Genomic DNA, 41,383 nt, shown 5'->3' with positions numbered 1-41,383 from the left:
ACCCGTGCGCCGGTCTCAAGCTCCGAAGAACTCTACCCCTCGACTTGCATGTGTTAAGCCTGCCGCTAGCGTTCATCCTGAGCCAGGATCAAACTCTTCATCGTATATTTTTTATATTATATTGCGATGCGTTCTCTATCGGTTCTTTTCGAATCTCTCGATTCTATTACTCTTATTCTTTTGTTTTAACATCTCTGTTAAAACGGCTGTCAATTCAATATGTCTACGAACGTGTGTTTCTGTGTTTCGCTTGTTTCTCAAAGCGGCTGCAAAACTACATCTTTATTTTTAACTGGCAAGACTTTTTTGAAGTTTTTTTTAGAAACTTTTCGTTTCCAATTTTCTTCTTTTCTTAACCAATCTCTCAATGAACTTGCGTGTTTTGCGGGGTGCAAAGGTAAGCAGCGTTTTCAAATCTCACAAGCTTTTTTGAATCTTTTTTTTATTTTGTTTTCTCAAACTTTTCTAAAAAATCAATCCTCTTTTCTTGTCAGTCTATCAGGGAACGTCTGCGTCGTTGCGGGTGCAAAAGTAGTCCCTTTATTCGCATTCACAAGCTTTTTACTTTGCTTTTTTTGCCTTTTTTTGAATCTTTTTCTTAACTTACTGGTAATGGTGTTTTTACAAAATCAGGCTTTTTGTTGTTTTTAGGAAATTTCCTTCTTTTTTTAGTTTTGTCTTGTTGCTGTTCTTTTGGAAGGGCTGATTTTACTGGGGGTTTTAAAAAATAAACCCGACAGGTTTTGAAAACCTGTCGGGTTGAGGGTGTATTATTAAGGATATGATTGCTCCTATATACTATAGTATCTGATTTAGGGAACCTATAACTTCTTTTGTAGGCTGGATGCTTTTTAATATTGGGATCTTTAAACAACAAACTCGACAGGTTTTAAAAACCTGTCGGGTTGGGGGTGTATAATTAAGGATATGATTGCTCCTATATATTATAGTATCTGATTTAGGGAACCTATAACTTCTTTTGTACGCTGGGTGCTTTTTAATTTTAGAATCTTTAAACAACAAACCCGACAGGTTTTGAAAACCTGTCGGGTTGAGGGTGTATTATTAAGAATGTGATTGCTCCTAATATATTATAGTATCTGATTTAGGGAATCTATAACTTCTTTTGTAAGCTGGGTGCTTTTTAATTTTAGGATCTTTAAACAACAAACCCGACAGGTTTTAAAAACCTGTCGGGTTGAGGGCGTATAATTAAGGATCTAATTACACCTATATATTATAGTATCTGATTTAGGGAATCTATAACCTCTTTTACAAGTTGGATGCTTTTTAATTTAGCTTGGTGATTATATATAGGACTTGTCACCATAAGTTCATCAACTCTTGAATAGTCTATGAACTTTTTTAAATCAACTGCTAGTTGTTTTGGGCTTCCAGTAAATGTACAGGCGGTCATCTGATTGACGTGGAAACGTTCTTCCTCACTCATGATATCGTCTAAAGACGGAACTGGTGGCTGTAACCCTTTACGGTCGTTGCGAATCAGGTTTAAAAACATTTGATACAAACTGGTTGACAGTAATTCAGCTTCTTCATCGGTGTCGGCTGCAATGATATTTACACAGGCCATTGTTTTAGGCTTGTCCAAAACGGCAGAGGCTTGGAAATTCTCCCTATAGAATTCGAAAGCTTGTATCATTTGACGTGGTGCAAAATGCCCTGCAAACGCATATGGCAATCCATAGGCAGCGGCAAGGGCGGCACTTTCCATGCTTGAACCTAAAATCCATATGGGAACATTTGTACCTTCGGCTGGAAATGCTCTCACTTTTGCAGTGCTATTTTCTTTAGAAAAATAATCCTGAAGCTTGCTTACGTTCTGCGGAAATCGTTGCGCTTGTTCAAAAAAATCTTTTCGAATCGCTTCGGCAGTTGGCTGATCTGTTCCCGGCGCTCTTCCCAGACCTAAATCAATTCTGTCCGGATAAAGAGTTTCTAAAGTTCCGAACTGTTCGGCTACTATTAAAGGAGAATGATTCGGCAACATGATTCCGCCCGAACCGACACGGATATTCTTTGTCTGACTCGCTATATACCCTATTAAAACAACAGTTGCCGAACTGGCTACGTGAGCCATATTGTGGTGTTCAGCGAGCCAAAATCGTTTATACCCTAGACTATCAGCCAGTTGTGCGATGTCTTTTGTTTTTTGAAATGTTTCCGGAGCGTTACTATCCTGAGTAATTATAGCGAGTTCTAATATGGAGACTGAAATTGGGTTTTTCATGTAATAAATTGCTTTTTTACAAAATTACTTCATTTCTGCGAAGCCGTTTATTTTCTAATGTTAATAGAATTATAATCTTTTCACAAACAAACACAAAGCAACAACTAAATGATTTTTTGATAATTAATTATTGTTTTACGATAATTAATTATACATTTGCAATAACAAATCAAACTTTCAACTCTAATGAAAACCACACACCTAGTTTCAAAAACACTCTTTTATATTACCCGCTTTTTAGCTGTTCTTTATTTCTCATTAGCGACTTATTCTGCGTTGGCATTAACAACCGGATGGTTTCTAAACTTCAGAGAAGGTGGTAAATATTTTCAAATTTGTTATCCTTTTACGAATCATCCGCTTATGCTGGGTGACTATAACACACCTTATATCATTTTTGAATTTTTATCGCCATTGAGTCTTTATGGGCTTTTCTTTTTATTAATCAGTAATGTCTTTAAGGTGTTTTTTCAACCTAAATTATTCACTCAAAATGGCATTACACATTTAAGACAGTTTTACTTGGCAAATCTTTTCATTCCCGGTATTGTTATACTTCTGTCTTCTATTTTTGTATCATTGGATAATGAAGTTGCTATTTTTATCGTATTGCACTTTATGCTAGGCATTTTTGCCTATTTTTTAGCTGCCATTTTCAAACAGGGATTAAACCTTCAAAACGAACAAGACTTATTTATATAATCATGCCAATAATTGTAAACGTTGATGTTATGCTTGCCAAACGCAAGATGCAAAGTAAAGAGTTGGCTGAAAAATTAGGAATTACTCCAGCCAATTTATCTATTCTTAAAACCGGAAAGGCTAAAGGAATCAGATTTGACACTTTAGAATCTATTTGTAAAATATTAGAATGCCAACCTGGTGACATTTTAGAGTACATAAGCGAATAACATTTTTTTAATCTCCATTTAAAAAATCGACTCCCCGAAGTCGACAGGAATACTATTGCCTATTTCTTTCGAAATAAATTATTACAATCAATCATCTAAATCAATCAAAAAATGAACAGTTTATCAATCAAAAACCTCAACAAAACGTATGAGAACGGCACAGCAGCTCTAACGGATGTAACGCTGGAAATTAAAAACGGAATGTTTGGTTTATTAGGACCAAACGGAGCCGGAAAATCAACCTTAATGCGAACTATTGCCACTTTGCAAGAACCAAGCTCCGGTACGGTACTTTTTAATGGTATCGATATTCTTGAGGATCCCCTGTTTATAAGAGAAAATTTAGGGTATCTGCCGCAGGAATTTGGTGTTTATCCTAAAATCTCAGCCTATCGATTGCTGGATCATCTGGCTATTTTAAAAGGAATTGTTTCTAAAAAAGAACGACACGAACAGATTTTATATCTATTACAGCAAACCAATTTGTTGCAACATAAAGATCAAGCTGTTCACTCCTTCTCTGGTGGAATGCGCCAAAGGTTTGGCATAACACAGGCTTTACTTGGAGATCCGAAAATTATTATTGTTGATGAACCAACTGCTGGTCTGGATCCTGAGGAACGAAATCGCTTCAACAACTTGCTAAGCGAAATTGGCGAAAATATCATTGTGATTTTATCTACTCATATTGTGGAAGACGTTCGCGATTTATGCACCAAAATGGCTATTATCTCGAATGGAACTTTAATTCTGGAAGGAAATCCTGAAAAAGAAATTGACTCCTTGAAAGGCAAAATCTGGATGAAAGTCATCTCTAAAACTGAATTACAGGAATACAAAGATAATTTCAATATCATTTCTTCGAATTTAAATTCCGGAAAACTTCATATTCATGTTTTTTCAGAGCAACAGCCAAATAGCGGTTTCAATTTAATATCACCTGATTTGAGTGCTGTTTATTTCACTCTTTTATCTCAAAATCAACTTAAAAAATAACGTTATGCTATCCCAATTAATATCCTTCGAATGGCATACTTATACCCGAAGCCGAAGCTTTTATGCCACCTTTTTAATTTATTTGGTTTTGGGCTTTTTTACCGGTGCTTTTGCCAATTTCTCGTTCTCAGGTGCCTATAAAAACAGTCCTTTTGTTCTCACGTACGCCATTGGTCTATTTTCTTTAAGCGTTATATTTTCGATTACATTACAAGTTGCGCAACACTTTCTTAAAGAATATGAAACCAAATTCGATACGATCCTTTTTACAACTCCTGTATCCAAATTTGATTATCTGGGAAGTAAATTTATTGTTGCTTTTGGAGTTGCCGTTCTTTCGTTTGGAACTTTTGTCATCGGTATGTTAATCGGTCATCAAATGCCGTGGATATCAAAAGATCAAATTGGGCCTTTTTCAATTTTAAATTATAGTTGGCCGTATTTGGTTTTAGTGCTTCCTAACATTCTTTTGTGCCTTTCACTCCTAACTTCTTTGGCTTGGCTTACCCGTAACAAACTACTGGTTTATGTTGGTGGCTTTATGGTGTACATTTTATATATCGCAGGATCTTTGTTTTCTAACTCCCCAATTTTTGCCAATGCTTCACCCTCATCAGCCGCTGCCATGTCGTTTGCCGCAAAAATAGATCCTTTTGGTTTGGCTGCTTTTTTAGAACAAACGCGTTATTGGACAGCCATTCAAAAAAACAACAACCTGATCGATTTGTCGGGTAATCTGCTGTACAATCGAATCCTTTGGACTAGTTTTTCCATTCTATTGTCGTTTATTGCTTATCGCTTCTTTTCCTTTCGAAAAGCAAAAACTAAAAAAGTAAAACCAAATAGAATATTAAAAAACAAAACCCTTACTTTTTCATCTGAAACTCCAAAAAACATGGAGTATCGCACTTTAAAACATAATTTGCTGGTTCTTAAAAGTTATATCAAAATGGATGTTTCTTTGATTTTAAAGGGAATTCCATTTCTGCTAGTTGTACTTTTATTTTCGGGATTACTTTTAATTGAACTGTCAGACGAAATTGACGGCGGCATTCGCTTGGCGCAAAACATAACCAATACTGCTCTCATGGTCAGCACCATCATGGATCGACTGCCTTTCATTTTAATTCTGATTCTGCTTTTTTACAGTAACGAATTAGTAACCCGCGGCGAAACGGTACGCTTCGAAATACTTGAAAACACTACACCTTACCAGCAAACTATAGCTTTACTTTCTAAAATAATTTCACTTTTTACAATTCCGTTTATTCTTATCACCTGGAGTATTTTTATAGGTTGTGGCTTTCAAATCATTCATGCCAATGCGCCAATAGAGTTTAGTCTTTATGCCTCTTTGTATTATTTTCTTGGCTTTCCTGTTTTATTGATTTCGGTCTTAGTTCTTTTTATTCAGACTGTTATTTCAAATAAATATTTAGGGCTTTCGATTGCGATAATTGTAACGCTATTAATTAGTTCGGGAATTGGTGAGCAATTAGGAATTTCACACCCTCTATTTAGATTTGGAGATGCTTTTAAAAGAGAGTACTTTGACCTGAACGGTTTCGGAACATATACCATTCCGTTTCATGTTTCGATGGTTTACAATCTTGGATTAGCCCTCATTATGATTGTGGTAACTGGCATTTTATGGAAACGAAATTCTACCCTCCTAAAATCATTTCAAAGACATTCCTTTACTCGTATTCAAAAAGGTATCCTTTCTTTAGGAATTTTACTTTTTACGGGCTTTGGAACTTATCTTTTTTATAAAACCAATGTCGAATATCCTTATCTTACAGCGGACGATCAAAACAATTGGAGTGAACGATATGAATTAAACTTAAAAAAGTTCTCGCATCAGCCACAACCGACCATTTTTTCCGTAAAAAGCGCTGTAGCCTTATTTCCGGAAGAGAACAGATACGAGGTAAACGGTACGTATCAGTTAATCAATAATTCAAAACAACCGATTGACAGTTTGCTGCTTTATTTAGATCGGAATTCAAAATTGAAATCTGTTACAATTCCAAACGCTAAACCAATTGGAGAGATCTCTGAATTCAATCATTATTGGTATCTTTTAAAGAAACCGCTACAATCGGGGCAGAAAATGACTATTTCTTTTTCATTTGAATCTTCATGGTCACCGTTTAAAGGTCATACTTCTTTTAATTCGATAATCGAAAATGGCTCTTTTATGAGGATCAGTCGTTATTATCCTGTTTTTGGATATCAGGATTCTAATGAAATCAGCAGCAAAAAGGAACGTGTAAAAAGACACTTAAAGCCTCAGACTCCACTTAAAAAATTAGAAGATAAATCGAAAATCGATTCTGATTTTATTGATTATGAAACAACTGTTTCTACTTCAAAAGACCAAACAGCCATAGGTGTTGGTGATTTGATTGCAAAGTGGAAAAAAGACGATCGCAATTATTTTCACTATAAATCAAATGGAAAAATTCCGTTTCGATTTGCTTTTTCGTCAGCAGAGTATCAAATTCAAAAAGTAAATTATAAAGGAATTTTGATTGAAGTTTATTACGAGAAAAGGCATTCCCGAAATATAGTCAAACTCATTAAAGATGTAAAAAACACGTTGGATTACTGCCAGAAAAACTTTGGAAAATATCCTTATAAAACGATCCGATATGCCGAAGTCTCTGCTTTTGCCAATGGTTTTGCTGCAACCTCCTATCCTTCAACGGTATTTATGAAAGAGAATTTTGGTTTTTACAGTGATCTTTCGCAGCATGACAAAGAAGACGTTATCAATCAATTGACGGCTCATGAATTGTCGCATGAATGGTGGGGAAATGCCCAGATTAGTCCTGAGCAAAAAGAAGGCAGCTGGATTTTGACCGAAACCTTGGCGCAATACACCGAATTAATGCTTTACGAAAAAGAACATGGTTTAGAAAAAGCTTTAGAAACACTGAAAATTCATTTGGATTTGTATTTGAGCAGTCGAAGTTATGAACCTGAAACGCCACTTTACAAAACCAATTACGAAACGCCCCATTTGCCTTACGACAAAGGAATGTTGGTTATGCATCAGTTGAGATTGTTAATTGGTGAGAAAAAAGTAAATCTGGCATTGAAGAATTTCTTAACTCACTACCGCTACCCCAATCAGATTCCGGATTCTGAAAATCTATTGGATGAAATTTATGCTGTAACTGATCCAAAACTTCATCCGAAATTAGACGAAATGTTCAAACAAATCATCACTTATTCTTCGAATATTACAAGTGTTGAAAGTCAGAAAAAGGATGGTTATTATGAAGTTGCTTTCCATGCAAATTCAAAGAAATATGCTGAAAATGCAACCGGAAAACAAACCTTACTTTCAAATGATGCTCTGATGGACGTTGGTATTTATGATGAAAACGGAAAACTATTCTGTTATCCTTTTTTGATACAAAACAATGTGATCAAAGGCAAAATCAAACTTAAAAGCAAACCTCAACTTCTTGTTATTGACCCTTATCTGAAAAACATCGACACTTTTATAAAGGACAATCAAAAGGAAATCAATTAAGCTAAAAGCACTCTGAGTCTATTTTCAGCGTGCTTTTTTTGCGAAATTGTAAGAGGAATCCAAAAGTCAAATGATTTAAAACCTAAATTTGTATTTCGAAATTATCGATTCGATTTAGCACTACTCTCAAATGACACATAAAATTTTAATCATAGACGACGAAGAAAAACTTAGAAGTCTGCTTGCTCGCATTGTAAAATCAGAAGGATTTGAAGTTCTCGAAGCTAAAGATTTGAAATCGGGATTTAAAAAACTGGAACAAACCGATATTGATGTCGTTTTATGTGATGTAAAATTACCCGATGGCAATGGGGTTGACTTTCTTCAGAACATAAAAGGAAGCTTCCCGCTTACTGAAGTTATTTTGTTGACGGCATTCGGAAACATTGCAGACGGCGTTCAGGCCATGAAAAATGGTGCTTTTGATTACATCGTTAAAGGTGACGACAACGACAAAATTATTCCACTGCTCTACAAAGCGGTCGAAAAAGTCCATTTACAGAAAAAGGTGCAACAACTTGAGAAACGTATTGGCGATAAATATTCTTTTGCTACTATTATAGGAAAATCAAAAGGCATCGAACAGGTTATTGATCTGGCTAAAAAAGTTGCCAAAACAGATTCGACAGTTTTGCTTACCGGTGAAACGGGAACTGGAAAAGAGGTTTTTGCTCAGGCGATTCACGAAAATAGTACCCGTGCAGGAAAATCTTTTGTGGCGCTAAATTGCAGTACTTTTAGTAAGGAAATTTTAGAAAGCGAACTTTTTGGTCATAAACAGGGAGCTTTTACCGGAGCTTTAAAAGATAAAAAAGGTTTTATTGAAGAAGCCAATGGCGGTACTTTGTTTTTAGATGAGATTGGTGAAATGCCCATTGAATTGCAGGCTAAGTTATTGCGCGTTTTAGAAACCAGCGAATACATTCCGGTTGGTGATACGACTTCAAAAAAATCAAATTTCAGGTTAATTGCAGCGACAAACCGCGATTTGAAAACCGAAAGCGATGCACATCGTTTTCGTTCTGATTTGTATTTCAGATTGAATATCTTCGAAATTAAGCTTCCTCCTTTACGAGAAAGAGTCAAAGATATTGCAGCACTTACGCTTTCATTTGTCAAACAATTTTCTGAAAAGACAAACAAGAAAACTTTAGCAATTTCAGATGATTTTCTTCAGAAATTAGAAAGTTATTCCTGGCCCGGAAACATTCGGGAACTCAAAAATATTATTGAACGTTCTGTTATTTTAAGCGATACCCTTTTAACTGCTGATGTCCTGCCTTATGAAATGCAGCATCAACCTGAAAAAGCTTCTAAAACCATGTCGGCTTTCTCCATGCAGAGTATCGAAAAACTACACATTCAGAAAGTTTTAAATTATACCAAAGGCAACAAAGCAGAAACTGCCCGTTTACTCGAAATCGGAATCGCTACTTTGTACCGAAAATTAGAAGAATACGGGATTCAGTAACAATGTAAATTTGTGAGATGTGAGACTCGGAATTTTGACTTTTTACAAATTACATTTCACTTTCAACTTTCAAATTACCTTATCATTTCAATAAAAGCTTATCATTTTGATAGGCTTTTTTTATGCCTGATTTCTGGCACAGAACCTCAACGCTTTTATTGACAAGCTTTTAGCACCTCTGTTACTTTTTCGGAACAGCTTTTGGCATAAGAGGAGAGAACATTAAAATTCTTTCTAATGAAAAATCAAGTCAATTCTATTTACAAACAAGCCGAGCGTTTTGCTGAGATTACCAAAAAGGCTATTATCTCCGGTAATATTGTCCGTGCAAAAAAATGCTTAGCCCTTGCCGAGCGCCTGTTTGTTTCCGGAAGTATCGAAACTAAAAACGCCATTTCAAATGTGTATGTTTTCTCTGTTTCTTCTTTTATGGAAGTGCGTCACTGCAATATTTCACATCTTTTTCCTCAAACCCTTAAAGCGGAATATGTCAAACAAATTAATACCTCGGGAGTGTAAAAAGCTGTTTGTGGAGTCTGTGAAATGTGATCTGTAAAACGGTTTACGTCCCAAATTCATTTTACAAATCAAATTTCACATTTCGCAAATCACAAATCACAATTAAATCAATATGATATGTTACTAACTATTCTTTTACTCGCATTGGCCGTTTTGCTCTTTGCCATTTGTTTTAAATCAGTCGAATTCTTCGAAAAAATCTAAATCATGATCGCACTATTTATTGTCTCCATCGCCGTTTTCGCCTATTTGGTTTACGTCTTAATCAAACCCGAAAAATTTTAATAAAGTAAAATGTGAAATCAGGGTTGTGAAATGTGATCTGCAGACAAAAAACAGTTCTCTTTTTACAGACAACCTTCCACATAAAAAATAAAAATTATGAATACAGAATTAGTTGGCATCATCAGTATTTTTATCGTTACGGTAGTTTTAGCAATTCCGATCGGAAGATATATTGCTAAAGTATATTCAAACGGTAAAACATTCCTTGATCCTATTTTCAATCCAATTGAAAAATTTATTTTTAAAATTAGTGGCATCAATTCCACTGAAGAAATGAACTGGAAACAACATCTCAAAGCACTTTTGAGTGTAAACATGGTTTGGTTCTTTCTTTGCTTTTTTATCTTATTGTTTCAGGGCTCTTTGTTTTTAAATCCCGACAATAATCCGTCGATGTCACCCGATTTAGCTTTTAATACCGCTATTTCATTTGTTGTCAATTGCAATTTACAACATTATTCAGGCGAAACCGGGGTTTCTTATTTGTCTCAAATGTTCCTAATGTTTTTGCAATTTGTTTCTGCCGGTGTCGGAATGGCTGCCGCAGCAATGATTTTTAATGCCATGAAAGAAAGAGCTACCGATAAACTGGGGAATTTCTATAACTATTTCATCAAAAGCTGTACACGTGTTTTATTACCCCTTTCTGCAGTCGTAGCTGTAGCGTTATTGTTTAGCGGTACACCAATGACTTTTGAAGGAAAAGATACTATTACTACTTTACAAGGTGATCAGGTTGAAGTTTCCCGTGGACCGGCTGCTGCTTTTATTGCCATTAAACATATTGGTACAAACGGTGGGGGTTTCTTTGGAACCAACTCGGCACACCCGTTAGAGAATCCTACTTATTTTTCAAATGCTGTAGAATTATGGGCGCAATTAATTATTCCGTTTTCTATGATTTTTGCTTTAGGTTTTTATCTAAAGAAAAGAAAATTTGCCTTGGTTGTTTTTGGTGTAATGACCGTTGGTTTTTTACTACTGGTAATTCCAACTGTTATAAGTGAAATCAATGGAAATCCGGCCATCGAAAAAATGGGGATTGCTCAGACAACCGGAGCAATGGAGGGCAAAGAAGTTCGGTTCGGCCCTGCCATTTCAGGATTTTGGAGTATTGCAACTACTGTAATTTCCACCGGTTCTGTAAACAGTATGCACGATAGTTCAATGCCGGTTTCCGGTGCGATGGAATTGCTTGCTATGATGGTAAATGCCTTTTATGGTGGTTGTGGTGTGGGGATCTTAAACTTTTATATTTTCATTATACTGGCAGTATTTATTTCCGGATTAATGGTTGGGCGAACACCCGAATTTTTAGGAAAGAAAATTGAGGCTCGTGAAGTTAAAATCGCTGCTTTTATTGCTATTCTTCATCCTTTATTGATTTTATCAGGAACTGCTTTAGCTTCTTATTTTGCGGCAAATGATACGGCAATGGGATTCTGGTTCGACGGAAATGCTACAGGCTGGTTGAACAACCCTGGACATCATGGATTTTCAGAAATGTTATATGAATATACTTCCAGTGCAGCCAACAACGGTTCGGGTTTTGAAGGACTGGGTGATAACAATCCGTTTTGGAATATTACAACGGGAATTGTTTTGTTGTTAAGTCGTTTCATTCCAATTGTAGGTCCATTGGCAATAGCAGGATTATTAGCCAATAAAAAATACATCCCGGAAAGTGCCGGAACCTTAAAAACAGATACTACCATTTTTGGCGTAATGGTGTTTGCTGTAATTGCGATTATTGCCGCTTTATCTTTCTTTCCAGCGTTGGCACTTGGTCCTTTAGCGGAATATTTCACCTTAAAATAACAACTCGTTTTTCAATGCTGAACCCTGTATTTTAACACATAGAAACATAGATTAATACCATAAAACAGAGTATTAAAGAAAATTCTTTTTTTCACATAGCGATATGCTGTTATATAAATTGAAACATCTTAATCTCAAAATAAAGAATCTATGTGTCTATGTGTTAAAAAAAAAATGTTTAGCCAAACAAAATAATATACTAAAATGACAACTAATAAATCCAATTCATTGTTTGAAAGTAAGCAGGTAAAAGATGCTTTAATACAGTCTTTTGTGAAGCTTAACCCGAAAACAATGTTCAAAAATCCGGTAATGTTTACCGTAGAAATAGGGACTGCGATCATGTTTGTTGTTTGTGCAGCCATCTTATTTGGCGCTCAGGATCAAGGCAGTTTTATCTATAATTTTATAGTGTTTTTGATTTTACTCGCTACGCTTTTGTTTGCCAATTTTGCGGAAGCTATTGCCGAAGCCAGAGGAAAAGCACAAGCTGATAGTTTAAGAAAAACACGTGAAGAAACACCTGCAAGACAACTTTTGCCAAATGGCGAAATCAAAAACATCAGTTCTTCTGAATTAAAAAAAGGCGATGTTTTCATTTGTGAGTCAGGCGATTTAATTGCTACTGATGGTGAAATCATCGAAGGTCTGGCCACAATCGACGAAAGTGCTATCACGGGAGAAAGTGCTCCTGTAATCCGGGAAGCCGGTGGTGATAAATCATCTGTAACCGGAGGAACAAAAGTATTATCCGATAAGATAAAAGTAATCGTAACATCAGAACCGGGAGAGAGTTTCCTTGATAAAATGATTGCTTTGGTCGAAGGAGCAAGCCGTCAGAAAACACCAAACGAAATTGCCTTAACCATTTTATTGGCTGCCTTTACTTTAATCTTTGTGATTGTTTGCGTTACGCTAAAACCATTTGCTGATTATGCTAATGCTCCTATAACAATTGCTGCGTTTATTGCCTTGTTTGTATGTCTGATTCCAACAACCATCGGCGGATTACTTTCCGCAATTGGAATTGCAGGAATGGACAGAGCTTTGCGTGCCAACGTCATTACAAAATCAGGAAAAGCGGTAGAAACTGCCGGAGATATCGATGTTTTACTTTTGGATAAAACCGGAACGATTACGATTGGAAACCGAAAAGCAACTAATTTTTATCCTGCAAAAGGCATTATCGCAGAAGATTTTATTAAGTCGGCTGTATTGAGTTCACTTGCAGATGACACTCCCGAAGGAAAAAGTATTATTGAACTTAGCAAAACGCTGGATGTAAACGGCAAAATACAATCGGAGATTTCACTTCTTACAGATAACATTTCACAAACTATCAAATTTACTGCCGAAACCAGAACCTCAGGAGTAATCTTAAAAGACGGTACTAATATTAGAAAAGGCGCTCAGGATGCTGCTAAAAATATTGCACTTCAAGCAGGTCACAATTTCCCGGAAGATATTGACCAAAGAGTAATTGCTATTTCTTCTAAAGGAGGAACTCCATTGGTAGTAATCAAGAACAGTCAGGTCCAAGGGGTTATCGAATTACAGGATATCATTAAAACAGGAATGAAAGAGCGTTTCGAACGTTTACGCAAAATGGGGGTAAAAACGGTAATGGTTACGGGAGATAATCCTCTAACAGCCAAATTTATTGCTGAAGCTGCCGGTGTAGATGATTTTATTGCTGAGGCGAAACCGGAGGATAAAATGAACTACATTAAAAACGAACAAAATCAAGGCAAACTTGTTGCCATGATGGGTGACGGTACCAATGATGCACCCGCACTTGCTCAGGCCAACGTAGGTGTGGCAATGAACAGCGGAACACAAGCAGCCAAAGAAGCAGGAAACATGGTCGATCTGGACAATGATCCAACTAAATTAATTGAGATCATCGAAATCGGAAAACAGTTATTAATGACCCGAGGGACGCTTACCACCTTCTCTATTGCCAATGACGTTGCTAAATATTTCGCTATTGTCCCTGCCCTTTTTATTACTGCGATTCCTGCTCTTGAAGGTTTGAATATTATGCGACTGCACAGTCCAGAAAGTGCCATTTTATCGGCGGTGATTTTTAATGCGGTTATTATTCCAATATTAATTCCGCTTGCTTTAAGGGGTGTTGATTACAAACCAATTGGTGCAAGTGCAATCCTAAAAAGAAACTTGTTGATTTATGGTTTAGGCGGTCTGATTGTCCCTTTTATCGGAATTAAATTAATTGATTTATTGGTAGCGCTGTTTATGTAACTGAAAAAAGGTACTAAGAGGCTAAGTTGCTAAGGTTCTAAGTTTTCCTATTAGAAGTCTAATAACTAAAAAAACTCAGAAACTTAGCGCCTTAAAATCTTAAAAAAAGAAAAAACTTATTCATATAAAAAGCTCTGAGCTATAAGTAGCAAGGCACTAAGAAAAAAAACTCAGAAACTTAGTCCCTCAGAAACTTAGAATCTTAAAAAAAGACTTATTCATATAAAAAAGCTCTGCGCTATAAGTAGCAAGGCACTAAGAAAAAAAACTCAGAAACTTAGTCCCTCAGAACCTTAGAATCTTAAAAAAAAGACTTATTCATATAAAAAAGCTCTGCGCTATAAGTGGCAAGGCACTAAGAAAAAAACTCAGAAACTTAGTCCCTCAGAACCTTAGAATCTTAAAAAAAAACTCAAAATGAAAAATATCTTTTCAATCGTAAAATTCACTCTTTTAATTGTGGTTTTATTCGCAGTCATTTATCCCTTAGCAGTTTACGGAATTGCCCAATTTGCCCCAAATCAAGGAAAAGGAGAAACTATTTCGGTTAACGGAAAAGTGGTTGGTTACCAAAAAATAGGTCAGAAATTCGATAAGTCCAATTATTTCTGGGGAAGGCCTTCGGCTGTAGATTATAATGCTGCAGGAAGTGGCGGAAGCAACAAAGCAGCTGATAACAAAGAGTATTTGTCTTTGGTTCAGAAAAGAATTGACACTTTCTTGATTGTACACCCGTACTTAAGAAAATCTGAAATTCCCGCTGATATGGTTACAGCATCCGGAAGCGGACTGGATCCGAATATTTCTCCACAAGGCGCTTTAATTCAGGTAAAACGTATCGCCAAAGAAAGAAAATTGCCTGAAGAAAAAGTAAAGGCCTTGGTTGAATCTAAAATTAATACCGCTGTTGTTGGACCTTCAACGGTTAATGTTCTGGAATTGAATGTCGCTTTAGATACTTTAAAATAAAAACAACTTCTAAACCTGACAGGTTTTGGAAACCTGTCAGGTTTAAAAATTCGAATACCAAATAAAAATAAAATGAAAAAAATAATACTTACCGCTTTAATTGCTTTTAGCTTTACCAATTTACACGCTCAGGAAACATCCAAAAGTCCGTTTACGTTTTCCGGCTATGTTGAAGTTTATTATAGTTATGATTTTGCAAAACCGGAAGATCATACCCGCCCCGGTTTTATCTACAATTACAACAGAAGTAACGAAGTAAACCTAAATCTGGGTTTAGCAAAAGTGAATTACAGCAAAGAAAATGTCCGTGGGAATTTTGCTTTGATGGCTGGGACATACGCCCAATATAATCTCTCAGCAGAACAGGATTTATTAAAAAACGTATATGAAGCAAATGTTGGTGTAAAAATTTCAAAAAATCATGACTTATGGATCGATGCCGGAATCATGCCTTCCCATCTTGGTTTTGAAAGCGCTATTGGAAAAGATTGTGCCAACTTAACCAGAAGTATTTTAGCAGAAAACTCCCCTTATTATGAAGCAGGAGTAAAAATTGGCTATACCTCCGCATCCGGAAAATGGTATTTGGCCGGAATGTATCTGAACGGATGGCAAAGAATCCAGAAAATAGAAGGAAATCAAACACCTGCTTTCGGGACACAGGTTACCTACAAACCATCGGACAGAGCAACGCTAAACTGGAGTACTTATGTGGGAAATGAACAACCTGACATTGACAAAAAATGGCGCTATTTTAATAATTTTTACGGACAATTTAAACTAACGGATAAAACAAACCTAACAGCCGGTATTGATGTAGGTTCTCAGCAATCGGCTAAAAACAGTAACAAATACGATACTTGGTTTTCTCCTGTTGTAATTCTACAGTACAAACCAACCGATAAAATTCAATTGGCAGCAAGAGGCGAATATTACAGCGATGAAAAAGGGGTAATTATCTCAACCAAAACTCCAAATGGTTTTAAAACTTACGGATTTTCAGCTAACTTTGATTACCTGGTTACCGATAATGTAATGTTTAGAATAGAAGCCAGAAATCTTTCGAGTAAAGATGAAATTTTTACAAAAAATGATCTTCCAACGGATACGAATACGTTTGTGACGACTTCGTTGGCGATTTCTTTTTAGTAAGTATCTGCCACAGATTTCACAGATTAAACGGATTCAAAATCATTTTAATCTGTGAAATCTGTGGTATAAAAAAAACTTTGCGTCTTAGCGCCTTCGTGGCAAACACTATGAAACAGGAAAAAGAAAATAACGCACAACACTTCCTCGATTTAATTCAGAAATCAAGAAAAGGAAAGTTTAAAGTCTATATCGGCATGAGCGCCGGTGTGGGCAAAACGTACCGAATGCTTCAGGAAGCACATTCACTATTGAAAAACGGAATTGATGTGAAAATCGGCTATATCGAAACACACCTCCGGAAAGAAACACATGAATTATTATTTGGTCTGCCCCTGATTCCGAGGCGGACTATTTTCTATAAAGGCAAAGAGCTCGAAGAACTCGATGTACAAGCCATCATCAACCTGAGACCCGAAGTCGTAATTGTGGATGAATTGGCACATACCAATGTAGAAGGAAGCAAAAATGAAAAACGCTGGCAAGATGTTTTAGAGATCCTCGAAGCTGGAATCAATGTGATTTCGGCCGTTAATATTCAGCATATTGAAAGTTTAAACGAAGATGTAAAACGCATTACCGGTATTGATGTACAGGAACGAATTCCGGATAATGTTTTGCGAATTGCAGATGAGGTTGTGAATATCGATTTGACTGCAGAGGATTTAATTGCCCGTTTGAAAGAAGGAAAAATTTATACGGCTGATAAAATTCAGACGGCTTTGACAAACTTTTTTAAATCAGAACAGATTCTGCAGCTAAGGGAACTGGCTTTGAAAGAAGTCGCAAGTCAGGTAGTCCGAAAAGTAGAGAATGAAATACCACAATTACACGCACTGAAACATGAAAGACTTCTGGCATGCATTAGTAGTAATGATAAAACAGCCAAAATTGTAATCCGAAAAGCAGCGCGACTGGCGGGTTATTACAACGGTAGCTGGTGTGTAATGTATGTAGAAACACCTAAAGAAAATCCCATAAAAATCCCTTTAGACAAGCAACGTCATCTAATTAATAATTTTAAACTGGCTACACAATTAGGCGCAGAAGTAATTAAAATTGAACACAAAAACATAGCCGATGCCATTCTAATGACAGTTGAACAAAAACAAATTACAACTGTCTGCATTGGAAAACCACATTTGAATTTATTTAAAGTAATTTTGTCAACAACGATTTTCAGACGTTTATTAAATAGTCTGTCATTATCGAATGTTGACCTTGTTATTTTATCTTAAAAAAAAATAAACCATATAAGTCATATGAACTCGTTCAAGTTTTGTTTTTAAATAACGCTTATATTTACTTACATCACTTATATGGTTCAAAAAAACATAAATCATAAGAATTAAAACCAAATTGAATTTGGCTATTGCAAAAAAAATAAACCATATAAGTCATATGAACTCGTTCAAGTCTTGTTTTTAAATAGCACTTATATTTACTTACATCACTTATATGGTTCAAAAAAACATAAGTCATGAGAATTAAAACCAAATTGAATCTTGGAGTTGGATTGTTATTTTTAATGATCATTATACTTTCGCTAGTGAGTGCCTACTCTGTCTTTTTAATAAAACAAGACACCGAAAATATTCTGGAAGACAATTATAATACGCTGGAATATTCCAGAAATATGATTTTGTCTTTAGATGAAGCTGTAGCAGATACGAATAAATCCATTCATAATTTTAAAGGCAATCTCGAAAAACAAACTCAAAATATTACCGAGCCCGGAGAAAAAGAGGCAACCGATAGCCTCGAAAAGAATTTTGCTCTTTTAGAAAAAAGCAATTCTGATGAAACAGTCAAAAAACAAATCAGACAGAACATTTTTATGATTATGAAATTGAATCTGAATTCAATTAAGCAAAAAAGTGATATCGCCAAACATACCGCCGAAAATGCCAATATACTAATTGCTGTTGTTGGTACCTTGTGCTTTCTGATTGCTTTTAATTTACTGATTAATCTGCCGAATAATATTGCGAATCCAATTAAGGAATTAACACTCAGCATCAAGGAAATTGCAAATAAAAATTATTCCGAACGGGTACATTTCACCAGCCATAATGAGTATGGTGATCTCGCCAAATCGTTTAATACAATGGCGCAGAAACTCGAGGAATACAATAACAGTAACTTGTACAAGCTTTTCTTTGAGAAAAAACGACTGGAAACGCTCATCAATAATATGCACGATCCTATTATTGGTTTAGATAATGAAGGACTGATTCTGTTTGCAAACGATGAAGCCTTGAAAATTGTAGGTTTAAAATCGGAAGATATTATCGGGAAATTGGCTCCCGACCTGGCTTTGTCGAATGATTTAATGCGTTCACTGATTTTAAAAGAACCCGCTAGTGAATTGCAGAAAAAGCAGCCTATGAAAATTTTCGCCAACGGAAAAGAAAGTTATTTTGATAAAGAAACGATTAATATTACGATAACTCCAACAGGGGAAGAAACAGAAATCAATATTGGCGATGTTATTATTCTTCGAAATATTACCCTTTTTAAAGAACTTGATTTTGCCAAAACTAATTTTATCGCAACCGTTTCTCACGAATTAAAAACCCCAATTGCTTCTATAAAACTGAGTCTCCAATTGCTGCAAAATGCTAAAACCGGTGCAATGAATGAAGATCAGAATCAGTTGGTTGAAAGCATTAAAGACGATAGTCAGCGGTTACTGAAAATCACGGGCGAATTACTTAATCTATCGCAATTAGAAACGGGAAATATTCAATTGAATATCGAAAAAAGCAACCCCTACGCTATTGTACATTACGCTACCGAAGCCGTAAAAGTACAAGCCGAGCAAAAGCAGATAAAATTAGTCGTTGAGGCCGATGAAAATTTAAGCGAAGTAAAAGCCGACAGTGAAAAAACGGGCTGGGTTCTGATTAATTATTTATCAAATGCCATTACCTATTCGTCTGAAAAAAGTACCATTATCATCAGACTAAAAAGAGAAAACAACCAAATCGTATTTCAGGTTATCGATACCGGAAAAGGTATTGATGCGAGATACAAAAACAAAGTTTTCGACAAATATTTTCAAATCCCGGGCAGTCAAAAATCCGGAACCGGATTGGGTTTAGCCATCAGTAAAGAATTTATCGAAGCCCAAAACGGTACCATTGGTGTAGAAAGTAATTTAGGCTTGGGAAGTACTTTTTGGTTTTCACTAAACGCCTAGCCTATTGTTTATTACCATTATTATTCTTACATTGTCGTTTCTATTAGCACCATCGGTCTGATTGAAGCTGAGGATTTCTATGCTTCTAAAGTCCTTATCTCTTACTCGGAATTTCATGTATATTTATTCTGTATCCTCCATATAATGCCTCTTTAAAAGCCAGCAGATTAATATTCACTTAAGGTTGAATTAAGCGAAAAATAGTTCCCAAAATCATTCGTTATACTTGCAAATCATAAAGACAATCAGCTATGTTTTACAAAACGATTTCCCTGGTATTGTTATTCGGTGTTTTTTCTGCTACAGCACAAAAAACAGATTCTATTGCTTCAATTGACAGCACGGCATCGCACCATCTGAAGTTCAATTACAAGCAATTGATTATTCCGGGTGTTTTAATTGGCTATGGGGTAATTGGTCTGGAAAGTGATCAGCTTTTAAGTTTTAATTCGCAGATCAACAAAGAAGTTACAGAAGACATCGATCAGAAAATTACCATTGATGATTTCTCGCAATATGCGCCTGCTGCTTCGGTTTATGCTTTAAATGCTTTTGGTGTAAAAGGAAAAAATAACATGCGCGACCGTTCTGTGATCTTTGTGACTTCGTACGTCATTATGGCCTCAACTGTTCTGGGTTTAAAATCAATTGTACACGAAGACAGACCTGACGGAAGTTCGAATAACTCTTTTCCCTCCGGGCATACCGCAACTGCTTTTGCGGGAGCCGAATTTTTATGGCAGGAATACAAAGACAAATCCATTTGGTACGGAATTGCCGGTTATGCCGTAGCCACAGGAACCGGACTTTTTAGAATCTACAACAATCGCCATTGGTTAACCGATGTGGCAGCCGGAGCTGGAATCGGAATTCTGAGTACCAAAATCGCCTATTGGATGAATCCTTATATCACAAAAAAACTATTCGGTAAATCAGCTTCTGAACATAATTCGACTTCGATGATTGCGCCCTTCTACAACGGACAACAATACGGATTAAGTTATGTAAAAGTTTTCTAAACCATAATCCACTTGTAACACTAATGTCAGTCTGAGCGAAGCCGAAGACCCTTCTTGCTAATAAGCCCTTCGACTTCGCTCAGGGGGACACTCCGTTTATCACATATACTCATCAAACTAACACTCATCAAACTAACGCTGTCAGTCTGAGCGAAGCCGAAGGCCCATCATAAACAACTGACATTCAAAGCACTTAAAAACCATTCAACGAAAAAAAACTTCAAAAATATTTGCGTAACTCAAAAGTTACATGTAATTTTACGTAACCTTAAAGTTACTTAATTATGAAAACAGAAATCAAACACAAATGGTTTTACAACCAATCTCCCGAAGAAATCTGGCTTTATTTAACCGATGCCGATTTAATCGCACAATGGATCATGCCAAATGATTTTAAACTTGCCTTGGGACACGAGTTTACCTTTCGCACCAATCCGATTCCGAGTTTAGATCTTGACGGAATTATGCACTGTAAAGTTTTAGAAATCATCCCTAATCAAAAACTGGTTTACAGCTGGACAGCCGGCCCCGGAAATAAGGTAATCACACTTGATACCGTTGTAGAATGGACACTCGAAAAGAAAGATAACGGAACCGAATTACATCTTCTCCACACCGGATTTAAAGAAGCCAATATCTCAATCCTTAACGGAATGACCGACGGATGGCTTAAAATCATGGAAAAATTAGTTAATGCTTTAAATACAAAATAATGTCAATCCCAAATTTTGATGCTTTACAAGTAATTGCAGATCCGAGTCGCAGGCAAATTCTGCAATTACTTACCCAAGAGAGTTACAACATAAATGCTTTGGCTGAAAATTTTGATATGAGTCGCCCTGCGGTTTCAAAACATATTAAAATATTACAGCAGGCCGGCTTTATTTCGATTCAGGAAGTCGGACGGGAACGCCATTGTATTTTAAACCAAAAAGGATTTAATGACGTAAAAGCGCTGATCAGTCATTTTGATCAATTCTGGGAAAATAAACTCAGTAAACTGGAAACTATTTTAAACAAAAAGAAAGATTAATTTCAAAATTAAAAATCATGCAAAAAGAAATGCTACTTGCTCTTTTAGATCAAAACCGATCCAATTGTTATGCTACTTTTAAAAACATAAGTGCCGAAAACATTCGTTTCAGATTGAATGAAAAAACAGCTTCTGTCGGATTCATTTACAGACATATTGGAGAAACTGCCCTTATTTTAGGCCAATCTTTCGGGATTGAAACCAACGTAGAGAACACGACCATAGGACAATCCGACACCGGAGAAGAGTACGATCTGCAAACAAGTCGCGCCCTTTTGGAACAAGGATACCAAGCACTCGAAGCTGTAATAGAAAATTCTTCGGACAAAGATTGGTTTGAAGAAACAGAAGCTCCTTTTTTGGGAACGGTATCAAGAATCAGACTATTGTCTATCATTCTTTTTCACAATTCACATCATTGCGGGCAAATTGCTTCGGCTATTGTAAAAGGCAATTAACCTAAAACTTTAACTCCCACTCAGAGTATTACTTTTAATCTCCATGACTTCCCGTTTCACCTCCAAAAGCAATTCTTTCATACTCTGAGTTTCTGTTAATTCATGACGTTTATCGCTGCGGCCAATATTGCATTCGTATTCCCAAATTTCCAAAATATCAGAAGCTTTGACTTCATAATTGGGATAAAAACGATTATCGGATTCTAAAACCAATGCATTTTTTTTGTTTTTATTCAGGCGTTTGTACACCATACCTTCATTTTTGGTAATCAGGATATAGGTTTTTCCATCCAACACCTCTCCCAGCCTTTCTACATATCGGCCAATGATAATACTTCCGTCTTCATGTGGCGGCATCGAATCTCCTTCTACCGGAAATCCTCTGTGTTTTCCTGGTCCCAAAAAAGGCAATGAAATTTGCTGCAAATTTTCGATATACTCCGGATCTGAATAACCGTTTAAATAACCAGCCTTGGCTTTTTGGGTGACAATTTCGATATAATTTTCTCCAAAATGATCCACCTGAATGGGTAAAATAAGTCGGTTGCCTTCCAGTTTTATCAAATTTTCAATATCAATTTTGCGGATATCAACAGACAATAACAAATCAATACTGGTATGAAAATATAAAGCAATCAGCTTTAAGATATCGTACGGCGCTTCAGAAGTTCCGTCTTCATATTTAACATATCTTCCTCTTGTGATACAAAGGTTTTCCGCAAGTTTCTCCTGCGAAATTTTATGCTTTACCCGTAGGGCCCTGATATTATCTGAAAATAAAGACATAATTTATTTTGTTATAATTTGGAACAACAAATATAATCATTTTTGTTACAACCTGTACTAATTTTGTCTTATTCAAAAACAAAAAAATGGCACGGGCAATTGTACACATGGATTTGGACACTTTTTTTGTGTCCTGCGAAAGGCTCACCAATTCTCAATTAGAAGGTATTCCGCTAATTATCGGTGGCGGTGACCGTGGTGTGGTTGCTTCCTGCTCCTATGAAGCACGTCATTTCGGAGTTCGTTCTGCCATGCCCATTTATATGGCGATGAAACTCTGTCCGCAAGCCAAAATCATCAAAGGGGATATGGAATTATATTCTCAATTATCACATAATGTTACTCAGGTAATTCAGGAAAAGGCGCCCATTATGGAAAAAGCCAGTATCGATGAATTTTATCTTGACATCACCGGTATGGATCGTTTTCATGGAAGTTATAAATGGACCAACGAACTGGCGCAAGCGGTCAATAAAGAAACGGGACTTCCCATTAGTTTTTCTTTATCTGTCAATAAAACCGTTTCTAAAATTGCAACCGGAGAAGGCAAACCAAAAGGAAATTTAGAAATTCCGGAACATGAAGTACAAGCCTTTTTAAATCCATTATCGATTCAGAAAATACCGATGGTTGGTAATGTAACTTTTCAGCTCTTATCCCGAATCGGAATTCGCACGATACAAACCCTCTCCGAAATGCCCGCCGAAGTACTGCAACGCATGATCGGAAAAAATGGTCTGGACATCTGGAAAAAAGCAAACGGCATTGACAATACTCCGGTGGAACCTTATTCTGAAAGAAAATCGATTTCTACCGAACATACTTTTTCTCAGGACACGATCGATATTCCAAAATTGAGAAGAATACTGATGGGAATGGTCGAAAAACTGGCTTTTCAACTCCGTTCTGAACAATGGTTAACCTCTACAATTACGGTTAAAATACGTTACGCCAATTTTGACACCGAGACCAAGCAATGTAAAATCGCCTATACGTCAGCAGATCATATTTTAAATAAAAACGTAAACGATTTATTCGATAAAGTTTATCAGCGTCGTATGCGTCTTCGCTTGATTGGCATTCGCTTTAGCGGACTCGTTCGCGGCACCTATCAAATTGATCTTTTTGAAGACACTCAGGAAATGTTGTCTTTATATGCCGCTATGGATAAAATGAAAAGCCGTTATGGTTTTGATGCCGTTATGCGTTGCGCCGGAGCGTCTATCAAACCCAACACTAAAAATGAAATTCTAAAACGCCACCTCTAATGTATCTCAACTGTCATTCTTTTCATTCGCTGCGTTATGGCACTATTTCTCTTGAGAAACTTCTTGAGCAGGCCGTCGAATGCAATGTAAAAGCCATGGCACTTACCGACATTAATACTGTCACCGGAATTTATGATTTTATAAAAGGCTGTGAACCAAAAGGTATAAAACCTTTAATTGGTATCGAATTTCGTTCACAACATCAATTGCGTTATATCGGTTTGGCAAAAAATGCAGACGGTCTTGCAGAAATGAATCGGTTTTTGACGGCACATAATTTCAGCGGAGAATCTTTACCTCAAATTGCACCCGAATTTAAAGCTGTCTTTCTTATCTATCCTTTAGAAAATGCTCCTGCTGTTCTTCGCGAAAATGAATTTATCGGAATTCGACCTGAAGATTTACCAAAGCTTTTTCTAAAAGAATGGAAAACTAAAATCCAAAAAATGGTTGTTTTACAGCCCGTAACTTTTCAAACCAAAAAAGAGTTTAATCTTCATAAAATTTTACGTGCCATAGACACCAACAACATACTGTCTAAACTTACTGAGGCTGATTATTGCAGCACTTCTGAAGTAATGTTTCCTCTTTCGTCCCTTTTATCTGCTTATGACGATTATCCGGAAATTATTGCCAATACACAAAGGGTTATTGACGAATGTAATTTCACCTACGACTTTAAAACTCCAAAAAATAAAAAGTTTTTTACTACCGATCGCAAGACCGACTTTGCTTTACTAACGGAGCTGGCGCAAAAAGGATTGATTTGGCGCTATGGCGAAAATCATACTTTGGCAAAATCACGCATCGAAAAAGAACTCAAAGTAATTGACGAACTGGAATTTAGCGGTTATTTTTTAATCACCTGGGATATCATACAATACAGCAACAGTCAGGGTTTTATGCACATTGGCCGTGGTAGCGGTGCCAATAGTATTATTGCTTATTGTTTAGGTATTACAGATATCTGCCCGATAGAATTGGATCTTTATTTTGAACGCTTTTTAAACCTCAACCGTAAAAGTCCTCCCGATTTTGATATCGATTGGAGCTGGAAAGAACGCGATATCATTCTTCACTATATATTCGATAAATACGGCAGGGATCATGTGGCTTTTTGTGGTACTAATGTCGAATTCAAATACCGCTCTATATTTCGCGAAGTGGGTAAAGTATTTGGTCTTCCAAAAGAAGAACTTGACAAACTCGCCAAAAATCCAATGAATCTGCACGAACCAAATTCAATTGTAAAATTGGTGCAGGAATACGGTATGCTTCTCGAAAAATATCCCAATCAACGTAGCATGCACTCTTGCGGAATTATCGTATCCGAAGAACCGATAACAAACTACACGCCTCTGGAAATGCCTCCAAAAGGATTCCCCATTGTTCTTTTTGACATGCATACAGCGGAAGATATTGGTTTTGAAAAATTTGATATTCTAAGCCAGCGTGGTATTGGTCATATTGATGACAGTGTGAAACTTATTGAAAAAAACAGAGGCATTAAAGTTGACATTCGCAACACCGCTATTTCTAAAGACGAAGCCGTTTGCAATACTTATCTGGCTCAAGGAAAAACCATTGGTTGTTTTTATATTGAAAGCCCAGCCATGCGTGGTTTATTGCGCCGTTTGAATTGTGATACGTATAAAATTTTGGTGGCCGCCTCCTCTATTATTCGCCCCGGTGTAGCACAATCCGGAATGATGAAAGAGTATATTTTTCGCCACAATCACCCCAATCAGTTTGAGTATTTCCATGAGGTATTTAAAGAGCAGCTCGGAGAAACCTACGGTATTATGGTGTATCAGGAAGATGTGATTAAAATCGCCCTGCATTACGGAGGTCTTCCTGCTGCCGACGGAGATATCCTGCGTCGTGCCATGTCCGGTAAAGGCAGATCTAAAACAGCACTACAAAAAGTAAAAGACAATTTCTTTGCCTGTTGTGCCCAAAAAGGGCATCCTCAGGCGCTTAGTGAAGAAATTTACCGTCAGATTGAATCTTTTGCGGGTTATTCTTTTTGTAAAGCGCACTCCGCTTCTTATGCCGTAGAAAGTTATCAGAGTTTGTATTTGAAGGTTAATTATCCTATCGAATTTATGGTGGCGGTAATCAACAATCAGGGTGGTTTTTACAGAACCGAAGTTTATGTACACGAAACACGTATGTCGGGAGCAACGATTGAGAATCCTTGTGTCAACAAAAGCGATTACCAAACCACTTTATATGGCACTGCTGTTTATTTAGGTTTTATGCATCTGGAGCGTTTAGAATCAAAAATAACCTTACTCATCATATCCGATCGTGCTAAAAATGGCGATTTTACCTCTTTGGAGGATTTCATCAATCGCATTCCAATTGGTTTGGAAGGTATTAAAATTTTGATTTTTATTGGTGCTTTTCGCTTTACAGGAAAAACCAAAAATCAACTTCTGGTTGTGGCCAGTTTGCTTTTAACGAATTTCAAACCCGAAAACAGAAGCCTGATGCTCTTGCAGGAACCAGCCAAAGAATACAAACTTCCGACTTTGGAACGTTCTTTTTTTGAAGATGCTTTTGATGAAATAGAGCTGCTGAGTTTCCCCGTTTCCTGTTCTCCTTTTGATTTATTGCAAACCAAATACCGCGGTGATGTCATGGCCAAAGATCTTGTGGTTCATCATAAAAAACAAGTCCGAATGTTGGCGTATTTAATTTCAAGAAAACACGTACCCACTAAAAAAGGAGCTATGTATTTCGGAACCTGGGTGGACAATGAAGGAACTTATTTTGATACGGCACATTTTCCGGATAGTCTGATCCAGTACCCGTTTCAGGGTGGAGGTTGTTATTTGTTATTAGGTACTGTAGAAGTTGATTATCACTTTCCGACTATTACCATTAACAAAATGGCTAAAATGCCTTTTATTCCTGATCCGCGTTACAGCGATTCGAAAGAACATCAGTTTAAAACTCAAAATCAAATTAAAGAAGATATCAGTAATACGCATCGAAAACCTTATCCGCAGGAACATGAAATTCATTTGCCGCGACATCGAATGAAATTTTAAAACAGGAAAACCATTATTTTTTTAACAGATAAAAATATAGTCTTTGTAACGCTCACTTATTCAAATAAACATAGCGCCACGTATTAAACATCTAAATAACACAAGAAGAATTTACGTTTTATAAAAATGAAAAAGCAGGAATATGCCATAGTAGATATCGAAACCACCGGCGGTAATGCCAGCGGCAGTCGCATTACAGAAATTGCCATCGTTATTCATGACGGCATAAATGTAATCGACCGTTATGAAACACTTGTAAATCCTGAAAGAGAAATACCGGATGCCATTTTTGGACTAACAGGAATCAATAACGAAATGGTAGCAAATGCACCTGTCTTCGATGCTATTTCAGATAAAGTACTGGAAATGCTTACTGATCGTATTTTCGTGGCACACAATGTCAACTTTGATTATTCGTTTGTACGGCACCAACTTGAACAAGCGGGATTCAAATGGACAGCAAGAAAACTATGCACCGTTCGCGCAGCACGAAAAATCAAACCCGGATTAAGTTCGTATAGTTTAGGCAATCTTTGTAATTCATTAGATATAGTTCTAGAAAACAGGCATCGTGCCGGCGGAGATGCAGATGCTACTGCCCTTTTATTTTCTTTACTACTTGAATGGGACGATGCCGGAGAAATAGAAAAAATGATTCTAAAAACGGCACAAGACCAACGTTTACCTCCCAATCTGCCTCCCGACGATTTTACTCAATTACCGGAAAAACCGGGAGTCTATTATTTTTATAATCAGGTAAAAAAAGTCATTTATGTAGGTAAAGCCGTGAACATAAAAAAACGTGTTGCTTCTCATTTCAGTGGGCATAACATTAACTCGCAAAGGCAAAATTTCCTGCGGGATATTTACGGGATTTCTTTTGAAATTTGTGCCACTGAATTAATGGCGTTGCTTTTAGAATGTACCGAAATCAAACAATTATGGCCCACCTACAATCGGGCATTAAAACGTTTTGAACCCAAATATGGCCTTTATCAGTATGAAGCCCGAAATGGTTATAAATATTTAGCAATCGGTAAAGTCAACAAATTTCAGGTTTGTACTTATGAATTTAACAGCCTTTATGATGCCATCAACTTATTGAGAAGTTTATCTGAACAATTTAAAATCGATCAGCGCTTTTGTAAATATTCAAAACCTGAAGAGGGTGTGGTTTTTCAAAATAATGACATTGAAGACTCCCCTGACGTCTCACTGCACAACGAACAAGTTGACAATGCAATTGATTTTTTATTAAACCAAAGACCCAGTTTCGCCATTATAGACAAAGGCAGGTCTACTGACGAGCGCAGTTGTATCTGGGTTGAAAAAGGGCACTTTTACGGTATGGGATATATTCCTTCAGACGCTTCCATTACAGAACCATCAGAAGTCAAAAATTATGTTACACCTTACAAAAGCAATCAATACATTATGCATTTAATTTTTGCTTACGCAGAAAAGCACCCGAATAAAATTCTATTTAACAAACAGTTCTCAAAACAAGCTTTATCTTAAAAAATTGAGTCATGACACTATTTAACGATACCGAATTATTTACTTCAGGCCTTCGCGGAAAAACCGTATTTGACCTGCCTGACTGCGAACTGATTCTGATTGATAATTTTTTCAGCAAAGAAGAATCGGATCAATATTATGAAAAACTGCTTCATCAAACCAAATGGAGAGAATATGAAATGGAAATGTTTGATAAAACCGTTACGGCACCCAGAATGATTGCCTGGTATGAGGATAAAGAGAATAAGGGCGCAGACCCAAAAGGCCCGGACTGGTCTTATGATTTATTGAGCATCAGAAGCCGGGTAGAAAAAGAAACCCAACTTGACTTTAATAGTCTGCTCCTTAACTTGTATCGAAACGGTAACGACAGTGTAGCGTGGCACAGTGATAAAGAACACCATACCGGTTCAAATCCAATTATTGCATCAGTGACTTTTGGAGATACCAGAATGTTTCGCTTGCGTCATAAGTTTAGAAAAGACATTGGTCAGGTGGAAATTCCATTACATCATGGTTCCTTTTTGTTAATGGCGGGAACCACAAATAGTTTTTGGCAACATCAGGTTCCCAAGACAGCCAAAAACGTATTACCCCGAATCAATCTGACTTTTAGAAGAACCTTCCGAAAGTGATGATTATGACCCAATAAAGTAAATAACAGGCTTTTTTACACGTGCATTAGCGTAAGAGATACCTTCCTTCAAAAGTTAAAACGCACACTGTATGAAGCTTTTACTAGATAAACCCGATTTTTTTTGTACTTTTGCAACCCTTTTTTTTATAAATAAAATACCAAAATGGCTTATTCAAACAATGATTTAATGCGCTTTTTAGATGCGCAAAACAAACTTTATCTTACTGCTCTTTCTGAGATTAACAAAGGGAAAAAAGAAACCCACTGGATGTGGTTTATCTTTCCTCAAATCAAAGGATTAGGCAAGAGCGATACTGCAAATTATTATGCCATTAACGACCTGAAAGAAGCGGCTGATTTTCTGGAGCATCCTATATTAGGGAAACACCTTATCGAAATTTCAGAACTATTATTAACGTATAATAGAAAATCTGCCGAAGCTATTTTGGGAGACTTAGATGCTCGCAAATTGCGTTCTTGCATGACACTTTTTTTCCTGGTAGAAAATACGAATCCTATATTTCAGAATGTATTGGATGCTTTTTTCTCCGGCGAAATGGATCCTTTTACAATGTCTATTATTAATTCAACAATAAAATCGTCTGTTGAGCCTGAAGTAGTTTAAGCTACTGCGACAATTGATCATTTGATTTAAACGACACTATCTTTTCTTAAAGTAGTGTCGTTTTTTTTTAGTTTCTAAGGTACTGAGGTTCTAAGATTCTGAGCTGCTGAGGTAAAAGCTTTGTGTCTTTGCGAACAAAAAATTGCGCTCCTTAAAAAAAGCCTTGCGAACCTTGCGGTTAAATTTCTCGCAAAATCGCAAAGTCTTCCACTTGAAACCTGAAACTTCAAACTTGAAACTTCAAACTTGAAACTTCAAACTTGAAACTTGAAACTTGAAACCTGAAACTTGAAACTTGAAACCTGAAACAAAAAAACTCAGCATCTCAGCATCTCAGAACCTCAGCAACTCCTAGCTAAACCTCTTTCGGTTTCGTCAAATAGTACACCGGAATTCCAATTAACATAATCAAGATTCCCCAGCCACAGGTTGAGAATTTTGTGATTAATAGCGAAATACAAATGGCAGTCGCAATTACAATATACAGCAGTGGTAAAAACGGATATCCAAACGCTTTATAAGGTCGCTCTACGTCTGGCATTTTTCTGCGTAGGATAAAGATTCCGTAAATCGTTAAAATATAGAAAATCAAAACGATGATAATTACGAAGTCTAATAAATCGCCATATTTCCCTGTCAAACACAAAGCCGAAGCCCAGAAACATTGCGCCCAAAGTGCCCATTCCGGAACACTGGATTCGTTTAGAACAGCTGCTTTTTTGAAGAACAGACCATCATTTGCCATCGTATAATAAACTCTTGCACCAGCCATAATCAATCCGTTGTTGCAGGCAAAAGTCGAAATCATAATCATGATTGCGATAATCAATGTTCCGATATCTCCAAAAATATAATCTGAAGCTACAACGGCTACACGATCTGATTTTGCTGTTGCAATTTCGTTAAGCGGAATTACAGCCAGATACATCAAATTGGTTAACACATAAATAATCGTCACTATAAAAGTTCCAAGGAACAAACTGAAACCAACGTTACGTTTTGGGTTTTTAATTTCTCCTGCAATAAAAGTCACCCCATTCCAAGCATCACTTGAAAATAAAGATCCTACCATCGCCGCAGAGATACCGGTAATCAAAGTCGTTCCACCAATCGGAAGCCATGAGCCTGTTTCGGCATTATAAGCACGTGTGGTCCAGGCATCCGCCCAGTTGGCATCCCAAACCGAAGCTTTCGCTGCCAGCGTTAATCCAAAAACGATTAAGCCCAACAAGGATAAAATTTTGATAATCGTAAGAACCGTTTGCAGAATCTTTCCGTTTTTCACTCCACGGCTATTAATATACGTCAATAAAATAATGGTGAAAATGGAAACAATCTGAGCGGCATTGAGTTTAAAAGCCCCCAATGTAAACAATACGTTTTCGTCACTCAAAGGTTCATAAAGATAGGCTGCAAACTTAGAGAAAGCCACTCCTACCGCAGCAATTGTTCCGGTTTGTATGACAGCAAAAAAGCTCCAGCCGTACAGAAACGCAATCAATTTATTGTATGCTTCTTTCAGGTATACATACTGTCCTCCCGCTTTTGGAAACATAGCACTCAGTTCGCCATAACTCACAGCCGCAATAACTGTAATTAATCCTGAAAGCAGCCAAATCAGTGTCAGCCATCCGGCAGAACCTACTTGTCTGGTAATATCAGCACTTACTATAAAAATTCCTGACCCGATCATAGAACCTACCACAAGCATGGTTCCATCTAATAATCCGAGTTCTCTTTTAAAATGTTCTTGGTTGTCTTCTTGCATTATTCTAATTTTTGGTTGGTTAAAGATATACTTTTTTTGGAAATCTTGGATTTAAGATTTGAAATTGCTCATTTTAGATTGTCGGCAATTGCTTATTCTTCTACAACTTCCGGTTTACTTATAAAAAACCACAAGTTAGATACATACTCTTAAATTATTTAGGACTTCTTTTTCTAGAGATCAGTTTCTAAGTCTTTAAATCATAATTTTTGCGTTTTTTTCTCGCAGATTTTGGAGATTTTGGAGATTTTTTTGTTTTATCTGCTAAAATCTCCAAAATCTGCGTGCGCCATTTTTTATAGTCCATACCTTAATAGTAGCGCGATATTATACAAAAAAAAATAAAAATCAAACGCAGGCAGCTAGCTCCTCTAAAAAAATAACAACTTTGATTTCAATAGCCCTTTCCCTAATACAATTTAATTCGTAGTTTAGTTTAACATCTTAAATAGAAAGCACATGACCTGGGATCCAAGCAAATACAACGAATTTAAAGAAGACCGTTACAAACCATTTGGAGACCTCACCAGCCATATCGTTGACAGACCCAATCTCAAAGTTATTGATTTAGGTTGCGGTACCGGTGAATTAACCCAAAAGCTGTCTAATCAACTTACGGATCCTGTTGTACTTGGAATCGACTCTTCTGCTGAAATGCTGGCAAAAGCACCTCATCAGGAAAATATACTATTCAGACAATTTTCTATTTCAGAACAACTGGAACAGGAAACTAAATGGGATTTGATCTTTTCGAATGCAGCCTTACAATGGGTCGATCATCATGAGGAACTTTTCACCAAAGTAATATCCCGTATTAACTCAGGCGGACAATTGGCCATACAGATGCCACAGCAAACCGAAAATGTATTGAACAAAATTTTACTGGATTTAATACAGGAAGAACCTTATGCTTCTTATTTAAATCATTGGACACGTCCTTCTCCGGTTTTGACTTTGGATCAATATGCCAAAATCCTTTTTGATAATGGCGGGAAAAATTTGGTTTTATATCAAAAAGTATATCCGCTGATTTCAACTCAGCAGGATTCCTTTTTTGACTTTATTTCGGGCTCTGCGCTCACGGTTTATCAAGAACGCCTGAAAGACTGGGAATTTCAGGAATTATCAAATGAATTCAAGAGACGAATTAATCTCTATTTTCCGGCAGCTCCTTCAATTTATGCGTTCAAACGATTGCTTATGTATGCGACTTTTTAAGGAAATAGCGATGCTTTACTACTTTTAAAGGGATCAAATTCAAAAGTTGCGGGGAAGTGAAAATCTCGCAGAGTCGCAGATTCGCAAAGTTTTAATTAAAAAGTAGAAAAAAAAATGTGACTCCATGATATATCGAGAGCCCCAAAGTGAGAAAGTGGAAAACAGAAAGGTAAAGCTTAAAATAAGAAGATAAACTTTGCGCCTTGGCGTCTTTGCGAGAGCGTTAAAGCGAGAATTTGGGAAATAGCGACTTAAAAAACAGCGATGAAAAAGTATAAGATGCGCTACTTCTAACAAAATGGAATTTCTAAAAATCACTCCACAACTTTTGGATTTGATCCCTTCTAAATTGTATTAAAAAATATACCGCTCATATATTTCTTTACTGTAAATTCGTATTCTTATAAAACCAACCATAAAACCATCTTATTAAATCATGAAGAAATTACTTCTATTATTACTTGCTTTTAGTAGCATAACAACTGTTTTTGCGCAAGATATCACCGGGCAGTGGAACGGAATTTTAAAAGTGCAGGGGACACAATTAACCGTTGTTTTTAATGTAAACAAAAACGAGAACGGATTTAGCTCCACTATGGACAGTCCGGATCAAAAAGCAATCGGAATACCTACCACCTCAACCAGTTATGAAAATTCGACTTTGAAAATTGCCTTAGCTAATTTCCGAATTGAATATGAAGGTGTTTTAGGGAAAGACAATACTATTACAGGAATTTTTAAGCAAGGTGGACAATCTTTTCCATTGAATTTATCCAAAGAAAAAATTGAAAAAGAAAAGCTCGTGCGTCCTCAGGAACCCGTAAAACCATTTCCGTATTATAGCGAAGATGTTGTTTTTGAAAACAAGTCAGCCGGAATAAATTTAGCCGGAACTTTGACATTACCGAAAAAAGAAGGCGTATTCCCTGCCGTAATTTTAATCAGCGGAAGCGGACCACAAAACAGAGACGAAGAACTACTGGGACACAAACCTTTTCTAGTATTATCGGATTACTTAACTAAAAATGGCATTGCCGTTTTACGTTTTGATGACCGAGGAACTGCGGCTTCAAAAGGAGATTTTAAAACGGGAACTTCATTAGATTTTTCTACAGATGTCGAAGCCGGAGTTCAATTTTTGCTTTCCAGAAAAGAGATCAATAAAAAGAAAATAGGATTAGTGGGACATAGCGAAGGCGGGTTAATCGCTCCTATCCTTGCCAGTAAATCCAAAGACATTGCTTTTATCGTATTGATGGCAGGGCCTGGATTACAAGGCGATCAATTGCTTCTACTACAGCAAAAATTAATAGCAAAAGCAGGAGGAGCTTTTGATTCTGACATTGAAAGAACAAAAATCATTAATCAAAAAACTTTTGAGATTGTAAATAAGTATAAGGACCCACAGGAATTAAAAACGCAGCTAACAACTTATCTAACCGAAGTATCCCAAAATAATCCGGACAAACCCTGAAGTATGACCTTAGAAGATTATGTCAATTTACGAGTTGCTCAAGTAACAAATCCATGGATGGCTTATTTTTTAAGATACAATCCCGAACCGGTATTAGAAAAAGTGAAGTGCCCTGTTTTAGCCTTAAACGGAGAGAAAGATTTACAGGTCGCTCCTAAAGAAAATTTAGAAATCATTCAAAAGGCACTTGCAAAAGGGGGCAATAAAAAGGTAACTATAAAAGAGATCCCAAATTTAAATCACCTGTTTCAGGAATGTCAAACGGGTTCTCCCGATGAATATTCAAAAATCGAACAAACCTTATCACCAATTGCAATGAACGAAGTCCTGCAATGGATTAAAGTGCAAACGAAATAACTTCCTACATAAAAAACCAGAAAACTGCAAATTCACCATTTGCAGTTTTTTTTTGGCCCCAACTGAACCACGATGGTATTGCAAAAGATCATAAAAACAAACCAAAAGATTAAACAAAAAAGGTTACAAAACAGGAATTTTAAGTGATAACCTCTCTTATCAGTCTTTATTTTTAGGTTTATTCTTCAAATTTTATTCCATACAAAAAAATCTTACACTTAAATAAACAATAAACTAAAAACCAACCAGTTACATGTAAATAAATTAAACTAAATATAACAAAAAAGAAATATTTTGTCATTTGTAAAACTTTTCTTTTTTTTTATTAATTTTGAGAGGAGTCACATAAAAGCCCTTAACCTTAAGAATTAATTAACAATTGTTTATTTTTTACCAAATAAACAATCAAGTTCCAAAAGTGTCAATAAAAAACAATGCTGTCAGATACTCATTAAAATAAGGAATCCGAATCAGTAACCTACAAATTAAAAAACTATGTTGAAGGGCCAGGTTTTAAAGAATTTACGTTTTCCAAATGTATTTATACTGCTATTGATTGTATTCATTTCATGCGCTTTATTGATCTGTATTAATTTTTTCACTATAAAAATACTATCCGCCAACAGAGCCTATGTAAATGGGGAATCACATTATTCAAAAGGTCAAAAAGATGCCTCCCGACACCTTATTACTTATCTCTATACCCGCGAAGCTGAACAATGGAAATTATACAATGAAGAATTAAAAGTCCCGCAAGGAGATGGTATTGCCCGTAAAACACTTTTGAAGGCAGGCGATAATATTGCTGCCCGCAAAGGTTTCTTAACAGGTCGAAATCACAAAGAAGACATTGATGATCTTGTTTGGTTGTTCATCCATTTTAAAGAAATTCCTTTTTTGGCAAAAGCCATTCACGAATGGGAACAAGGGGATCAATTAATTGACGAATTATACGTCATTGGAACAGAGATCAATGCAAAAGTCAAACGCAACATCCTTACCCTCCAGGATCAGCAAAAGTACCTGCTTCAAATTAGCCAAATTAGCGACAAGCTCACGATCAACGAACGCAACTTCTCAAACACACTCGGAGAAGGAACCAGGAAAATAAAAACCCTCTTAACGATCACAAATATTTTTTTCATTCTCGTGATCATCTGCAGTGTAAGTTGCTACTACTCGATAATGGTAAGAAGACTGCTTACTTCTAAAAAAGAAATCGAAGTTAAAAACGAAAATCTACTGCTGGTAAATCACGAACTGGATCGTTTCGTTTATAGTGCATCGCACGATTTGAGATCACCCATCACGTCTTTGCAAGGACTTATTGAGATTACACAATTAGAAGACAACATCCATCAGATTAGAGATTATCTGACTTTAATGCACCAAAGTCTTACCAGACAAGATCAGTTTATTAGCGACATTATAGACTATTCCAAAAACAAACGTAAACTTATTATTATCGAACCGGTAAGTCTTCAGGAAATATTTAATGAAGCCATTGCGCAATTGATGCATATCGAAAATGCCAACCGCATCGAAATCAAAAAAGAACTTTTAATTGACGAGATTCAGAGTGATGGCTTGCGTTTAAAAATTATCATTTCAAATTTACTTTCAAACGCCATAAAATATGCAGACAGTAGTAAACAAGAAATGTTTATCTCTATTAAAACTTATATTTCGGATGGTTATAATAAAATTGAAATAGCAGATAACGGAATTGGAATTAAAGATGAATTCAAAGACCACATCTTTGAAATGTACTTTGGAACTAACAAAAACAAAGGCTCCGGATTAGGTCTTTATATCGTAAAAGAAGCCGTCGAAAATATTAAAGGTACCATTTTCGTCTCCTCAGAAAATAGTATTGGAAGTAAATTTATTGTAACAATACCAAACTCAAATGGAACATAAACCTGTATTTTTATTAATCGAAGACAATCTGATCGATCAATTGGTCATTAAACAATTGCTAAAAAAGTTTCTTGATGTGACGGAGGTAAACATTACGAATAATGGTCTGGAAGCGCTACAATGGCTTTCTAACCACAAAAACCTGCAACAGTCTCTGATTATTTTATTAGACATTCAAATGCCTGTAATGAATGGCTTTGAATTTCTGAATGCCTACGATAAATTAAGTAGTGAATTTAAAAAAGAAGTTCAAATTTATGTGCTCTCCTCCACTTTAGATCCGGATGAAATCGAACAAATAAATAAAAATAATTATGTAACGGCGTTTTTAAACAAACCACTACCTATTGAAGAATTTAAAAAATCACTTTTTTTAAAGGTATAGCGTTTGTTGAAATTATTTCAGAACACGATTTACTTGTGAAAAATTCCTTCCGTAATACGCCTCTTTAGTAGAAGAAATCATAACTCCGCCATGAGTTGCGGAATGTACAAATTTAATTTCACCATCAGCTACTTCTACCACCATACCAACGTGATTAATACGACGTCTGCCATTGGTTTTAAAGAAAATCAAATCTCCCTTTTGTGCCTCATCAGCGCTAACTCTCATTCCGATGCGAGACTGCTCAATAGAACTTCGGGGTAACTTAATGTCAAAACCACTAAAAGTTGAAATCATTAAACCGGAACAATCGTAACCTGCTCTGGTAGTTCCACCTGAACGATACCGAATTCCGATATTCTGAGTAGCACTTTCAATTAGTTGATTAACTAAATCGGAATAATTACTAACCTTAATAACTGTTGACGAATCGACAACAACAACTGGATTCTCTGCAATCCCACTAGGAGTTGATGTAGGATCTTTTATTTCAGGAGTAGGTTTTAAAGCTTGTAATGCCTCTGCTTTTTCTTTGGAAGTCTTTATTTTAAGCACATAACCGACCTTCAATCTTTTCTTTATCGCCGGATTCTGTTTCTCTAATTCTGCAACAGTAATCCCGAATTCTTTTGCAATTGCGTATTTGGTTTCTTTAGACAAAACTTCTCTGGCAACCTCAACCTCTTCCGGTTTTGCAGCGTCAATAGTTTCAACCGGTTTTTCTGCTTCTGCTACTACTTTAGACGGAATCGCAATCTGTTGTCCTATTTTTAAACCTTCTGTTTCCAAAAGCGGGTTGGCTCCCTTTAACTCTTCTACCGAAACATTGTACTTCTTAGCAATACCCCAAAGTGTTTCTTTAGCAAGAATAACATGCAATCCGGGAGTATCAGCAACTACTGGTGTTTCCTTTTTACTGGCAACCGCTTTTTTACTGGCAACTACTTTCTGCTTTTTGTTTGGAATCAACAAAACCGATTTTAATTTTAGTATCTTAGGACTATTCGGATTTGCTTCAATAATTTCTCTGGTTTTTACTCCGTATTTTTGTGCTATTACAGATAAATTCTCACCTTCTGAAATAATATGTTTCGTATATTTCTCCTGTGAAAACGCACTCAAACTAAAAAAAAATAATACAACAGTTAACCTAAAAATCATTATTTGGGGGGATTTTTTTATTCTCAATTTTGTGTTCCATTAGTAAAAAACACAATTCTATTACTTATAAAGCGAATTTAACTTTTTTAAACAAAAAAGCCTAGTTTTTAACACTTGTTTTTACCGAAATTAACAATTTTACATCAAAACGGGCCTTATTTATATCAAATCCATAAAAAAAAAGCTACTTTTTTTTTTAGCCGCATCTTCAATTAAGCTTTTAATTCTATTCCATTTTTGTAGTATATTTGAGTAACCGTATTTTCAATGATCAGCAATGACAACTGTCTCAATGCCTGCAAGACCCTGCTGTAATGAAATACAAAAAAACAAATCCAAATCATTTTGCATCAGATATATTTATGAAATGGTGCGCGTTTTTACAATTTCTAACTTATGGAAAACCCACAGGGACTGGAGCAGGCAATAAAATTGGTTAGCGATACTTATTCTCCTTTAACAGAAAACACTAAGGCAGATTTCAAACAAGCAGCTGAACTTTTTACACTTGAAAAATCCACCATATTGATAAGAGAAGGGGAACATGTAAGCAAAACCTATTTTATTGTGAAAGGTGCTGCAAGGGCATTTTACCTCAAAGACGGCAAAGACATTACCGATTGGTTTGCTTTCGAAAATGAATTTATTACTTCTATTGATGGCTTTTTTCAGGGCACACCAAGTTCTTATTTTATAGAACTTCTTGAACCCACTACTTTTTTGGAAATATCCATGCAAAATATTAATAAACTATGCAATAAACACCACGATTTTGACCGATTGGGGAGAATGATCACTACCCGAATAATGCTGCAATTACGGAGTCGTATTGTTTCCATTCAATTTGAATCTGCCCAGCAGAAATACGAAAGTTTACTCAAAATCCGTCCCTACATTACACAGAGAGTCCCGCTCACGCATATTGCCTCTTATTTAGGAATCACCCTTGAAACACTAAGCAGAATTCGCAATCCCAAAAAACGAATTTGATTTAAATCAAATGTAATCAGGATTATTAGGCTTTATTTTACAGGAAAAGAAACCGAATGACAATCAAAAAACTACATCGTTTATCCGGAATCACCATCACGCTGTTTGTCGGACTGCATTTATTCAATCACATTTGCAGTAGTAATGGCGCAGCAAAACACATTGAAATAATGAACCTCTTGCGGCATTTTTATCGTAATATTTTCATTGAAACCATTCTATTGACCGCCGTTTTAGTTCAGATTGTTTCGGGTCTTACGCTTTTTAGAAAAAGTCGAAAAACTACGGTAACAAACTTTGATAAATTACAGATTTGGACCGGGCTCTATCTGGCTGTTTTTCTTCTTATCCATGTACCCGTTATTCTCATAGGTCGCTTCTATCTGAATCTTGACACCAACTTTTATTTTGGCGCAGCCGGGTTAAACACCTTTCCCTTAAACTTATTTTTTATTCCTTATTACAGCCTTGCCGTTATTTCGTTCTTTGGACACATAGCCGCCATTCACAGCAAAAAAATGAAACAGACTCTTGTTGGCATAACACCAAATAGTCAGGCTATATTAATTTTAATGATTGGAATCTGCAGTACTACATTAATACTATATGGACTGACCAATCATTTTAGCGGAGTTGAAATCCCAAAACAGTATCACATCTTAATCGGAAAATAAAATGAAAGTACTCAACATTCATAAACGAGAAATCAATCAACCTATCGAAGAAGTAGCAAAATTGTTAAGCACCTTATCCACCGAAAACGATATGCTATTTGCTAATGAAAAATGGTTCTCGATGAAATTAGACAAAGGGTTACAAGTTGGTTCCAAAGGCGGACACGGACCAATACGGTATTTTGTAACAGAATATCTCCCTGATCAATCCGTAACATTTCAGTTTGATATGACTGGTTTTGACGGTTTTCACCGATTTGATTTAAAACCCATAACCATCGATAAAACAGAACTTTCTCATACTATTGACATGAGAACCACCGGAAAAACCTCTTTACGATGGGCAATAGTCATTCGTTGGTTACACGATGCCGTAGTAGAAGATTCGTTTGATAAAGTAGAAAATCATTTTACAAGAAACAAAGTAAATACCCCCTGGAGTTTATGGGTACGAATACTAAGAAAAACAATGTCCCGTAAACAAAAACAAAGAACAACATGAATATACCTATTTTATTAGCCAACATTCTTACTTTATTAGCATTCCTCATTCACACCTTTATAGGCGACAAAGAATTGAGAACAATAGAACCCAAAGACGGAGTTAATGAAAAAGATCTGAAACAGGAAAAATGGACCATGGCAAGGTGCGGCTGGCATTGGATTTCGTTTGATTTATTATTTGCCACCATCGGACTTGGACTAATCAATTTTACCGATTTTTTGATTAGTGAAAGAATGTTACTTCAATTAACAGCCGTTTATTTTCTGGGATATGGAATAGTGTGGCTAATAGGAATCGCAATCTCGAAAAAATTCCCAAACAACTATTTAAAATTAGGTCAATGGATTTTACTATGGATGATCAGCGGATTAATTTACTGGGGATTAAACTAAACAATTTTATCACAACTTCACAATTCTGTTTTGTAATCATTCAAAAAATTCAAAAGTATTATCAAAAAAAGTCTCACGCAGATTTTAGCAGATTGAAATATAAAAAATCCGCAGAATCTGCGTGAAAAATTTTCTTAACTTAATGACATTGAGCTAAAGCAGGAGGCTATTCAAATCATTTGATTATAGCTATAAAATATTTGTAATCATCCAAAAGATTCAAAAGGATTATCAAAAAAAGTCTCACGCAGATTTTAGCAGATTGAAATATAAAAAATCCGCAGAATCCGCAGAATCTGCGTGAAAAATTTTCTTAACATAATAACATTGAGCTAAAGCAGGAGGCTATTCAAATCATTTGATTATAGCTATAAAATAACTGAGGCAACTTAACTATTTTAAACAACCGAAAAAGCTCCTAAATAAAAAAACGCACTGTTCTCACAGCGCGTTTTTAGTATAATTAAAATCTTAATGATTAAGCTTTTCCGGCAGCAATTAAATTTAATGCTGAACCTGCAACGAACCAACCTATTTGCCCTTCGTTGTACGTATGGTTTGCCAAGATAGTATCTTTAGTACCATCTGCATGAACAAATTCTAAGGTTAACGGTTTTCCGGGAGCGAAAGCAACTAAATCAGTAAAGTTAATCGTGTCATTCTCCTGAATTTTATCGTAATCTGCTTCATTAGCAAAAGTCAATCCTAAAAGGCCTTGTTTTTTAAGGTTTGTTTCATGGATACGGGCAAATGATTTTACCAATA

At 36.2% G+C, this 41,383-nt stretch carries 36 protein-coding genes and 1 rRNA gene (1 of these 37 cut by a window edge); 31 read left to right on the top strand and 6 right to left on the bottom strand.

Translation table 11 applies throughout. The features are described 5' to 3' along the window. Nucleotides 1-104: ribosomal RNA gene (locus ACHRV3_RS09475) — 16S ribosomal RNA — on the bottom strand; the annotation flags it as partial. Nucleotides 105-1,237: 1,133 nt separating this feature from the next. Then, the gene (locus tag ACHRV3_RS09470; protein ID WP_395434064.1) at nt 1,238-2,248 is read right to left on the bottom strand and encodes an LLM class flavin-dependent oxidoreductase; all 1,011 of its coding nucleotides are present in this window, start codon (nt 2,246-2,248) and stop codon (nt 1,238-1,240) included. A gap of 186 nt (nt 2,249-2,434) precedes the next feature. Here ACHRV3_RS09470 and ACHRV3_RS09465 point away from each other — a divergent pair, with 186 nt between their 5' ends. The 17 genes from ACHRV3_RS09465 (at nt 2,435) to ACHRV3_RS09385 (ending at nt 21,884) form a co-directional block, all read left to right on the top strand. After that, complete coding sequence (locus ACHRV3_RS09465; protein ID WP_395434063.1) at nt 2,435-2,950, top strand: DUF2975 domain-containing protein; 516 nt, start codon at nt 2,435-2,437, stop codon at nt 2,948-2,950. Between the two features lie 2 nt (nt 2,951-2,952). Beyond that, nucleotides 2,953-3,159: a helix-turn-helix transcriptional regulator gene (locus ACHRV3_RS09460; RefSeq protein WP_047777845.1), complete on the top strand. Its 207-nt coding sequence runs from the start codon at nt 2,953-2,955 to the stop codon at nt 3,157-3,159. A gap of 111 nt (nt 3,160-3,270) precedes the next feature. Next, nucleotides 3,271-4,155, top strand: coding sequence for an ABC transporter ATP-binding protein (locus tag ACHRV3_RS09455; protein ID WP_395434062.1), 885 nt, complete (start codon nt 3,271-3,273; stop codon nt 4,153-4,155). A 4-nt stretch (nt 4,156-4,159) separates the two neighbouring features. Beyond that, the gene (locus ACHRV3_RS09450; protein ID WP_395434061.1) at nt 4,160-7,699 is read left to right on the top strand and encodes an ABC transporter permease/M1 family aminopeptidase; all 3,540 of its coding nucleotides are present in this window, start codon (nt 4,160-4,162) and stop codon (nt 7,697-7,699) included. A gap of 130 nt (nt 7,700-7,829) precedes the next feature. Then, entirely contained in the window at nt 7,830-9,170 is a 1,341-nt protein-coding gene (locus ACHRV3_RS09445) for a sigma-54 dependent transcriptional regulator (RefSeq protein ID WP_047777850.1), read from the top strand. Between the two features lie 237 nt (nt 9,171-9,407). After that, a complete protein-coding gene (locus tag ACHRV3_RS09440; protein ID WP_047777852.1) occupies nt 9,408-9,689 on the top strand; it encodes a hypothetical protein in 282 nt (93 codons plus the stop codon). 207 nt (nt 9,690-9,896) lie between these two features. Further along, on the top strand, nt 9,897-9,974 hold the full coding sequence (gene kdpF / locus ACHRV3_RS09435; protein WP_210666910.1) for a K(+)-transporting ATPase subunit F: 78 nt from the start codon (nt 9,897-9,899) through the stop codon (nt 9,972-9,974). Between the two features lie 96 nt (nt 9,975-10,070). After that, nucleotides 10,071-11,792, top strand: a complete 1,722-nt coding sequence (gene kdpA / locus ACHRV3_RS09430; protein WP_395434059.1) for a potassium-transporting ATPase subunit KdpA — start codon at nt 10,071-10,073, stop codon at nt 11,790-11,792. A 204-nt stretch (nt 11,793-11,996) separates the two neighbouring features. Further along, nucleotides 11,997-14,054, top strand: a complete 2,058-nt coding sequence (gene kdpB, locus ACHRV3_RS09425) for a potassium-transporting ATPase subunit KdpB (RefSeq protein WP_395434058.1) — start codon at nt 11,997-11,999, stop codon at nt 14,052-14,054. Between the two features lie 417 nt (nt 14,055-14,471). Beyond that, the gene (locus tag ACHRV3_RS09420; RefSeq protein ID WP_395434057.1) at nt 14,472-15,023 is read left to right on the top strand and encodes a K(+)-transporting ATPase subunit C; all 552 of its coding nucleotides are present in this window, start codon (nt 14,472-14,474) and stop codon (nt 15,021-15,023) included. A gap of 72 nt (nt 15,024-15,095) precedes the next feature. After that, a complete protein-coding gene (locus ACHRV3_RS09415) occupies nt 15,096-16,172 on the top strand; it encodes a porin (protein WP_395434056.1) in 1,077 nt (358 codons plus the stop codon). A gap of 110 nt (nt 16,173-16,282) precedes the next feature. Then, nucleotides 16,283-17,410 carry a sensor protein KdpD gene (locus ACHRV3_RS09410; RefSeq protein WP_395434055.1) on the top strand — a complete coding sequence of 376 codons (1,128 nt, stop codon included), beginning with the start codon at nt 16,283-16,285 and terminating at the stop codon, nt 17,408-17,410. Nucleotides 17,411-17,652: 242 nt separating this feature from the next. Further along, nucleotides 17,653-19,374 (top strand): ATP-binding protein, encoded by a 1,722-nt coding sequence (locus ACHRV3_RS09405; protein ID WP_395434054.1) that lies wholly within the window; start codon nt 17,653-17,655, stop codon nt 19,372-19,374. A 251-nt stretch (nt 19,375-19,625) separates the two neighbouring features. Continuing rightward, a complete protein-coding gene (locus ACHRV3_RS09400) occupies nt 19,626-20,393 on the top strand; it encodes a phosphatase PAP2 family protein (protein ID WP_395434053.1) in 768 nt (255 codons plus the stop codon). 284 nt (nt 20,394-20,677) lie between these two features. Beyond that, nucleotides 20,678-21,106, top strand: coding sequence for an SRPBCC domain-containing protein (locus ACHRV3_RS09395; protein ID WP_395434052.1), 429 nt, complete (start codon nt 20,678-20,680; stop codon nt 21,104-21,106). After that, nucleotides 21,106-21,426: a helix-turn-helix transcriptional regulator gene (locus ACHRV3_RS09390; protein WP_047777866.1), complete on the top strand. Its 321-nt coding sequence runs from the start codon at nt 21,106-21,108 to the stop codon at nt 21,424-21,426. The genes ACHRV3_RS09395 and ACHRV3_RS09390 overlap by 1 nt, the downstream gene beginning before the upstream one ends. Nucleotides 21,427-21,443: 17 nt before the next feature. Further along, on the top strand, nt 21,444-21,884 hold the full coding sequence (locus ACHRV3_RS09385) for a DinB family protein (protein ID WP_395434051.1): 441 nt from the start codon (nt 21,444-21,446) through the stop codon (nt 21,882-21,884). A 9-nt stretch (nt 21,885-21,893) separates the two neighbouring features. Here the strand turns inward: ACHRV3_RS09385 and ACHRV3_RS09380 are convergent, their stop codons facing one another. After that, nucleotides 21,894-22,670 carry a LexA family transcriptional regulator gene (locus tag ACHRV3_RS09380; RefSeq protein ID WP_047777870.1) on the bottom strand — a complete coding sequence of 259 codons (777 nt, stop codon included), beginning with the start codon at nt 22,668-22,670 and terminating at the stop codon, nt 21,894-21,896. Nucleotides 22,671-22,756: 86 nt separating this feature from the next. Between ACHRV3_RS09380 and dinB the strand changes: the two genes are divergently transcribed. The 5 genes from dinB (at nt 22,757) to ACHRV3_RS09355 (ending at nt 29,774) form a co-directional block, all read left to right on the top strand. Beyond that, nucleotides 22,757-23,938: a DNA polymerase IV gene (dinB, locus tag ACHRV3_RS09375; protein ID WP_047777872.1), complete on the top strand. Its 1,182-nt coding sequence runs from the start codon at nt 22,757-22,759 to the stop codon at nt 23,936-23,938. Continuing rightward, complete coding sequence (locus ACHRV3_RS09370; protein ID WP_395434050.1) at nt 23,938-26,994, top strand: DNA polymerase III subunit alpha; 3,057 nt, start codon at nt 23,938-23,940, stop codon at nt 26,992-26,994. Before dinB ends, ACHRV3_RS09370 begins: the two co-directional genes overlap by 1 nt. Before the next feature lie 126 nt (nt 26,995-27,120). Then, a complete protein-coding gene (locus ACHRV3_RS09365) occupies nt 27,121-28,512 on the top strand; it encodes an exonuclease domain-containing protein (RefSeq protein ID WP_395434049.1) in 1,392 nt (463 codons plus the stop codon). 11 nt (nt 28,513-28,523) lie between these two features. Then, the gene (locus tag ACHRV3_RS09360; protein ID WP_047777878.1) at nt 28,524-29,147 is read left to right on the top strand and encodes an alpha-ketoglutarate-dependent dioxygenase AlkB; all 624 of its coding nucleotides are present in this window, start codon (nt 28,524-28,526) and stop codon (nt 29,145-29,147) included. A 165-nt stretch (nt 29,148-29,312) separates the two neighbouring features. Then, on the top strand, nt 29,313-29,774 hold the full coding sequence (locus ACHRV3_RS09355) for a DUF1810 domain-containing protein (protein WP_047777879.1): 462 nt from the start codon (nt 29,313-29,315) through the stop codon (nt 29,772-29,774). Nucleotides 29,775-30,129: 355 nt separating this feature from the next. Here the strand turns inward: ACHRV3_RS09355 and ACHRV3_RS09350 are convergent, their stop codons facing one another. After that, nucleotides 30,130-31,542: an APC family permease gene (locus tag ACHRV3_RS09350; protein WP_395428008.1), complete on the bottom strand. Its 1,413-nt coding sequence runs from the start codon at nt 31,540-31,542 to the stop codon at nt 30,130-30,132. Nucleotides 31,543-32,001: 459 nt separating this feature from the next. On the opposite strand from ACHRV3_RS09350, the gene ACHRV3_RS09345 reads away from it, so the two are divergent. From ACHRV3_RS09345 to ACHRV3_RS09325, 5 genes are all read left to right on the top strand, one after another. After that, the gene (locus ACHRV3_RS09345; protein WP_395434048.1) at nt 32,002-32,760 is read left to right on the top strand and encodes a methyltransferase domain-containing protein; all 759 of its coding nucleotides are present in this window, start codon (nt 32,002-32,004) and stop codon (nt 32,758-32,760) included. A 436-nt stretch (nt 32,761-33,196) separates the two neighbouring features. After that, complete coding sequence (locus ACHRV3_RS09340) at nt 33,197-34,234, top strand: alpha/beta hydrolase family protein (protein WP_395434046.1); 1,038 nt, start codon at nt 33,197-33,199, stop codon at nt 34,232-34,234. Nucleotides 34,235-34,237: 3 nt separating this feature from the next. Then, on the top strand, nt 34,238-34,591 hold the full coding sequence (locus tag ACHRV3_RS09335; RefSeq protein WP_395434045.1) for an alpha/beta hydrolase family protein: 354 nt from the start codon (nt 34,238-34,240) through the stop codon (nt 34,589-34,591). Nucleotides 34,592-35,086: 495 nt separating this feature from the next. Further along, a complete protein-coding gene (locus ACHRV3_RS09330; protein ID WP_395434044.1) occupies nt 35,087-36,511 on the top strand; it encodes a sensor histidine kinase in 1,425 nt (474 codons plus the stop codon). After that, on the top strand, nt 36,501-36,896 hold the full coding sequence (locus tag ACHRV3_RS09325; protein WP_395434043.1) for a response regulator: 396 nt from the start codon (nt 36,501-36,503) through the stop codon (nt 36,894-36,896). Before ACHRV3_RS09330 ends, ACHRV3_RS09325 begins: the two co-directional genes overlap by 11 nt. 12 nt (nt 36,897-36,908) lie before the next feature. On the opposite strand, the gene ACHRV3_RS09320 is transcribed toward ACHRV3_RS09325, so the two are convergent. Next, nucleotides 36,909-38,057, bottom strand: a complete 1,149-nt coding sequence (locus ACHRV3_RS09320) for an NlpC/P60 family protein (protein ID WP_395434042.1) — start codon at nt 38,055-38,057, stop codon at nt 36,909-36,911. A 396-nt stretch (nt 38,058-38,453) separates the two neighbouring features. Between ACHRV3_RS09320 and ACHRV3_RS09315 the strand changes: the two genes are divergently transcribed. From ACHRV3_RS09315 to ACHRV3_RS09300, 4 genes are read left to right on the top strand one after another with little or no spacing between them, the layout of a single operon-like run. Continuing rightward, entirely contained in the window at nt 38,454-39,047 is a 594-nt protein-coding gene (locus tag ACHRV3_RS09315) for a Crp/Fnr family transcriptional regulator (protein WP_395428003.1), read from the top strand. A gap of 56 nt (nt 39,048-39,103) precedes the next feature. Next, nucleotides 39,104-39,721: a hypothetical protein gene (locus ACHRV3_RS09310; protein WP_395434041.1), complete on the top strand. Its 618-nt coding sequence runs from the start codon at nt 39,104-39,106 to the stop codon at nt 39,719-39,721. A gap of 1 nt (nt 39,722) precedes the next feature. Further along, complete coding sequence (locus tag ACHRV3_RS09305) at nt 39,723-40,223, top strand: hypothetical protein (RefSeq protein ID WP_395434040.1); 501 nt, start codon at nt 39,723-39,725, stop codon at nt 40,221-40,223. Then, on the top strand, nt 40,220-40,618 hold the full coding sequence (locus ACHRV3_RS09300; protein ID WP_395434039.1) for a hypothetical protein: 399 nt from the start codon (nt 40,220-40,222) through the stop codon (nt 40,616-40,618). Before ACHRV3_RS09305 ends, ACHRV3_RS09300 begins: the two co-directional genes overlap by 4 nt. A 478-nt stretch (nt 40,619-41,096) precedes the next feature. Here ACHRV3_RS09300 and ACHRV3_RS09295 read toward each other — a convergent pair whose 3' ends face one another. Continuing rightward, nucleotides 41,097-41,383 carry the final stretch of an aconitate hydratase gene (locus ACHRV3_RS09295; protein WP_395434038.1) on the bottom strand. The gene runs 1,978 nt beyond the window's last position, so the window shows 287 of its 2,265 coding nt (coding positions 1,979-2,265); its start codon lies off the right edge, out of view; the stop codon is at nt 41,097-41,099.

The sequence above is a fragment of the Flavobacterium sp. FlaQc-49 genome (genome assembly GCF_044005985.1).
Taxonomy (GTDB): domain Bacteria; phylum Bacteroidota; class Bacteroidia; order Flavobacteriales; family Flavobacteriaceae; genus Flavobacterium; species Flavobacterium cupriresistens.
Note: the sequence above shows the minus strand (reverse complement) of the source record. Positions and strands in the feature narration are given on the sequence as shown.

Excerpts from the sequence above, each read along its gene's own strand:
- ACHRV3_RS09470 (WP_395434064.1), bottom strand. The coding sequence starts at position 2,248 with ATGAAAAACCCAATTTCAGTCTCCATATTAGAACTCGCTATAATTACT.
- ACHRV3_RS09465 (WP_395434063.1), top strand. The coding sequence starts at position 2,435 with ATGAAAACCACACACCTAGTTTCAAAAACACTCTTTTATATTACCCGC.
- ACHRV3_RS09460 (WP_047777845.1), top strand. The coding sequence starts at position 2,953 with ATGCCAATAATTGTAAACGTTGATGTTATGCTTGCCAAACGCAAGATG.
- ACHRV3_RS09455 (WP_395434062.1), top strand. The coding sequence starts at position 3,271 with ATGAACAGTTTATCAATCAAAAACCTCAACAAAACGTATGAGAACGGC.
- ACHRV3_RS09450 (WP_395434061.1), top strand. The coding sequence starts at position 4,160 with ATGCTATCCCAATTAATATCCTTCGAATGGCATACTTATACCCGAAGC.
- ACHRV3_RS09445 (WP_047777850.1), top strand. The coding sequence starts at position 7,830 with ATGACACATAAAATTTTAATCATAGACGACGAAGAAAAACTTAGAAGT.
- ACHRV3_RS09440 (WP_047777852.1), top strand. The coding sequence starts at position 9,408 with ATGAAAAATCAAGTCAATTCTATTTACAAACAAGCCGAGCGTTTTGCT.
- kdpF (WP_210666910.1), top strand. The coding sequence starts at position 9,897 with ATGATCGCACTATTTATTGTCTCCATCGCCGTTTTCGCCTATTTGGTT.
- kdpA (WP_395434059.1), top strand. The coding sequence starts at position 10,071 with ATGAATACAGAATTAGTTGGCATCATCAGTATTTTTATCGTTACGGTA.
- kdpB (WP_395434058.1), top strand. The coding sequence starts at position 11,997 with ATGACAACTAATAAATCCAATTCATTGTTTGAAAGTAAGCAGGTAAAA.
- ACHRV3_RS09420 (WP_395434057.1), top strand. The coding sequence starts at position 14,472 with ATGAAAAATATCTTTTCAATCGTAAAATTCACTCTTTTAATTGTGGTT.
- ACHRV3_RS09415 (WP_395434056.1), top strand. The coding sequence starts at position 15,096 with ATGAAAAAAATAATACTTACCGCTTTAATTGCTTTTAGCTTTACCAAT.
- ACHRV3_RS09410 (WP_395434055.1), top strand. The coding sequence starts at position 16,283 with ATGAAACAGGAAAAAGAAAATAACGCACAACACTTCCTCGATTTAATT.
- ACHRV3_RS09405 (WP_395434054.1), top strand. The coding sequence starts at position 17,653 with ATGAGAATTAAAACCAAATTGAATCTTGGAGTTGGATTGTTATTTTTA.
- ACHRV3_RS09400 (WP_395434053.1), top strand. The coding sequence starts at position 19,626 with ATGTTTTACAAAACGATTTCCCTGGTATTGTTATTCGGTGTTTTTTCT.
- ACHRV3_RS09395 (WP_395434052.1), top strand. The coding sequence starts at position 20,678 with ATGAAAACAGAAATCAAACACAAATGGTTTTACAACCAATCTCCCGAA.
- ACHRV3_RS09390 (WP_047777866.1), top strand. The coding sequence starts at position 21,106 with ATGTCAATCCCAAATTTTGATGCTTTACAAGTAATTGCAGATCCGAGT.
- ACHRV3_RS09385 (WP_395434051.1), top strand. The coding sequence starts at position 21,444 with ATGCAAAAAGAAATGCTACTTGCTCTTTTAGATCAAAACCGATCCAAT.
- ACHRV3_RS09380 (WP_047777870.1), bottom strand. The coding sequence starts at position 22,670 with ATGTCTTTATTTTCAGATAATATCAGGGCCCTACGGGTAAAGCATAAA.
- dinB (WP_047777872.1), top strand. The coding sequence starts at position 22,757 with ATGGCACGGGCAATTGTACACATGGATTTGGACACTTTTTTTGTGTCC.
- ACHRV3_RS09370 (WP_395434050.1), top strand. The coding sequence starts at position 23,938 with ATGTATCTCAACTGTCATTCTTTTCATTCGCTGCGTTATGGCACTATT.
- ACHRV3_RS09365 (WP_395434049.1), top strand. The coding sequence starts at position 27,121 with ATGAAAAAGCAGGAATATGCCATAGTAGATATCGAAACCACCGGCGGT.
- ACHRV3_RS09360 (WP_047777878.1), top strand. The coding sequence starts at position 28,524 with ATGACACTATTTAACGATACCGAATTATTTACTTCAGGCCTTCGCGGA.
- ACHRV3_RS09355 (WP_047777879.1), top strand. The coding sequence starts at position 29,313 with ATGGCTTATTCAAACAATGATTTAATGCGCTTTTTAGATGCGCAAAAC.
- ACHRV3_RS09350 (WP_395428008.1), bottom strand. The coding sequence starts at position 31,542 with ATGCAAGAAGACAACCAAGAACATTTTAAAAGAGAACTCGGATTATTA.
- ACHRV3_RS09345 (WP_395434048.1), top strand. The coding sequence starts at position 32,002 with ATGACCTGGGATCCAAGCAAATACAACGAATTTAAAGAAGACCGTTAC.
- ACHRV3_RS09340 (WP_395434046.1), top strand. The coding sequence starts at position 33,197 with ATGAAGAAATTACTTCTATTATTACTTGCTTTTAGTAGCATAACAACT.
- ACHRV3_RS09335 (WP_395434045.1), top strand. The coding sequence starts at position 34,238 with ATGACCTTAGAAGATTATGTCAATTTACGAGTTGCTCAAGTAACAAAT.
- ACHRV3_RS09330 (WP_395434044.1), top strand. The coding sequence starts at position 35,087 with ATGTTGAAGGGCCAGGTTTTAAAGAATTTACGTTTTCCAAATGTATTT.
- ACHRV3_RS09325 (WP_395434043.1), top strand. The coding sequence starts at position 36,501 with ATGGAACATAAACCTGTATTTTTATTAATCGAAGACAATCTGATCGAT.
- ACHRV3_RS09320 (WP_395434042.1), bottom strand. The coding sequence starts at position 38,057 with ATGATTTTTAGGTTAACTGTTGTATTATTTTTTTTTAGTTTGAGTGCG.
- ACHRV3_RS09315 (WP_395428003.1), top strand. The coding sequence starts at position 38,454 with ATGGAAAACCCACAGGGACTGGAGCAGGCAATAAAATTGGTTAGCGAT.
- ACHRV3_RS09310 (WP_395434041.1), top strand. The coding sequence starts at position 39,104 with ATGACAATCAAAAAACTACATCGTTTATCCGGAATCACCATCACGCTG.
- ACHRV3_RS09305 (WP_395434040.1), top strand. The coding sequence starts at position 39,723 with ATGAAAGTACTCAACATTCATAAACGAGAAATCAATCAACCTATCGAA.
- ACHRV3_RS09300 (WP_395434039.1), top strand. The coding sequence starts at position 40,220 with ATGAATATACCTATTTTATTAGCCAACATTCTTACTTTATTAGCATTC.